47 protein-coding genes (2 of these 47 cut by a window edge) are annotated in these 57,671 nt (G+C 62.0%); 19 read left to right on the top strand and 28 right to left on the bottom strand.

Going from position 1 to position 57,671, the window contains the following annotated elements; translation table 11 throughout:
* A protein-coding gene (zipA, locus tag ABNP46_RS05420) for a cell division protein ZipA (RefSeq protein WP_349921406.1) crosses the window boundary here: on the bottom strand, nt 1-220 show its 5' portion. Its footprint begins 902 nt before the window's first position; only the first 220 of its 1,122 coding nucleotides appear in the window; its start codon is at nt 218-220; its stop codon lies beyond the left edge, outside the window.
* Between the two features lie 15 nt (nt 221-235).
* Nucleotides 236-3,610 (bottom strand): AAA family ATPase, encoded by a 3,375-nt coding sequence (locus tag ABNP46_RS05415; RefSeq protein ID WP_349921405.1) that lies wholly within the window; start codon nt 3,608-3,610, stop codon nt 236-238.
* Nucleotides 3,611-3,719: 109 nt separating this feature from the next.
* Between ABNP46_RS05415 and cysZ the strand changes: the two genes are divergently transcribed.
* On the top strand, nt 3,720-4,484 hold the full coding sequence (cysZ, locus tag ABNP46_RS05410) for a sulfate transporter CysZ (RefSeq protein WP_349921404.1): 765 nt from the start codon (nt 3,720-3,722) through the stop codon (nt 4,482-4,484).
* A gap of 134 nt (nt 4,485-4,618) precedes the next feature.
* Complete coding sequence (locus ABNP46_RS05405; RefSeq protein ID WP_042639652.1) at nt 4,619-5,233, top strand: trimeric intracellular cation channel family protein; 615 nt, start codon at nt 4,619-4,621, stop codon at nt 5,231-5,233.
* A 95-nt stretch (nt 5,234-5,328) separates the two neighbouring features.
* Here ABNP46_RS05405 and ABNP46_RS05400 read toward each other — a convergent pair whose 3' ends face one another.
* From ABNP46_RS05400 to ABNP46_RS05385, 4 genes are all read right to left on the bottom strand, one after another.
* Nucleotides 5,329-5,580, bottom strand: a complete 252-nt coding sequence (locus ABNP46_RS05400; RefSeq protein WP_349921403.1) for a DUF3862 domain-containing protein — start codon at nt 5,578-5,580, stop codon at nt 5,329-5,331.
* Nucleotides 5,581-5,706: 126 nt separating this feature from the next.
* Complete coding sequence (locus ABNP46_RS05395; RefSeq protein ID WP_349921402.1) at nt 5,707-6,252, bottom strand: DUF882 domain-containing protein; 546 nt, start codon at nt 6,250-6,252, stop codon at nt 5,707-5,709.
* A gap of 149 nt (nt 6,253-6,401) precedes the next feature.
* Nucleotides 6,402-7,883, bottom strand: a complete 1,482-nt coding sequence (locus ABNP46_RS05390; RefSeq protein ID WP_349921401.1) for a L,D-transpeptidase family protein — start codon at nt 7,881-7,883, stop codon at nt 6,402-6,404.
* A 100-nt stretch (nt 7,884-7,983) separates the two neighbouring features.
* Nucleotides 7,984-8,751, bottom strand: coding sequence for a substrate-binding periplasmic protein (locus tag ABNP46_RS05385; RefSeq protein ID WP_349921400.1), 768 nt, complete (start codon nt 8,749-8,751; stop codon nt 7,984-7,986).
* A 310-nt stretch (nt 8,752-9,061) separates the two neighbouring features.
* Here ABNP46_RS05385 and ABNP46_RS05380 point away from each other — a divergent pair, with 310 nt between their 5' ends.
* The 5 genes from ABNP46_RS05380 (at nt 9,062) to ABNP46_RS05360 (ending at nt 14,543) form a co-directional block, all read left to right on the top strand.
* Nucleotides 9,062-9,607 carry a hypothetical protein gene (locus ABNP46_RS05380; protein ID WP_349921399.1) on the top strand — a complete coding sequence of 182 codons (546 nt, stop codon included), beginning with the start codon at nt 9,062-9,064 and terminating at the stop codon, nt 9,605-9,607.
* Between the two features lie 55 nt (nt 9,608-9,662).
* Nucleotides 9,663-10,688: a glycosyltransferase family 2 protein gene (locus ABNP46_RS05375; protein WP_349921398.1), complete on the top strand. Its 1,026-nt coding sequence runs from the start codon at nt 9,663-9,665 to the stop codon at nt 10,686-10,688.
* Nucleotides 10,685-11,056 (top strand): GtrA family protein, encoded by a 372-nt coding sequence (locus ABNP46_RS05370; protein WP_349921397.1) that lies wholly within the window; start codon nt 10,685-10,687, stop codon nt 11,054-11,056. The genes ABNP46_RS05375 and ABNP46_RS05370 overlap by 4 nt, the downstream gene beginning before the upstream one ends.
* The gene (locus ABNP46_RS05365; RefSeq protein WP_349921396.1) at nt 11,056-12,216 is read left to right on the top strand and encodes a hypothetical protein; all 1,161 of its coding nucleotides are present in this window, start codon (nt 11,056-11,058) and stop codon (nt 12,214-12,216) included. Before ABNP46_RS05370 ends, ABNP46_RS05365 begins: the two co-directional genes overlap by 1 nt.
* A gap of 215 nt (nt 12,217-12,431) precedes the next feature.
* The gene (locus ABNP46_RS05360; protein ID WP_349921395.1) at nt 12,432-14,543 is read left to right on the top strand and encodes an alpha-amylase; all 2,112 of its coding nucleotides are present in this window, start codon (nt 12,432-12,434) and stop codon (nt 14,541-14,543) included.
* A 58-nt stretch (nt 14,544-14,601) separates the two neighbouring features.
* Here ABNP46_RS05360 and ABNP46_RS05355 read toward each other — a convergent pair whose 3' ends face one another.
* Complete coding sequence (locus ABNP46_RS05355) at nt 14,602-15,228, bottom strand: glutathione S-transferase (RefSeq protein ID WP_349921394.1); 627 nt, start codon at nt 15,226-15,228, stop codon at nt 14,602-14,604.
* Nucleotides 15,229-15,382: 154 nt separating this feature from the next.
* On the opposite strand from ABNP46_RS05355, the gene ABNP46_RS05350 reads away from it, so the two are divergent.
* The 4 genes from ABNP46_RS05350 to ABNP46_RS05335 all read left to right on the top strand — a co-directional run bounded on the left by ABNP46_RS05350 (nt 15,383) and on the right by ABNP46_RS05335 (nt 18,875).
* Nucleotides 15,383-16,027 (top strand): response regulator transcription factor, encoded by a 645-nt coding sequence (locus tag ABNP46_RS05350; protein WP_349921393.1) that lies wholly within the window; start codon nt 15,383-15,385, stop codon nt 16,025-16,027.
* Between the two features lie 86 nt (nt 16,028-16,113).
* Nucleotides 16,114-16,695, top strand: coding sequence for a TetR/AcrR family transcriptional regulator (locus tag ABNP46_RS05345; protein WP_349921392.1), 582 nt, complete (start codon nt 16,114-16,116; stop codon nt 16,693-16,695).
* Between the two features lie 57 nt (nt 16,696-16,752).
* Nucleotides 16,753-17,604, top strand: coding sequence for an alpha/beta fold hydrolase (locus ABNP46_RS05340; protein ID WP_349921391.1), 852 nt, complete (start codon nt 16,753-16,755; stop codon nt 17,602-17,604).
* 125 nt (nt 17,605-17,729) lie between these two features.
* Nucleotides 17,730-18,875 (top strand): patatin-like phospholipase family protein, encoded by a 1,146-nt coding sequence (locus ABNP46_RS05335; RefSeq protein WP_349921390.1) that lies wholly within the window; start codon nt 17,730-17,732, stop codon nt 18,873-18,875.
* 9 nt (nt 18,876-18,884) lie between these two features.
* Here ABNP46_RS05335 and ABNP46_RS05330 read toward each other — a convergent pair whose 3' ends face one another.
* Nucleotides 18,885-20,837, bottom strand: coding sequence for a cation:proton antiporter domain-containing protein (locus ABNP46_RS05330; protein ID WP_349921389.1), 1,953 nt, complete (start codon nt 20,835-20,837; stop codon nt 18,885-18,887).
* Nucleotides 20,838-21,108: 271 nt separating this feature from the next.
* Here ABNP46_RS05330 and ABNP46_RS05325 point away from each other — a divergent pair, with 271 nt between their 5' ends.
* Nucleotides 21,109-22,020 carry a GGDEF domain-containing protein gene (locus ABNP46_RS05325; protein WP_349921388.1) on the top strand — a complete coding sequence of 304 codons (912 nt, stop codon included), beginning with the start codon at nt 21,109-21,111 and terminating at the stop codon, nt 22,018-22,020.
* Between the two features lie 131 nt (nt 22,021-22,151).
* Here ABNP46_RS05325 and tilS read toward each other — a convergent pair whose 3' ends face one another.
* A complete protein-coding gene (gene tilS, locus ABNP46_RS05320; RefSeq protein ID WP_349921387.1) occupies nt 22,152-23,501 on the bottom strand; it encodes a tRNA lysidine(34) synthetase TilS in 1,350 nt (449 codons plus the stop codon).
* Between the two features lie 127 nt (nt 23,502-23,628).
* Between tilS and ABNP46_RS05315 the strand changes: the two genes are divergently transcribed.
* From ABNP46_RS05315 to ABNP46_RS05300, 4 genes are all read left to right on the top strand, one after another.
* A complete protein-coding gene (locus ABNP46_RS05315; RefSeq protein WP_349921386.1) occupies nt 23,629-25,659 on the top strand; it encodes a M13 family metallopeptidase in 2,031 nt (676 codons plus the stop codon).
* 75 nt (nt 25,660-25,734) lie between these two features.
* Nucleotides 25,735-26,172 (top strand): PliI family lysozyme inhibitor of I-type lysozyme, encoded by a 438-nt coding sequence (locus tag ABNP46_RS05310; RefSeq protein ID WP_349921385.1) that lies wholly within the window; start codon nt 25,735-25,737, stop codon nt 26,170-26,172.
* 379 nt (nt 26,173-26,551) lie between these two features.
* Complete coding sequence (locus ABNP46_RS05305) at nt 26,552-28,282, top strand: ABC-F family ATP-binding cassette domain-containing protein (protein WP_349921384.1); 1,731 nt, start codon at nt 26,552-26,554, stop codon at nt 28,280-28,282.
* 58 nt (nt 28,283-28,340) lie between these two features.
* Nucleotides 28,341-28,883: a GNAT family N-acetyltransferase gene (locus ABNP46_RS05300; protein ID WP_349921383.1), complete on the top strand. Its 543-nt coding sequence runs from the start codon at nt 28,341-28,343 to the stop codon at nt 28,881-28,883.
* Nucleotides 28,884-28,928: 45 nt separating this feature from the next.
* On the opposite strand, the gene yjeH is transcribed toward ABNP46_RS05300, so the two are convergent.
* Both yjeH and ABNP46_RS05290 read right to left on the bottom strand, forming a co-directional pair.
* Nucleotides 28,929-30,206 carry an L-methionine/branched-chain amino acid transporter gene (gene yjeH, locus ABNP46_RS05295; RefSeq protein WP_349921382.1) on the bottom strand — a complete coding sequence of 426 codons (1,278 nt, stop codon included), beginning with the start codon at nt 30,204-30,206 and terminating at the stop codon, nt 28,929-28,931.
* Nucleotides 30,207-30,293: 87 nt separating this feature from the next.
* The gene (locus tag ABNP46_RS05290) at nt 30,294-30,719 is read right to left on the bottom strand and encodes a substrate binding domain-containing protein (protein WP_349922388.1); all 426 of its coding nucleotides are present in this window, start codon (nt 30,717-30,719) and stop codon (nt 30,294-30,296) included.
* Between the two features lie 385 nt (nt 30,720-31,104).
* On the opposite strand from ABNP46_RS05290, the gene ABNP46_RS05285 reads away from it, so the two are divergent.
* Entirely contained in the window at nt 31,105-31,770 is a 666-nt protein-coding gene (locus ABNP46_RS05285) for a hypothetical protein (RefSeq protein WP_349921381.1), read from the top strand.
* A gap of 100 nt (nt 31,771-31,870) precedes the next feature.
* Here ABNP46_RS05285 and ABNP46_RS05280 read toward each other — a convergent pair whose 3' ends face one another.
* On the bottom strand, nt 31,871-33,166 hold the full coding sequence (locus ABNP46_RS05280) for an HAAAP family serine/threonine permease (RefSeq protein ID WP_349921380.1): 1,296 nt from the start codon (nt 33,164-33,166) through the stop codon (nt 31,871-31,873).
* A gap of 496 nt (nt 33,167-33,662) precedes the next feature.
* On the opposite strand from ABNP46_RS05280, the gene ABNP46_RS05275 reads away from it, so the two are divergent.
* On the top strand, nt 33,663-34,568 hold the full coding sequence (locus ABNP46_RS05275) for a LysR family transcriptional regulator (protein WP_349921379.1): 906 nt from the start codon (nt 33,663-33,665) through the stop codon (nt 34,566-34,568).
* Nucleotides 34,569-34,673: 105 nt separating this feature from the next.
* Nucleotides 34,674-36,083 (top strand): MATE family efflux transporter, encoded by a 1,410-nt coding sequence (locus ABNP46_RS05270; RefSeq protein WP_349921378.1) that lies wholly within the window; start codon nt 34,674-34,676, stop codon nt 36,081-36,083.
* 9 nt (nt 36,084-36,092) lie between these two features.
* On the opposite strand, the gene pdxY is transcribed toward ABNP46_RS05270, so the two are convergent.
* From pdxY to ABNP46_RS05190, 16 genes are all read right to left on the bottom strand, one after another.
* The gene (gene pdxY / locus ABNP46_RS05265) at nt 36,093-36,953 is read right to left on the bottom strand and encodes a pyridoxal kinase PdxY (RefSeq protein ID WP_349921377.1); all 861 of its coding nucleotides are present in this window, start codon (nt 36,951-36,953) and stop codon (nt 36,093-36,095) included.
* 69 nt (nt 36,954-37,022) lie between these two features.
* Complete coding sequence (locus tag ABNP46_RS05260) at nt 37,023-39,155, bottom strand: lysine decarboxylase CadA (RefSeq protein WP_349921376.1); 2,133 nt, start codon at nt 39,153-39,155, stop codon at nt 37,023-37,025.
* A gap of 76 nt (nt 39,156-39,231) precedes the next feature.
* Nucleotides 39,232-40,566: a cadaverine/lysine antiporter gene (gene cadB, locus ABNP46_RS05255; RefSeq protein ID WP_349921375.1), complete on the bottom strand. Its 1,335-nt coding sequence runs from the start codon at nt 40,564-40,566 to the stop codon at nt 39,232-39,234.
* 788 nt (nt 40,567-41,354) lie between these two features.
* Nucleotides 41,355-42,878, bottom strand: a complete 1,524-nt coding sequence (cadC, locus tag ABNP46_RS05250; protein ID WP_349921374.1) for a lysine decarboxylation/transport transcriptional activator CadC — start codon at nt 42,876-42,878, stop codon at nt 41,355-41,357.
* Nucleotides 42,879-43,247: 369 nt separating this feature from the next.
* A complete protein-coding gene (gene accA / locus ABNP46_RS05245; RefSeq protein ID WP_349921373.1) occupies nt 43,248-44,198 on the bottom strand; it encodes an acetyl-CoA carboxylase carboxyl transferase subunit alpha in 951 nt (316 codons plus the stop codon).
* 16 nt (nt 44,199-44,214) lie between these two features.
* The gene (gene dnaE, locus ABNP46_RS05240; protein WP_349921372.1) at nt 44,215-47,694 is read right to left on the bottom strand and encodes a DNA polymerase III subunit alpha; all 3,480 of its coding nucleotides are present in this window, start codon (nt 47,692-47,694) and stop codon (nt 44,215-44,217) included.
* Nucleotides 47,695-48,285 (bottom strand): ribonuclease HII, encoded by a 591-nt coding sequence (gene rnhB / locus ABNP46_RS05235; RefSeq protein WP_349921371.1) that lies wholly within the window; start codon nt 48,283-48,285, stop codon nt 47,695-47,697.
* Nucleotides 48,286-48,362: 77 nt separating this feature from the next.
* Complete coding sequence (gene lpxB, locus ABNP46_RS05230) at nt 48,363-49,502, bottom strand: lipid-A-disaccharide synthase (RefSeq protein WP_349921370.1); 1,140 nt, start codon at nt 49,500-49,502, stop codon at nt 48,363-48,365.
* Nucleotides 49,495-50,286, bottom strand: coding sequence for an acyl-ACP--UDP-N-acetylglucosamine O-acyltransferase (gene lpxA, locus ABNP46_RS05225; protein ID WP_349921369.1), 792 nt, complete (start codon nt 50,284-50,286; stop codon nt 49,495-49,497). The genes lpxB and lpxA overlap by 8 nt, the downstream gene beginning before the upstream one ends.
* A 5-nt stretch (nt 50,287-50,291) precedes the next feature.
* On the bottom strand, nt 50,292-50,753 hold the full coding sequence (gene fabZ / locus ABNP46_RS05220; protein ID WP_434476178.1) for a 3-hydroxyacyl-ACP dehydratase FabZ: 462 nt from the start codon (nt 50,751-50,753) through the stop codon (nt 50,292-50,294).
* A 24-nt stretch (nt 50,754-50,777) separates the two neighbouring features.
* Nucleotides 50,778-51,797, bottom strand: coding sequence for a UDP-3-O-(3-hydroxymyristoyl)glucosamine N-acyltransferase (gene lpxD / locus ABNP46_RS05215; protein ID WP_349921368.1), 1,020 nt, complete (start codon nt 51,795-51,797; stop codon nt 50,778-50,780).
* A gap of 3 nt (nt 51,798-51,800) precedes the next feature.
* Nucleotides 51,801-52,313, bottom strand: a complete 513-nt coding sequence (locus ABNP46_RS05210; RefSeq protein WP_349921367.1) for an OmpH family outer membrane protein — start codon at nt 52,311-52,313, stop codon at nt 51,801-51,803.
* Between the two features lie 152 nt (nt 52,314-52,465).
* Nucleotides 52,466-54,889 carry an outer membrane protein assembly factor BamA gene (gene bamA / locus ABNP46_RS05205; protein ID WP_349921366.1) on the bottom strand — a complete coding sequence of 808 codons (2,424 nt, stop codon included), beginning with the start codon at nt 54,887-54,889 and terminating at the stop codon, nt 52,466-52,468.
* Nucleotides 54,890-54,923: 34 nt separating this feature from the next.
* The gene (rseP, locus tag ABNP46_RS05200; RefSeq protein ID WP_349921365.1) at nt 54,924-56,276 is read right to left on the bottom strand and encodes a sigma E protease regulator RseP; all 1,353 of its coding nucleotides are present in this window, start codon (nt 56,274-56,276) and stop codon (nt 54,924-54,926) included.
* A gap of 58 nt (nt 56,277-56,334) precedes the next feature.
* Nucleotides 56,335-57,531: a 1-deoxy-D-xylulose-5-phosphate reductoisomerase gene (gene ispC / locus ABNP46_RS05195; protein ID WP_349921364.1), complete on the bottom strand. Its 1,197-nt coding sequence runs from the start codon at nt 57,529-57,531 to the stop codon at nt 56,335-56,337.
* On the bottom strand, nt 57,531-57,671 hold the final stretch of the coding sequence (locus ABNP46_RS05190; protein ID WP_349921363.1) for a phosphatidate cytidylyltransferase. Its footprint extends 717 nt past the window's final position; 141 of the gene's 858 nt are visible here — the last part of the coding sequence; the start codon falls outside the window, past its right edge — the gene reads right to left on this strand; its stop codon occupies nt 57,531-57,533. The genes ispC and ABNP46_RS05190 overlap by 1 nt, the downstream gene beginning before the upstream one ends.

The following is a 57,671-nucleotide window of genomic DNA, read 5'->3' as shown; positions in this document are numbered from 1 at the left end:
GTTCGGCACGACGGCCACCACTGACCACCCGCACCTGACCGATGCCATCGCTGTCAAACGCATCGTTGTCACGTTCCCGCGACTTGGATTCCATCCGGCCAAGGGGTTTTTCCTTGATCGGTGCCTGACGGTTCTTTCTGTTGCTCCACAACCCGTGAATGAGCAATGCCGCAATGGCAATTCCGCCCAGGGCAACCAAGATGTAACGCAATTCCTGCATTAGCTGCTTCTCTTTCTAGTTTTGCTCAGCCAAAGCGACGGCTTCACCGATATCGACCGACACTATGCGAGAAACCCCGGGCTCTTGCATAGTGACGCCTATCAGTTGCTCAGCCATCTCCATGGAGACCTTATTATGACTGATGTAAACGAACTGTACTGTGCTCGACATCTCTTTGACAAGAGAACAGAAGCGACCCACGTTCACTTCGTCGAGCGGTGCATCTACCTCATCCAGCAGACAGAAGGGCGCTGGATTGAGTCTGAAGATGGCAAAGACCAGCGCAAGGGCCGTCAACGCCTTCTCCCCCCCGGAAAGCAGGGCAATGGTAGCATTCTTCTTGCCCGGAGGTCTTGCCATGATGCTCACTCCGGCCTCCAAAAGATCATCCGAGGTCAACTCGAGCCAGGCACTGCCTCCCCCGAACACTTTTGGAAAGAGGGATTTTAAATCTTCGTTGACCTTATCGAAAGTGTCGCGGAAGCGTATTTGTGTTTCTTTATCAATTCTTTTAATGGCTTGGCTCAGGGTTTCGAGCGCTTGCTCCAGATCCTGGCACTGATTTTCCAGGTAGGTTGAGCGGGTTTTCGCCTCTTCGTATTCCTCGAGAGCCGCCAGGTTGATGGCCCCAAGCGCTTCCACTTGCGCCTCCAGCGTCTGGATCTCCTGACGCAACTTGCCGCGATCGGCGGCGATCAGCACGGCCTGATCGAGATCCACCAGCCGCACCCCGAGCTCCTCGAACTGCTCGTGCAGTCCCTGACGGCGAGTCAGGTTGCGCTCTCGCTCAAGCCGAAGCTGGGCCAGCTTCTCCTGCAGGGTCACCAGCTGCTTGTGATCCGCACTGCGCGCCTGATCCAGCTCCTTCAATTGCCGTTCCAGTTCGCTGAGCCGCTGATGGCAAGCCAGCTGCTGCGCTTCAAGTTGCTGCTGCTCGGCAAGCAGCGGGGAGAGATCCTGCAGCGCCTGTGCATCCGGCCCCTTGAGCTCCGCCAGTTCCAGCCCGAGGCGAGATAGCTCCTGTTCGCGCAAGGCGATGAGCTGCGACAGGTTTTGCTGCTCCAATTGCAGACGCTGACAGTCGGCCTGCTGCTGCTCTCGCCGCAGCCGCGCCTCCTCCTGCCCTCGCTCCGCCGTACCAACGCCCTCCAGGGCCAGTTGCAGTGCCTCGGCAAGCGCCTCCCCCTGCTCCTGCCGCTCGGCCAGTTGCGCTTCTTCCAGTTCGAGACGCTGGGACAGGGTGACGGCGCGCTGTGCCTCCTCTGCCTGCTCCTTATCGAGCCGAGCCAGCTCTTCGCCGAGCAGCCCCAAACGCTGCAAGCGCGCCTGACGCTGACCTTCCTGCAGACTCCAGGCTTCTCGCAGTTGCTGCCACTCTTGCTCTTGTTCCCGCAGGCGGCGCTGACTTAGCTCGAGGGCACTGTGCAAGCTCGCGCGCGTCCCATCCCTCGTCCTCAACTCCTCGTCCAGATGAGCCAGCGCCTGGCGGCTCGCATTCAATTCTGTGTGTAACCGCTCACGTTCTCCGAGCAACGCCAGAGTACCGAGGGCCCCACCCTCCCCAAGATCGGCCCAGTTAGAACCAAACCAGTCGCCTTCGGGGGTAAGCACGGACTCACCGGCGCCAAGCCCGGCGAGGCGGGTCTGCGCCTCCTCCCGGTTTGCCACCAGCCAGATCGCGTTGAGGAAGGCGGGAATATGCGCCCCTTCGATCCGGGCCGCCAGGGTTCCCGGCACCGGGACCTGAGCCGGACCAATCCAGAGTCCGTTTTGCTCAAAGTTGCACAGATCCGCCGGCCGGGCGGTGAGCCAGCGGCCGAGTACCTTGTCCAGGGCCTGGGCCCAGTCGGGGGAGACCTGCAGTCGATCCGCCAGGGTATCTCCCTGCATCTGCTCTCCCAGGATCTGGCTGAGGGTGGTGAGGCGCGCCTCCAGCTCCCGCAATTGGCCCTGTTGCTCGCTCTGCCTGGCCTTGCACTCCTCATGACGGGCCACTGCCTCCTGCCACTGTGCCTCCTGTTCGGCGCAGCGCACACGACTCAGCTCAAGTTCGGCAGTCAGCGTATCCAGCCTGGGCTGCAGCGTCTCGCCCTCCCCACCGAGGGGGCCGCCCTGCTCATCTTCCAGCTTGAGACGAGCCAGCCGGGTCTTGGCTTGCAACTCCTGCAGACCACTCAATTCGACGCGGGTCTGGTTGAGCCGTCCCTGCGACTCGCCGATACGCTGCTGCCACTGCTGCTGTTGCTGGCGCGCTTGTTCCACCCCTTCGCCGGCAGCCCGTCGCAGCCCTTGCTGGTCCGTGAGCAACTGCTCACACTGCTCGAGGCGTGCCGAGGCCAGCTCCCCCTTGAGGACACCTTCGGCAAGCTGTGCCTGCTGACTCGCGAGCTGGACCTTGATCTCCTCTATACGCGTAGCCAAAGCCTGCCGTCTCAGTTGCCAGTCACGGCCCAGTTCGGTCTGATGCAGTTGTTGCTGCTCGAGGCGGGCGATGGCCTGACCACCGAGGAAGATCTGTTGCTGGCGGCTAGCCTGCTCGGCCTGGGCCTCCTGACGCGCCACCGACAGAGTGACGTGGCGCCCTTCATCGGCGGTACGCTTGGCATCGAGGGCCGCCAGTGCCTGCTCGGCCTGGGCCAACTCGCTCTTGGCGTCGCCAAGACGGGTCTCCAGCGCCCACAATTCGGAGCCAATGAGCTCGGCACGGGCGGCGCGACTGCGCTGCTTGAGCTGCTTGTAGCGTTCGGCAGTCTCGGCCTGGGCCTTGAGATGCTCGAGACGGGAACCGAGCTCGCCACGGATATCGCCGAGCCGCTCCAGGTTCTCCTGGGTATGACGGATGCGCTGTTCGGTTTCCCGGCGCCGCTCCTTGTAGCGGGAGACCCCGGCCGCCTCCTCCATGAACAGCTTGAGATCGGCAGGGCGGGACTCCACCAGCCGGCTGACGGTGCCCTGTTCGATGATGGCGTAGCTGCGAGGCCCAAGACCCGTGCCGAGGAAGAGATCGGTCACGTCCTTGCGGCGGCACTTCTGGCCGTTGATCTGGTAATGGTTCGAGCCGTCGCGCAGCACTTCGCGGCGCACCGAGATCTCGGTAAAGCGGCCAAATTCACCGGGAACCCGGTTGTGTGGGTTGTCGAATACCAGCTCCACCGAGGCGCGGCCATGGGCACTGCGGTTGATGGAACCGTTGAAGATGACGTCCGTCATGTTCTCGCCCCGCAGATGGCGGGCCGAGCTCTCTCCCAATACCCAGCGCACCGCGTCGATGACGTTGGACTTGCCGCAGCCGTTGGGCCCGACCACGGCGGTCATGTCGGCGCTAAGCTCGATGCGGGTCGGCTCTACAAACGACTTGAAACCGGCGAGTTTAATCAATTTCAGACGCATGAGGGCCTATCTGGGTAACGAAATGTCGAAGAGGCGGGCAGGCGACTTTACCAAATCAAAAGCTTGTTTGTAATATGCAGGCAGTTTCCCGTTAACAGATGGAGCTCAGATGAGCCAATCCCCCAAGATGGTCAAAGACTCGGTCAGCGGTGCTGACTACTTCCTGCGCGGCTTTTCCCTCATCCGCCAGCCCGGGATCCGCACCTTCGTGATGATCCCGTTGCTGGTCAACGTGGTGCTGTTCGCCGGCGCCTTCTACGCGCTGCTACTGCAGCTGGACGGCCTGTTTGCCTGGCTGCATCAGCAGATCCCGTCCTGGCTCAGCTGGCTCGACTACCTGCTCTGGCCCATCGCCCTCATCACAATACTGGTGGTGTTCTCCTTTATCTTCAGCTCGGTGACGAACTGGATAGCAGCCCCCTTCAATGGCCTGCTGGCGGAGAAGGTGGAACAGATCCTCACCGGCGAAACCATGAGCGACACCGGCATGCTGGACGTGGTCAAAGATGTGCCGCGCACCTTCGGCCGCGAGTGGACCAAGCTCAAGTACTATCTGCCCAAGGCCATCGGCTGCCTGATCCTGTTCCTCATCCCCGTGGTGGGCCAGACCCTGGCTCCCGTGCTCTGGTTCCTGTTTAGTGCCTGGATGATGGCTATCCAGTACGTGGACTACCCGTTCGACAACCACAAGATCGACTTCACCACCATGCGCGACGCCCTCAAGCAGCGTCGTGGCAAGTGCCTGAGCTTCGGTGCCCTGGTGACCCTCTTCTCCGCCATTCCGGTGGTGAACCTGTTCGTGATGCCGGTCGCCATCTGCGGCGCCACCGCCATGTGGGTGGATCAATACCGGGCCGAACAACTGCGCCGTTAACCGGTTCAGGCATAACCTAAAGTGGGGGCGAAAGCCCCCTTCTCATTACTTAATCTAATGCAATGTCGACTATGCTTGCCGCGCCATTGCTGGATTGTTAGGATGCGGTCCTTTCTCGTCCCCTGGTATTACTCATGTTACATGCACTCTTCTTGCTCGGCCTGGTGGCCGAAGGGATGACCGGCGCGCTGGCGGCGGGTCGGCGACGGATGGATCTGTTTGGCGTAGTGATCATCGCCTCTGCCACCGCCATCGGTGGCGGCACCATCCGGGACGTGCTGCTGGGGCACTACCCATTGCTCTGGGTGGAACATCCCGAATATGTGCTGCTGGTGGCGGGCGCCGCCATGGTCGGGGTCATCTCGGCCCCCCTGATGCGCTATCTCGGCAAGCTGTTCATGGCGCTGGATGCGCTGGGACTGGTGGTCTTCTCCATCTTCGGGGCGGCCCGGGCGCTGGAGATGGGGCACGGTGCCGGCATCGCCTGCATCATGGCGGTAGTGACCGGGGTCTTCGGTGGCGTACTGCGGGATCTCCTGTGCCAACGCATCCCGCTGGTGTTTCGGCGCGAGCTCTATGCCGCCGTCTCCCTGGTCACGGCCGGGCTCTACTGTCTCGCGCTGGATCAGGGGCTCCCCAATGATTGGGCCGCCTTCGGTGCCCTGGGGATCGGCTTCGTGATGCGGCTGCTGGCGGTACGTTTCAAGTGGGGACTGCCTACCTTCAATTACCAGTACGCCACCCACTGAGCACGCCAGCTTCTGGCCAGAATGGGCGGATAACGACCAATAAAAAAAGCGCCGGAAGGCGCTTTTTTTATTGGGGGGGACGGCACGAATGCGCCTCAGTTGATCCCTTCCGAGCTGAAGAAGGTGGCCTTGTCGGCGATGAAACGCACCTGGATGTTCTTGCCATCCTTGCCCCAGAGGCAGCTGGTGGTGCCGAGCGCATCGTCGCAGCGATCCGCCTTGCCGAGCACGGTACTGGCTTCGGCATAACTCATGCCCACTTTCAACTTGTCGTAGTTCTCCCGGTTCAGCTTGCTGCAACCGGTCAACAACAGGGCGATCATTCCCCCGATCAGGATCTGCTTCATCTCTCTCTCCTCTGGCTAGTGACCAGAGCCTAGCAGTTGACGCCCCCTGATTGCCAGCATGGGTGGATTTCGAATGAAGCCCAACACGAAACCATCACGGCTCAGCGCGACCGCATTCGCTTACTATCACCAACTGCGGACGGGGCCGGTATCAAGGTGCACGAAGTTGTCGGATGGGTAGTAGCCGACGCCACCCACCTTGAGGTTGAGGGCCGCCTTGCGCAGGTGGGCCAGTTGCACCCCGGGAATGCGCACGTCCACCGCCTGCCCCAGGGTATGGTAGCTGTGCTTGGCGACCCCCCGGCTCTTGCGACGCTTCTGATTGTTCGTCTGAGGGGAGCGATAACCGGAGATCAGCTGGATTTCCCCTTTTCGCCCCAGCTTGTGCTGCAGCAGAAACAGTTGATCAAACAGCTTCTTATCGATATTAAACACTTCATTTCTGCGGTAATCGCGGAAGATATGATTAAGTTCTGCCAACCCATCGGTCAGATAGTGGCCGTTCTCCCAATAGCTGGCCTGCACCCGCTCGCCGGTATTGAGGTTGAAGAAGCTCAACTCTCGCCCCGAGGTACTGCGGCTCGCCATGGCGGGGAACGACAACAGGCTGGTGCCCATCAGGCAACCGGCCCCCAGCAGCAGACGGCGTCGGCTTATCTCTTGTTCCAGCATCCGTGGTCCGTCCATCGCATATTTAAGTGGATTTGATGAGTAATCTTGATGTCGACGCCTGAAATTACCCAGCGCTCCTCCCCATGTCAAACCACAATCGGCCATGAAAAAGCCCGGCACTGGCCGGGCTTTTCACTCTGTGGCTGAGATCACAACAGCCGGCTCTGGAAGCTGACTCGATCAAATCCGTAGATGTCGTTGCGCAGTTGCTGGCGCCCCTCGTCGTCGATCCAGCTGCTCCAGTAGACGGTAAACACCGGGATCGGGGTGGTCAAGGGCAGCCATTTGGTCTGGGTATACTTCAAGATATTGGCGACCTTGTCCGGCTGATAGCGGGAATCGGTCAGCAGCAGCTCCGCCAGATCGTCCGCATGCTCCACCCGGATGCAACCCGAGCTGAAAGCGCGCGCCCCCTGCTCGAACAGGGACTTGCGCGGCGTCGAGTGCAGGTAGATGGCATCGTTGTTCGGCAGATAGAACTTGTAGCGACCGAGGGCGTTGTGATCGCCCGGCTTTTGCCGCAAGCGATAGGGGAAGCCGGAGGCCAGCGCATGGTGCCAGCCATCCTCGCTGAACTGCACCGGATTGCCGTCACCGTCGATCACCTCGAACTGCTCCCGATCCAGATAAGCCGGATCCCGTCCGAGTTTTGGCAGTATGTCCTTGCTCAGAATGGAGCGTGGCACGTGCCAGGCGGGATTGAGGACGATGGAGCGGATCTCGCTCGCGAGAATGGGGGTGGCCCGCTGCTCCTTGCCGACGATGACCCGGCTGGTGAATACCTCGTTGCCGGACTCCACCACGCTCAGGCGGTAATCCGGGATATTGACCAGCACGTAGCGGTTGGCAAGGTGATCCACCAGATCCCGGCGCCAGAGGTTGCGCAGCAGCAGGCTGGCGCGCACCTGGGGCCCGGTATTGAGCCAGGAGCGGGTCTGGCGACCGATGATGCCGTCAGCGGTCAGGCCGTGGCGGCGCTGGAACTGCTTGATGGCAGCTTCGGTTGCGTCGTCGTAGATGACTTCATCATCGCTCGGGGCACCATCCCCCAACGCATTGAGGATGGCGCGGATCTGGCCAAGCTCGGTCGAGCTCTCCCCCGCACGCAGGGTCGGTATGTCGAGGCTGGGCCACTGCCTGGCCATGGGCATGGCCAGCAACTTGCGCACCTCTTCGCGCACCGCGTCGTACTCGGCCACCTGGGGTCTGAGCTGTTTGACCCGGTCCAGCAGATTGTCACCTTCAGGCACGTCGGTCAGGGGCTTGTTCAAATTGAGCTTCTGGGTCTGCATCTGCTCACGGGCGACCAGATCCATGGCACGCCAGGCCTGCTGGAAGCGAGCCAGCTTGGCAAAGATCTCATCGTAGAGGGCACCGCGCTTGTCGCTCGGGGTCTTCTGCAACTGCTGCCAGAGCCGGTAGAAATCCGGATGCAACTGGGCAAGCACCGCTTCCTGCAGCTGGCTCTCCAGCTCCTGACGTGCCTGCTCGGCCTCGCTATCCTGATACCAGTCGTGCTGAATACCGGGGCTGGCCACCACGACCTGTTCCGTGTTGGCATGGGCCATCCCCGCCGGCCAGCAGCCGAGCCAGATAAGATTTGCCAATGCCAGCCAATGCTTCTTCCCCATGCTTACCTCAAATCGGTTCAATTTGGCCTGTCAGGCGCCGCGGTCAGGCACCCATGATGCGTGAATGGCAATGACTTTGCCAGCGGGCGACAACCTGATGCTAACGGGCCAGGGCGTAGCGGCGCCATATCTGCCCATGCTCCGCACTCCGGCTGACGTCGCCAAGCGCCTGATCAAATCTCGCCACAAAATCAGCCGACAGAGTCTGCTTGCTCAGCATGAAATAGGTCGGCATCTCATAAACCGACATCCCGTGAGGACTGATGCCCTTCTCCAGCCCCTCTCTCTTCAGACCCCAGGGGGTCGCCAGGCTATCCCCGAGAAACCCATCAATCCGCCGAAGCTGCAGCTTGCGATAGTTTTGCGCATCATTAACGGCGCTCACCTGATGCCGGTAATCCTGCAGCAGGGCGGTCACCCCGCTCCCGTAGTAGAACTCCTTGGTGACCCCGAGCTGATGCCCCTTGGCCAGCCAGCGCCTCAGATCCGGCGTGTCATCCATGTCGGCACTGCGAACCCAGAGCCGGGTACGCCCAGGGTTGTAAGCCTTGGAGAACCAGGCATAGCGGGCCCTGTCCTCATAGAAGTAAGCCTCCATGGCGATGTCCAGCCTGCCCTGTTCCAGGTCCTGCAACACCCGCTTCCAGGGACGCTCCACATAGGTCAGGCGACAGCCCAGCCTAGTGGCGATGGCATTGAGATAGTCCACCGCAAAGCCGCGCAACTGCCGCTTGCCACCCTGCTGGTGATAATAGTGGTAAGGGGGCCAGTCATCGAAACCGACCCGCAGGGGGGAGGAACAGAGGGATTGCGCCCACGGGGATGAAACCGGCAGACAACAGAGCAGACAAAGGAGGGGCAGTCTCATGAGTCATCCTTGACGACGAAGCGCGCTATCTTAGCGCTGCGGCGGTCAAATGACGACAGTTCCTGCCACAGCAATGAGCAAAATCAGTCAGTTGACTGATAATCTCTCAGCCATGTAAGCCTCCGGCATGACATGAGCAGAAGGTGAAGAGAGAGGTGCCATCCGTTTCCCTAATGGCATTTGGCGAGCAGGGTTATCGGGGTTAATATGTGAGCAAATATATTTTTGTGATCCACTATGCTTTTTTTGCAATTGGATTAGCATATGCGCGAAATCTGCCTACCCATCCGTCAGGCGTCGAGTGAGTAATATGACCTACAAAAAGTTCGGTTTTCTGGCAGCCATCATGGCACTGAGTGGCTTTTATCTTTATACCCTCTATCTGGCCGCTCACCCCAATGTGAGCCTGGCTTACAAGCTCTATTACCTAGAAGGCAAGACCCGCTTCTGGGAACACAATTCCAGCATGACCTACCAGCCGGGCAACGAACTCAACCTGACCAAGCCGAGCCGCTTCCTCTCAAGCGAAGGCTGGGCCAAGAAACCGAGCGCCGAAGGGACCGAACTCAGTGGTCAGGGCGGCCTCTATTTCGTCCTCCCCAAGCAGCAGGCGCAACCAGAACAACTCACCATCCAGGCGCGGATCAACAGCCCGGAAGCGGGGGCCTTGCTCAAGGTGGCCCTGGGCCACGATTTCACCACCACTGTCAAACTGGCCAAGGCGGGCATCAACGAGATCCGGCTCAGCCTGCCGGGGGATTCCCTGACCGCCGATCCCAAGCGCCCCAATTTCCTGGCTCTGTCTGCCCCGACGCCACTCAACGTGCAGTCCGTGCGCCTGACCGTGGCACAGTGAAGACAAAAATCTAAAAATCAGCCGTTAAACGTGATTTTCTAATAAGGAAGTTCCCATGTCGCATGCCGATTTTCGACTCTCTCTGGTCGTGCCCGTTTATAACGAGGAAGAGAGCATAGACGCCTTCATTAGCGCGATAGATGACGAACTGGCCCCGCTCAAAGACCAGCTTGAAATCGTGTTCGTCAACGATGGCAGCCGCGATCGTACCCGCGAGGTGGTCGAACAGGCCATCGCTCGCGACCCCCGCGTTACCTTGGTCAACCTGGCCCGCAACTTCGGTAAAGAAGCCGCCATGACCGCTGGCCTGCATGAGGCCAAGGGCGATGCCATCGTCCCCATGGACGTGGATCTGCAAGATCCCCCCGCCCTCATTCTGGAATTCGTCAAACTGTGGCAGACCGGTGGCTATGACACCGTCTACGGCATCCGGGTGGATCGCAGCGCCGACACTCCGATGAAACGCCTCACCGCCGGTGGTTTCTACCGCTTCTTCAATGCGCTCTCCACCAGCACCAAGCTGCCGGAGAACGCCGGTGACTTCCGGCTGATCGATCGCAAGGTGGTCGAGGCCCTCAAGCTACTGCCGGAGCGCAACCGCTTCATGAAGGGACTGTTTGCCTGGGCCGGTTTCCGCGCCGTGGGCGTGCCCTATGAGCGCCCTGCCCGCCACGCCGGTGAGACCAAGTTCAACTACTGGAAACTGTGGAACTTCGCCCTCGATGGGCTGATGAGCTTCTCCAGCTGGCCCCTGCGGGTATGGAGCTATGTGGGGGTCGGTGTCTCCTTCATCGCCTTCCTCTACATCCTCAAGATCCTGGCCCAAGTGCTGTTCTTTGGCATCGACGTCCCCGGTTACGCCTCCCTGATGTCGGTGATGCTGTTCCTCGGCGGCATCCAGCTGCTCTCCCTTGGCATCATCGGCGAATACATTGGCCGCATGTTCGTCGAGGTGAAGCAGCGCCCTGTCTACCTCATCGAGGGGGTCTACGGCCAGTACGCCAAAGACAAACAAGCTGATGCAGGCAAACCACAGGATGGCGCCGAACAGCAGGACAAGCAGGAGCCGGCGCCTCAATGATCTCCCGCGAGGAATTCTGGCGTCTGGTTCGCTTCGGTTTCGTCGGCGGGGGGGCTACCCTCGTCGATCTGGGCACCTCGTTCGCGCTGTTTCACAACTGGCCGGATATTTCCGAACACCTGGTGACCACCCTCGCCTTCGGGGTGGCCTTCTGGTTCTCCTTCTTCGGCCATCGCTACATCACCTTCCAGAAGCAGGGGGCGGCCGGCAAGTTCCTGCTGGTGGCGCTCTTCTCCCTGGCGGTGCGCAACCTGCTCCTGAGCGGCCTGCTGTTTGCCGGCCTCTCCGGCCTGCTGCCCGTGGTCATTGCCACCCTGGCCGTGACCATACTCACCTACCTTCTCTCTCGCGTCTGGGTATTTGCCTGATGAATGACATGACAACACCCGTTCCCGCAGCCGCGGGACCCTATCGCCCGTCCCTGGCCATCAGCGGCCGCGACTGGCTGATCATCATCGCCGCCTTCGTACTGAGCCGGGCCGCCCTCTACGGCATGGGCTACTTCGGCGTCCAGCTCTACGGCGCCCCCGGTATCGGCCCGCTGCAGGCCTATTGCCAGTTTGACTGCGTCTGGTTCCAGCGCATCATCGAAAACGGCTACGACCTCTACCCTCGCTGGCTCAGCAAGGGCAATGCGGCGAACTGGGCCTTCATGCCCCTCTACCCCATGCTGTCCGGTGGTCTCTCCAACCTGCTCAACGTCGAGAGCCTGATCGGCCTGATGCTGGTGACCAACATCGCCTTCTTCTTCTCCCTGCCGGCCATGCTGCTGGTGCTGCGCCAGCTCAAGCTGGGGGATGATACCGCCCGTTTCGGGGTCTGGCTGCTGGCCTTCTCCCCCTTCTCCGCCTACTTCGTCTCCGGGTACGGCGAGTCCATGTTCATGCTCTTCATGCTGCTCATGTTCCTGTTCGCCTACCGTGAGCAGTGGCTGCTGGTCGGCGTCATCGGCATCTTCATCTCCAGCACCCGCAACCTCGGGGTAATGATGGTGTTCCCGGTGCTGATCCTGGCACTGCAGGCCTATGGCTGGCGCGAGTTCTTCCGCTTCACCGAGCGGGCCTTCAAGGTGGTGTTCAGCATCTGGCTCATCCCGCTTGGCCTCTTCTCCTACATGGTCTTCCTGTATCACCTCACCGGGGATGCCTTCGCCTTCAAGCACATCCAGGTGGCCTGGGGCCGCTACATGGATAGCCCGCTGGACTGGTGGCTGAGCGGATTCGAGCTCGGTGGTCGCAAGGCCTACCTCTCCATCATGGTGATCTTCGGCTGGTGTCTGAACCTCTACCTGTTCAGCCAGAAGCGCTGGGCCGAGGCGACCCTGATGTTCATCTGCTGCACCATACCGCTGATGACCGGGCTCAACGCCATGCCCCGCTACATGTTCGGTCTCTACCCGACCCTGCTGGCCATCATCTTGCTGACCCATCGCTGGCCCGCCCTGCGCCCGGCGGTGCTCTGCGTCAGTGGCATGGTCGCCTCCTTCATCGCGGTGGCCTTCGTCAACTTCAAGTTCTTCACCGTCTGACGATCCCCCGCCCCCAAAAAATGCCGGTCCATGGACCGGCATTTTTTATGGCTGCCATCTTTGGGCAGTCATCACAGTTTCCCGAGCTTGAAAACGTAACCATTTGAACTCACCTCACAAATCGGGATTTTCCCGATCCAGCCCCTCCCCTCGGCCCCCTAGAATGAGCGCTCAACGGAATTTCATTCGCTCACTCTCAGCTCAAGGAATGGCTTATGCGTCTCGCCCCTCGCCCCTCGCCCCTCTGGCTCGCCCTGCTGGCTGCCCCCCTGTTTGCCAGTCAGGCTCTGGCGGCTTCACCAGTGCAGCTCTATGTGGATGGCAAGCCGGTCGCCGGGGAACTGGCGCTGGACCAGGGTACCGTCAGCCTGACCCACAAACTCGACAAGGGCAGCCACCAGATCCGCATCGGCGATGCCGCCAACAGTTGCGGCACCAGCTTCGGCCCGAGCGAAAACAAAGCGCTCCCCTTTGGCACCGCCCAACCCATGGACAAGTGCGCCAAGGAGAACAGCTTCACCCTGCGGGTCATGCTGGCGGGAGACTACGAGTTCACTTTCAACCCGGATACCCCCAGCCTCAAGGTGCTCAGAGCCACCAAGAAGAGCGAATTCAAGCGTCAGCCACCGGAGGAGCCCTGCATCGCCTGGGACGGTGGCCCGGTCACTGTCTCATTGACAGGGGTCTGGCCCGATGGCACCCGGTTGCGGGATGCGTATTCAAAACAGGAGGCCGTGGTCAAGGGTGGCAAGCTCACCCTGACCCCGAGCACCGAGAGCGGCGGTCTCTTGCTGCTCGAGCCCGTGGCGGCGGCCAAGGCTGAACCCTTCAACTGGGATCAGGCCAGCGTCTATTTCCTGCTGACCGACCGCTTCCACAACGGGGATCCCAGCAATGATCACAGCTTCGGCCGCCAGAAGGATGGCCAGGATGAGGTCGCCACCTGGCACGGCGGCGACTTCAAGGGATTGACCGAGAAGCTCGACTACATCAAGAGCCTCGGCATGAACGCCATCTGGATCACCCCCATGGTGGAGCAGGTACACGGTTTCATCGGCGGCGGCGAGCAGGGAAACTTCCCCTTCTACGCCTACCACGGCTACTGGGCGCTGGACTTCACCAAAATCGACCCCAACTATGGCGACGAGGAGAGCCTCAGGATGCTGGTGGACGAGGCCCACAAGCGTGGCATGCGCATCATCCTCGACGTGGTGATGAACCACGCCGGTTATGCCACCCTGGCGGACTTGCAGGATCTCGGCCTCACCGACCTTGCCCAGAACACCGGCAAGCTCCCCGCCCGCTGGAACGACTGGCGCCCGAGCGGCGGCCTCAACTGGCATGGCTACAACCAGTTCATCGACTATCAATCGAGTGACTGGAACCAGTGGTGGGGCCCGGACTGGGTGCGGGCCGGTCTGCCCGGCTATCCCCAACCCGGTACCGACGATGTGACGGGCGCGGTGGCGGGCCTGCCGGACTTCCTGACCGAGTCGACCAGGCCGGTGGGGCTGCCGCCGCTGCTGGCGGCCAAAAAAGACACCGGCGCCAAGGCGCTGCCCGATGCCAGCGTGAGCGACTATCTCATCGCCTGGCACACCGACTGGGTGCGCCGCTTTGGCATAGACGGCTTCCGGGCCGATACCGTCAAGCACCTGGAGCCGGCGGTCTGGGCCAAACTCAAGCAGGCAGGCACGGCGGCCCTTCAAGAGTGGAAGGCGGCCAACCCCACCAAGGCCCTCGACAATCTGCCTTTCTACATGGTGGGGGAGGTGTGGGATCACGGGGTCTCCAAGGACTTCTGGTACCAGAACGGCTTCGATTCCCTGATCAACTTTGACTATCAGCGCGAGTTCGCCCTGCCCCAGGCCCAGTGCCTGGCTGGCGCCGAGCCCACCTACGCCAGCTATGCCAGCCGCATCAATCAGGATCCGGCGTTCAACGTGCTGAGCTACATCAGCTCCCACGATACCAAGCTGTTCTTCGGCGACTATCAGGACGTGCCGCTGCAGCGGCGGGTCGCCAGCAGCTTCATGCTGCTGCCGGGCGGCATCCAGCTCTACTACGGGGATGAGTCCGGTCGCGGGCTGGCCAAGGATGGGGGCGTGTTCGATCAGGCCCTGCGCTCCGACATGAACTGGCAGGAACTGGCGAGCGGCGACAAGGCGGAGCTGGTCAAGCACTGGCAGCGCCTCGGTCAGTTCCGAGCAGCCCACCCGGCGGTGGCGGCAGGCAGCCACAAGAAGCTTTCGGATGCCCCCTACAGCTTCGTGCGCGAGAAAGGGGCCGACAAGGTGGTGGTGGTCTTCGCCGGCCGAGCCAAATAGTCGACGCTCGCGACCATGAAAAAAGGGGAGCCATTGGCTCCCCTTTTTTATGCTGCCATCACAACGATTGGCGGGATTTTGCAGGCCATTGCAGCCGCGCCTTGACCAAGGTCTCCTGCCACAGGGGCCAGGCCAGCAGGGCCTGCTGATAGAGACCGGCCTGGCCGGGCAGCCCGATGCCGTAGCTCGCCAACCGATAGGCCATCACCGCATAGAAGGCATCGATGATCCCCGCCTCGCCGAAGTAGAAGTCTCCCCTCGCCTGTGACCAGATGGTCTGCAGCCGGGCCAACTCGACGAGCACCTCCACCGGTGGTTCACTCTGGGTTGGCGCTCCCAGGAAAAACGGCAGGCGGCTGCGGATCTGGCCAAAGCCCGCATGCAGCTCGGCGCAGAGGCTGCGGGCCAGAGCCCGCTCGGCCACATTCACCGGATAGAGGTGGCGCTCTGGACAGCGTTCATGCAGGTATTCGGCGATGGCGAGGGAGTCGTGAATGCGCAGCTCACCGTCATCGAGCCAGGGCACCAGCCCGGTCGGCGAGACCCGCTTCAGCCGCACCACCTCCCTGGCGTCTTCCAGATCGAACACCTGCTCCTGCCAGGCCAGTCCGCTCAGACCGAGTACCATGGACGCGCGCATCGCCCAGGTGGAACCCGTACCTACCGTCAAAACCAGGGATCCCATGTTTGCCTCCTGCTTGGGTTATGGATGAGCGCGTGCGCCCCGCGGGCACGACATCTCATGGTCGTCTCACATTTGCGCGTATGCGGGTTTGACCCCATATGGGCAGGGTGCTAGTTTGATTTTTCAAAACAAACAGTTAGCCATGATGTGAGCAATGGACAGCCAATTTACCATCTGCATCGCAGATGACCACCCCCTGTTTCGGGGCGCACTCTATCAAGCGGTGCACCTGGCCATCGACGATGCCCAACTGCTGGAAGCCGACTCCATCGACAGCCTGACCCATCTGCTGGGGGATCACCCCGAGGTGGATCTGCTGCTGCTCGATCTCAAGATGCCGGGGGCCAATGGTTTCGAGGGACTCGCCTATCTGCGCGGCCAATACCCGGATCTGCCCGTGGTGGTGGTCTCCGCCTCCGAGGATCCCGCCATCATCAACCAGGTGCTGCGCCTCGGCGCCCTCGGTTTCATCCCCAAGTCCGTGCCCATGAAGGAGCTGGTCAGCGCCCTCAATACGGTGATCGGTGGCGATAACTGGGTGCCGGAGGGGATCTCCCTGCAGCCCGAGCCCGTCGACGGCTCCGATCTCGCCAGCAGGCTCGCCAGCCTCACGCCACAGCAGTACAAGGTGCTGATCATGCTGCGAGACGGCAGTCTCAACAAGCAGATCGCCTGGGAGCTCAACGTCTCCGAGGCCACCATCAAGGCCCATATCACCGCCATCTTCAGGAAGCTCGGGGTCAAGAATCGCACCCAGGCGGTCATCGCATTGCAGCAGCTGGGGATCAAGGACGACTGAGACTGGCCGGGTCCATGACCTGGATTCCTTCGCTCGACAAATAGTACGGTCGTACTTTATGCTGCCAGCGACAGCGAGGAGAGATCATGAGCAAGGGCCGACTGACCCGGGAAAACATTTTGCTGACCGCCTTCGAGCAAGCCAGCCTGCAAGGGCTGGAGAGCCTGACCATAGGGTCGCTGGCCAGTGCCTGCGAGATGTCAAAGAGCGGCCTGTTCGCTCACTTCCAGTCCAGGGACAACCTGCAGATCGCCGTGCTCACCTACTCCGCCGAAGTGTTCAGGGAGCGGGTGATCCAGCCGGTGCGCCGTCAGCACCATCAGACCCAGCAGAGCAAGCTGGTGGCCCTGTTGCAAGCTTGGCTTGCCTGGAACCAAAGCTTCGCAGGCCGCTGCATGTTCCTCGACGCCTGGACCTCGGCCCAGGAGGGAGCCGTTCAACAGGCGGCCCGCCAGTTGGTACGCTTCTGGCTCGACTACCTGGCCCGCCAGGTGGTACAGGGCCAGGCCAGCGGTGAGTGGCGCGCGGATCTCGATCCCTGGCGTGCCGTCTACCGGCTCTATGGCCTCTATCTCGGGGATCAGGTGTTCAATGCCCTGGATTTGTGTCAGGATCCCGCCAGCCACTTCTGGCCCGAGGTGGAAAATCTGCTGATGAGCTGGCGCTAGTTTTTAAAAACCCACAAAAAAGCACGACCGTTCGCACATAAAAACCACAGGATGACCATGAGCAGCAAAATCTACTTCAACACCCGCCGCTTCAGCCCGAGCAAGCTGTTGCTGGGGCTGGGCGCCCGCTTGCACCACGTGCTGGCTCCCGCTCACGCCCGCCGTACCGCCAGCAAACTGCTGCTCACCCCGCAGCGGGCCGGTCGCGATGCCACGGCCCCCGATGGCCTGGTGCAGCAGGCCGTGCACACCAGCGAGGGCACCCTGATGAGCTACCGCCTCGGTCAGGGCCCGGTCTGGCTGCTGATGCACGGCTGGTCCGGCAGCGCCAGCCAGTTCTACCCCCTGATGAGCCACATCGCCGCCCAGGGGTTCACCGCCCTGGCCTACGATCACCCCGCCCACGGCCAGAGCGAGGGCCACACCGGCCATCTGCCCCGCTTCGTGCGCGCCTTCGACGAGCTGCTCGAACGCTTCGGCCCCATCGAGGGGGTCATCACCCACAGCATGGGGGGCGCAGTGACCCTGGCAAGCCGCCACCCGGCCCTCGACCCCCTGCCGCTGCTGCTCATCTCCCCGGTACTCGATTACGTGCCCCAGCTCTACGGTATGGTGGCCCGCTCCGGCTACTCCATCCGGCTGTTCGATGCGGTGGTCAAGGAGATAGAACGGGAGTACCAGCACCCACTCAGCACCGTGGATCCCATGGGCAGGCTGGCCAATCGTGACGGGGTTTCTCTCATCGTCCACGACGAGGAGGACAGGTTCGCCCCCCATGGAGATTCGCTGCGGGCGGCCGAGGACGGACACTGCCGGCTGGTGAGCACCCGGGGGCTAGGCCATGGCCGCATCCTCGCCAGCCCCCCGGTGTTTGCAGCCTTTGACGAGCTGAGCCAGGCCCGCGCCTAGGGCTGGCCCCGTCCCGGCAATGGGCCGTCAGTCCCGTCGTAAAAAATGATATGTCGGCCCATTTTTATATTTGATACAGCGTCTTATAGTTAAATCGTGCAGTGGCAACAATAAGGCGCAATCCCATGGCCAGACCCAACACAGCTCTTCTGTTGACCGGTGGTGGTGCTCGCGCCGCCTATCAGGTGGGTGTCCTCAAGGCGGTGGCCGAGCTCTACCCCCGCAACATCGGCATCCCCTTCCCCATCCTGTGCGGCACCTCGGCGGGCGCCCTCAACGTCACGGCACTGGCCTGCTACGCCTCCTGTTTCCATCTGGGGGTACGCAAGCTGGAGTGGATCTGGCGCCGCTTCGAGACCCACCACATCTTCGACTTCCACCCCTGCCAGCTGCTGTGGCGCACCCTCTACCAGGGATCCGCCGGTCTCATCAGCGCGGACAACAACCGCGCCTTCCACCTGTTTGACAACGCCCCATTGCGCCGTCTGCTGGAGCAGGTCATCGACTATCACCGCATCGATGACAACATCCTCTACGGCAGCCTGGAGGCCATTGCCATCACCGCCTCCGACTACGATGACGGCCTCTCCACAACCTTCTTTCAGGGCCGCGCCGAGCATCAACCCTGGGAGCGGGCCAGACGGCGCGGCCTGCGTACTCTGCTCACCTCGGATCACCTGCTCGCCTCCGCCGCCCTGCCCTTCGTCTTCCCGGCCACCCGCATCGGCGAGCGTTTCTACGGGGATGGTTCCATCCACCAGCTGAGCCCTTTGAGCCCCGCCATCCACCTGGGGGCGGAGCGGATCCTGCTGGTGACCCTGGACAGTCCGGGCCACATCAATCAGGCGCCCCGTCAGGGCCATCTGACCAGCTCCAACATCGCGGGGCACCTGCTCAACACCGTCTTCTCCGATACCCTCAACTCGGATCTGGAGCGGCTCGGGCGCATCAACCAGACCCTCTCCCTCATTCCCGAGCGGGAGCGCAATCGCCTCAGGCTGCGCCAGGTGGAGACCTGTGTCATCCGGCCTAGCCAGGATCTGGATCTTGTCGCCCTCGACTATCTGCACAAGTTGCCGACCCAATTGCGCCGCCTGCTGCGGGTGCTCGGAGTAAACGGCCACGAGAGCAGCAGCCTGGCCAGCTTCCTGATGTTCTATCCGGGTTATTGTCAGCAGTTGATCCAGCTTGGCTATCAGGATGCCCTGAACGAGCGCCAGCGGATCGAGGCCTTCCTGGATATCGAAGAGCCGGTGCGAGAGGAGGCCTGAGGGCCGTCCCTAGTGCCCCTCCAGCAGGCGCTGTTCGGCCTGCTCCATGGCCACCGCGTTGCCAAACAGCACCAGCCTGTCCCCTGCCGCCAGCCTGAGCTCGGCTCTGGGCTCCAGGCTCTGATCCCCGCGATGGATGGCCTTGACCCTCACCTCCACCAGAGAGAGCTCTCCCAGACTGCGTCCCACCGCCCAGGCCTGATCGTGCAGCAATACCGGATGCAGACGCTCCAGCAGCTGATCCGTCTCCAGGTTGCTGGCGCTCTGATCCCCCCAGTAGAAGCCGTGTAGGAAGCGATACTGGCTGCTGCGCTCATGCTCCATGCGCCGGATCACCCGGCCGATGGGGATGTCGCAGTTGACCAGCAGGTGGGAGACCAGCATCAGGGCCCCCTCCTGGGACTCCGGGATCACCTCGAAGGCCCCCGCCTGCTTGTAGTGTTCGAGGAAGCTGTCATCCCGGGTGCGCACCAGCACCTTGACCCCGCTCGCCAGCTCCCGGATCAGGGTCAGCATGGCGTCGACCCGCTTGCGATCATCGAAGGTGATGATCACCAGCCGCGCCCGCATGAGCCCGGCGGCCAGCAAGATGTCCCGCCGACTGGCATCCCCGAATGCCACCTGCTCCCCCGCAAGCTTGGCCTCGCTCACCCGCTCGGGGTCGAGATCCAGCGCGAGGAAGGGCAGCTCCTCGAGTTTCAGGAAGCGGGCACAGGTCTGGCCGGTGCGACCGAACCCGGCGATGATGACGTGCTGATGTTTGCCAAGGCCCGAGATGGCGACGTCGGCGCGCGAGAGCAGGACAGTGTCGGTAAAACTGTGGGCCAGCCCTTGCGCCTTTTGCACCAGCCAGGGGGTCAGGGCAATGGAGCAAACCCCGATCCCGATGAGCAAGGAGACCTGCCCGTGGCCGAGCAGGCCGTGGTGGCTCGCCAGCGCCAGCAACACGAAGCCAAACTCCCCGACCTGGCTCAGCATGATGCCCGCCGCCATGGCGTCCCGTTTGCGCTCCCCCATCAGCCGACCCGCCAGCAAGACCAGCAGGGACTTGAACAGGATGAGGCCGAGCACACTCAACGCAACCTGCCACCAGGCCGTGGCCACCAGCAACCAGTCCATGGTCATGCCGATGGTGATGAAGAAGAGACCCATCAATACGTCCCGAAACGGCTTGATGTCCACCTCCAGCTGATGGCGATAGTGGGACTCGCCCAGCATCATACCCGCCAGGAAGGCGCCAAGCGCCATGGAGAGCCCCATCCACTGGGTGAGGGAGGCCGCCAGCAGTGCCACCAGCAGGGCGCAGAGCACGAACAGCTCGTCGGAGCGGGCCCGCGCCACCTCGTGAAACACCAATGGCAGCAGCCACTTTCCCACCGCCAGCAGGGTGAAGAGAGCGAGCAGCCCCTTCAACGAGGCCCAGGCGATCTCCGCCAGCAGGGCGCTGCCCTGCACCTCGGGCTGGGCGAGGATGGGGATCATCACCAGCAGCGGCACCACGGCGAGATCCTGGAACAGCAGCACGCTCACCCCGAGCTGGGCGCGCCGGGTGTGCAGCTGTTTGAGCTCCCCGAGCTGCTTGATCACCACGGCGGTGGAGGAGAGCGCCAATGTGCCCGCCACCACCAGCGCCTGGGGCAGGCTCAGCCCCCACCACCAGGCCAGCGCGAAGAAGAGCGTCGTGGTGAGCAGCACCTGCAGGCCGCCGACCCCCAGCACCAGCTTGCGCATGGCGACCAGCTTGGGCAGCGAGAACTCGAGACCGAGGGAGAACATCAAAAAGACGATGCCCAGCTCCCCTATGGTCTGCATCATGGCCTGACCCGTGATGATGGCGGCGCCATGGGGGCCGAGCAGCATGCCGGCGAACAGATAGGCGAGGATCACCGGCTGGCCGAGACGCCGAAACAGCGCCACCAGCAGGACGGCGAAAAACAGCAGGATCAGCAGGTCTGCATACACTCAGGCCTCCACTCTCTCTATCAACCCACACCAAGGCAGCACAACACGCTGCCTCTTGACGCCGGACACCCGGCCTGGAGACGGACAATCCTCTTGTCCCCAGCCGGGATCCTGGCGGCCAGCGCCTTTCTCCAAGGATCCCGCCGCCAGCCGGGCGACATCCATCCTCCGTTTTTACTCCCCTTGTGTTTCGTTAAGCCTAGCCAGCCGACTTTTTCCCATCGGATATATTTTCGGCACAGGGATTGCTAGAAAAGGGCATGCAAATAGGATGTTCAAGGGTTGCAGCGTGGAAAACACATCGTCATTGAATGGCTTCGGACAGGGTGTCGAGCAGTGGGTACAGCGGTTGGAGCGGCTTCAACCGCCCTCTGTCATGGACAACCATCAGCTGATCGACCTGCTGCTGGCGCAACGGGATCTTGACGCCCTGCTGACAGTTTTTGCCGAGCGGGCGGCAACCCTTGTCCCCATCCACAGTCTGCATGTCGATTGCGGCCAGTCTCGCGCCCTCATCTCCCATCCTCCGCGGGCTGGCCAGACGCTGCACAGCTATCGCTTCGAGCTGCGCGGCCAGCACGAGCAACGCCTCTGCCTGCTGCAATACGAGCTGGAACACCCCATCAGCGGGGAGCAGCAACGTCAGCTGCGTCAGTGTCACCAACTGCTCTCCCTCCCCTTGCCCCTCTATCTGCGTCTCGACGCACTGGAGCAGCAGGTACGCCTCGATCACCTGACCGGGCTTGGCAACCGCTCCTATTTCGACGAGGTGATAGGTCGGGCGGTGGAGCAGCACTGCCGCGAGCCCCACGGCCTGGTGCTGGTGCTGCTGGATCTCGATCGCTTCAAGTTGATCAACGACACCTGGGGTCATCCGGTGGGGGATCTGGTGCTGAGCCGCTTCGCCCAACTGCTGCAAGGCTGCATTCGCAGCACGGATCAGGCGTTTCGCCTCGGGGGGGACGAATTCGCCCTCTTGCTGCAGCCTGCCGATCCCGAAGCCTGGCGCCCGGTCTGGCTGCGTTTGCAGCACGTGCTGCACAGTCACAAGGAGCTCAGCGCCTTCACGGTAGGATGCAGTCTGGGGGCAGCCAGCTGGCACTCGGGGCTGGATGTGCAGAGCCTGTATGAGGCGGCGGATGCTCACCTCTATGCCCGCAAGAAGGCGGGTATCACCGACTGATCAGCTTGACGCGAGTGCCTTCCTCCGCGTCCGCAAGAAGGCAGGAATAAGCCACAACAGCCTCGTCAGTATCGAGGGAGGATGCCGACGGTCAGCCCGCCCGCTGTCTATCTGAAAACCTCCCCAAGCCCCTATGCATTGTCGGGCAGGATCCTGGCTTGCCAATGCCAGACAAGGCCCCCATCGGTCGCCAGAAAACCGTCGCAGACGAAGAGATCCCCCAGCGCAGCCACCTGCTCACCGTAGTAGAGGATGGGAATACGCCCCCGTTGCCAGGAGGGCACCCCATACTCCTGCAACAGCTTCTTCAAACGCCGACTGCCCCCGCGTCCCACGGGCTTGAGCATGCTGCCCGCCGCCACCTGGAAGCGCACCGACAACGGCTCGTCCGCTCGCGGTGCTCGCAGTCTCTCTCCCTCAGCGTCACTGGCAGCCTGAGGTCGCAGGCTGCAGAGTCCCAGCCCATCCGGCAATGACAGCGTCTCCCCCACCGTCAAGGGGAGCGTCTCGTGGCGAGGGGCCAGTTCGGGCCTGACCAGATGGAGGACGCCCTGGTAACGGCGACACTCCAGCCCTTTCAACGAGAGGCGCGGGTTGGCATCCTCCCGCGCCAGCGCCACCTCCAGCCAGAGCAGGGCGAGCAGATCCCGCGCCGGCATCTCTCCCCCCTGGCGGCGGATCCAGTAACGCAGCAGGTTATTGCGCCTGGCCTGGGACAACCCCAGCAGCGGCGCGATGCGCAGTCCCTCTCCCTCTGCCGCCAGTTGCCAGTCCGCCTGCGCCAGTTCGTCGACGAGCGCCTCCTGCTCGGCGCAGATGGCCATGCTGCGCACCGCCGTCTGGGCCATGGCGGGCCAACGCGCCTTGAGTTGGGGGATCAGTTGCTGGCGCAGGAAGTTGCGATCGTACTCCGTGTCCTGATTGCTCTCATCCTCCACCCAGCCATACGGCAGGGTGGCGGCACACTCCGCCAACTCGGCCCGGCTCACGTCCAGCAGGGGACGCAGCAACAGGCCACCCGCAAAGGGCTGGCTCGGCACCATGCCCGCCAAGCCTCGCAGGCCGGCACCGCGTTTGAGGGCCAGCAGCAGGGTCTCCAGCTGATCGTCCTGATGATGGGCGCTGAGCAACCACCCCCCCTCCTCCAGTCGGGCGGCGAGACGGGCGTAGCGCGCCGTACGGGCCTGGGCCTCCAGGCTCTCGCCGTTGCCCCTGACCAGTTGCACCCGCTCGACCATGAGGGGGACCGCCAGTTGCTGACACACCCCCTCACAATGGGTGACCCAGTCGTCCGCATGGGGGCTCAGGCCGTGATGGACGTGCAGGGCCCGCACCGGCAGCCCCCGCTCCCTAGCATAGCGCACAGCCAGCACCAGCAGCACGGTGGAGTCGAGCCCGCCGCTGAAGGCCACCAGCAAGCCGCTGGAACCTTCGGGCGCGGGCAGAGTCTGACAAAAGCGAGAATAGATACGAGAAATCATTGGCTTCCCCAAAATGGTCGGGCCGATCTTAGCAGAGTCGGACTTATCAAGCGCTAACCCGGCTGCTAGAGTGAGATTCCTCCCGATCTGGGCAGGGAAGCTGAATAACCCGAATTGGAATCAAACAATGAACAATAAGAAAAGCATATTGGCCGGCCTCATCGGACTGGCCCTGCTGGCAGGCTGCAGTCAGGCACCGGACGTCAGCAACAAGCACTCCGGCCTCGCGCTGGCCAACATGGATACCTCGGTCAAACCCGGTGACGACTTCTTCCGCTACGTGAACGGTCACTGGCTCGGCACCGCCAAGATCCCCGACGACAGGCCCGCCGACGGCGCCTTCTACATGCTCCGGGACAAGTCCCTCGCCGATGTGCGGGTGCTGGTGGAAGGGCTGGATGCCAAGGCGACTGCGGGCTCTGAGGCCCAGCAGATCCGCGATCTCTACCACAGCTATCTGGACCAGCAGACCCGGAATGCCAAAGGCACGACGCCCCTGCTACCCCTGCTTGCCGACATCGACCGGATCGGCGACCAGCAGGCGCTGGCTCGCGCCTTCGCCCAGAGCGGCCGCAGCGGCGGCGGTGCTCCCTTCGGCTTCTGGATAGACGCCGATGCCAAGGCGCCGGACAGCTACGCCGTCTATCTCTATCAGTCCGGCCTCAGCCTGCCGGACCGGGACTACTACCTCAAGACGGATGCCGCGAGCCAGGCGCTGCTCAAAAAATACGAGCAACACATCGCCGGCATGCTCGGCCGCTTCGGCGAGCCGGACGCCGCCGCCAAGGCCAAGCGGGTGCTGGCTCTCGAGACCCGGATAGCCAGGATCCAGTGGGACAACGTAGCCCTGCGGGACAGGGAGAAGAACTACAACAAGGAACCGGTGAGCGAACTGGGGCGCCTCGCCCCCAGCATCCCCTGGGATGCCTACCTCGGTGAAGCCGGCCTCGCGGGTCAGCAGAGCCTGGTCATCGGCCAGCCAAGCTATCTCAGTGCCCTCGACGGCCTGATGCGCCAGACCCCGCTGGCGGACTGGCAGACTTACCTCAAGTGGCACCTCATCACCGATTACGCCCCCTACCTCGACAGCCAGACCGATGCCCAGAACTTCGCCTTCTTCGGCACGACCTTAAGCGGGACACCCAAGCAGCGCGCGCCCTGGGAGCGGGCCCTCGGGGTGCTGGATGATCACCTGGGCGAGGCGGTGGGCAAGCTCTATGTGGAGCACTACTTCCCGCCCGCGGCCAAGGAACGCATGGAGCAGCTGGTGGAGAACCTGCGCACCGCCTACGGCCAGAGCATCGAGGAACTGGACTGGATGTCGCCAGCCACCAAGGCTCAAGCCAAGGAGAAGCTCGCCAAGTTCAGACCCAAGATCGGCTACCCGGACAAGTGGAAGGATTACAGCGCCATCGCCATCCGTGCCGACGATCTGGTGGGCAACCTGCAACGGGCCCGCGCCTTCGAATACGCCGACAACCTGGCGCGCCTCGGCAAGCCGATGGACAGAAACGAGTGGCACATGTCACCCCAGACGGTGAACGCCTACTACAACCCGAGCAACAACGAGATCGTGTTCCCGGCCGCCATACTGCAACCTCCCTTCTTCGACATGCAGGCGGATGATGCGGTGAACTACGGTGCCATCGGCGGCGTCATCGGCCACGAGATGGGCCACGGCTTCGACGATCAGGGGGCGAAATCCGACGGTGACGGCGTGATGCGCGACTGGTGGACCCCCCATGATCTCAAGGAGTTCCGCTTCCGCACCAGCCGACTGGTGGCCCAGTACAACCGCTTCGAACCCATCAAGGGGCAGTACGTCAACGGCCAGTTCACCCTGGGGGAGAACATCGGCGATCTCGGCGGCCTCACCATCGCCCACAAGGCCTATCTGCTCTCCCTGAATGGCAAGGAGGCTCCGGTACTGGACGGCTTCACCGGGGAACAGCGATTCTTCCTCGGCTGGGCCCAGGTGTGGAAGGGCATGTATAGACCCGAGCTGATGCAGATGCTGCTCGCCTCGGATCCCCACTCCCCGCCCGAATACCGGGTCAACGGGGTAGTGCCGAACATTCCCGCCTTCTACGAGGCATTCAACATCCAACCCGGTGACAAGCTCTATCTGGACCCGGCCAAACGGGTCAAGATCTGGTAATCAGGGCCACGACACGGCAGGGGCTTGTCCCCTGCCACTGACACAGCAACACAAGCAGCAACAAGGGTCACATCCATGAAAGCCTTACTCATTACTCTCGGACTGCTCACCCTGCCCCTGACCAGCCAGGCGGCAGAGGGATTCTTCCAGCAACTGACGCTGCCTGCGGGTCAGGTGCTCATCGTCAACGAGGGGCGCGGCGAACCCGCCTCCACCGGCAGCTATGACGTGCGCCTCTACTCAGGCGCCAACCCCGAATTCCCCCTTGATCAGTTCATCGACGGCAAGGTGCTGCCGCGCGATGGCAGCATCAAGGAGCTGAAACTATTGGATCTCAACGGCGACAAGCAGCCCGAGCTCATCGTCATCGTGGAGAGTGCCGGGACAGGCGGCTATATCAGCGCCGATGCCTTCACCATCAACCCGCAACAGGGGCTCGACAGCTTCAACCATGTCAACGAGCTGGCTCCCACCGATGATGTCATCCAGGCCCTCAAGACACCCCGCGACTGATCCCGCACCTCAGTTTTCAGACGCCCCGCACCACGGGGCGTTTTTGTTGTGGCGCCATTTTATGCGCGCAGCATCCCCGTGATGCTGTCACTGCGTCTCTCTCCTCCCGATAGACGGTTATTTTTTCTGCGCTTATAATCGCTCCACCCAGCCATAACGAAACACAAGGAGGTAAAAAATGGTTATCCAAGCGTGTCCGATGTTCTCGGCTCGCCTGTTCGGCACATTCGAGTGCTCTTGCCTGCATTCCATCGCGCTGCGATAGCGGGTTCGAGCAAAGCCGACTCCTTCCTACACGAGACCTTTCTCGACTCTGCCGTTGTCGCCAGCGCTCCTGATGACAGGGATCTTCGATCCCGTGATTTAAGAGAGCAAGAGCATGACAACCCTGATGAGTACCCACTCCCTGCAGATGAGCGCAGGGCACCTGCCGTTATTTGACAGCCTAGAACTCAGCATCCGCAGCGGTGACAGGCTGGGCCTGATCGGCGCCAACGGTTGCGGCAAGAGCACCCTGCTGGCTCTGCTGGCCGGCACGCGTTCCCCCCAGGCCGGCCGGATCGTGCAGGCCAGCGCCTGCCGCTGTGAGTTCGTGGCGCAGCAACTACCCGCCGGGCTTGCGACCCTCAGCACCCGCGCCGTGCTGTTTGATGCGCTGGCCAACGATCCCGCCGCCGAATGGCAGGTGGGCAAGATGCTGACCGACCTGCAACTGGATGAACAGGCGGCGCTGCCGGTCAGTGCGCTGAGCGGCGGCCAGCACAGCCGGCTGCAGATAGGCCGGGCCCTGCTGCGCCAGCCCAATCTGCTGCTGCTCGATGAACCCAGCAATCATCTGGATCTCCCCTCTCTGCTCTGGCTGGAGCAGTTTCTGCTGGGCTGGCGCGGCGCCTTCGTGCTGGTCTCCCACGACGGTCGCCTGCTGGACAGGGTCACCAGCGAGACCCTGATCCTGCGGGACGGTGCGATCCATCGCTTCGCCCTCCCCTGCAGCCGGGCCAGGGCGGCCCTGGCCGCCGAGGATGAGCAGGCCCGTTTGCGCCGGGCCGATGAGCAAAAAGAGATCGACCGCCTGAGCGCCAGCAGCAAGCGCCTCGCCATCTGGGGGCGCGAGCATGACAACGAGAAGCTGGTGCGCCAGGCCAAGTCCATGGAAAAACGCATCGCCCGCCTGCAGGAAGAGCAGAGCCGGGTGGCCGCGCTGGCCCCCTGGCAACTCGAGCTGCGCGGGCTGAGCCTGCCCGCCGATACCCTGCTGCGGCTGGAGGCGCTCGATGTCGCCCCGGCCCCCGGCTTGCCACCGCTATTGCGGGCTGAGGAGCTCAGACTGCGCGCCGGTGACAGGGTCGCCCTGCTCGGCGCCAACGGCACCGGCAAATCTTCCCTGCTGCGCCAATGCTGGGCCGATCTCGCCTCTCAGCGCCCGCAGACAGGCTGGTACTGCCATCCCGATGCCAGCATCGCCTATTACGATCAGTCCCTGCAGCAGCTGGACGGGGACGCCACCCTGAGTGACGCCCTCTACCCCCTGGCCCCCCTGCCGGAGGTGACGCTGCGCCACGCGCTGATCCGGGCGGGCTTCCCCTATGTCAGGCACGGCCAGAAGGTGGCCACCCTGAGCGGGGGTGAGCGGGCACGGCTGTTGTTTCTCGCCCTGTCGCTCGGCAGCCACCACATGCTCTGGCTTGACGAGCCCACCAATCACCTGGATCTGGCAGGCAAGGAGGAGCTGGCAGAGGCCATTGCCGCCTTCCCGGGGGGCGTGCTGCTGGTCTCCCACGATCGGGAGCTCATCGAACGCAGCTGCAACCGCTTCTGGCTCATCAAGGAGGGACGGATTGTGGAGGCCCACAGCGCCGAGCGGGCCTATGCCGAGCTGCTCGGCGATGAGCCGCCCGTCCCGGGGGCAGACCCTGTGACCGCGAGTCCGGCCCGGCAGCAAGCCAACGCCGATGACGAGGAGACGCAACTGGCGCGCTGGTACGAGCTGGAAGCCCTGCTCTCCGCCGATCTGGCCCGCAAGCCCAGGCACCAGACTCCGCGCCTGCAGCAGAGCTGGCGTGACGAGCTGGCAAGGCTGGCCGGCCTGCTGGGGCTCTCCGGGACATGAACCCGGTTCTTATCCACCCCTTCAGCGGCCAGCCAAGGCTGGCCGCAAGGAACATCCCATGACTGTACCAGCAGGGCCTGAGGTCAGGCTCGATCCCGTCGCCGATGCCGATCTGCCCCACATCTATCGCGGCCTGTCGGATCCCGGGGTCATCAAGTATTACGGCGTCAGCTATGACAGCCTGGCGGCCTGTCAGGCCCAGATGGCCTGGTACGCCGACCTGATCCGCACCGGAAGCGGCGCCTGGCACCTCATTCGCTGCCGACGCACGGGGGAACCGCTGGGAGCCATCGGCTACAACGGCGTCGACCCGGAGCACAAACGGGCCGAGCTCGGTTACTGGCTCTACCCCGAGCATTGGGGCAAGGGAGTGATGAGCGCGGCGCTCGGGCTATGGCTCCCCCTCGTCTATGGCACCACGGACCTCCATCGGCTGCTGGCGGTGGTGGAGGAGCCGAACAGCCGCTCCGCCCGCCTGCTCGAGCGGGCCGGCTTTCGCTACGAGGGCACGGCGCGCGAATGCGAGCGCAAGGGGGATGGCTTCATCTCCCTGCACCACTACGCCCTCTTGCGCAGCGATCTCACCCCGTCCGCCGACTAGCAAAAAGCCCCGCACGTGCGGGGCTTTTCTCATTCAGAGGCAGACTTATTTGATGGCGCAGGGATCACCACCGGAGACGCGACGACGATGGCGGCGCCACAGGGAGAAGCCGCCATAGAGAGCACTCAGCAGCACCGCATAGAGCACCTCGGAGGCCAGTGCCACCAGCACCAGGGCGCAGAGCAGCACGCTCAGCCCCGCCAGCCCCTTGCCCGTGCCGCCAAGCAGGCGCCAGCCCGCCGCCATGCAGAGCAGGTAGACCAGCACGAAGTTGCCGTTGGCGTAGCGGATCAGGGCATCCAGCGGCAGTTGGAGCCAGAGGATCAGGGTAATGGAGACGAGGCAGATGGCGAGCACCCAGCACAGGGCGTTCAGAGGCGCCCCCCGGGCGGACAGTTTGGAGAGGGAGGCGGGCAGCTTGCCCTCTCGTGCCATGCTCCAGATGAGACGTGCAAAACCCTGCAGGTAGATGTTGATGCTGGCGAAGCAGGAGAGGTAGCCGAGTATGGCCACCAGCCACTTGGCGGTGGGCCCGAACAAGAGCGAGAGCAGGGCCGGGATGGCGGTGGCATTTTTCGCCTCGTCTCCGTACAGGCCGTATTTGAGCACCACCAGGGAGTGGATCCAGTAGATGAGCCCAGCCAGCAGCACGCCGCCGAGCAGGGCGATGGGATAGTCCCGCTCCGGCCGCTTGAACTCCTCCCCCATGTGGGCGAAGGCCTCGAGCCCCACGAAGCACCAGAACATCACCGCCAGCGCCGTGCCCATGGCGGGCCATTCGCTCGCCGCTGGCAGCGGCTGGGCCGCGTCACGCCAGCTGATCTCCCCCTTGACGCCGATGAGCAGGGTCAGCCCCAGTATGGCCAAAGCGATCAGCAGTTGCAGATTGCCGGAGGAGCGCGCCCCCCGCAGGCCGAGCAGGAAGACCCCGAGCAGGGTCAGCAGCTGGATGGCCCAGAGGGTCCACTCCCCCAATTCGAACAAGGAGTGCCAGAAGCCGGCGGCTATGGTGAGGGCGGCGGGCAGACCCACCGGCAGCACCGCCAGGAACAGGAAGGCGGAGAAGCGCTCGGCGCCGTTGCCAAAGGCCAGCCCGATGAGGTGGGGGGCGCCCCCCGCATGGGGGTAACGGCGCCCGAGGCGGGCGAAGGTGAAGGCGATGGGCAGCACCAGCACGATGAGCAGCCCCCAGGCCCAGAGCGACGCCCCCCCCGCCAGCGAGGCGGCAGTCGCCGGCACCACGAAGATCCCGGTGCCCAGCAGTGAGGTAGCGAGCAGCCCCATTCCCTGCCAGAGCCCGAGATCCTTTTTCAACCCAGACATATCCTTTTGTCCCGACTAGAAAAACATCCCGCCATGTTAGGCCTCCCTCGCCCCTTTGTTAAGCACGATGCAAGAATATACAGCGCTTTATTTAGGCACTGAGTCCGGTTGTAGCGCCTCGACCAGAAAATCCCCCAGCAGGGTGATCTTGAGCACCTGGCGGCGCGCCGCCGGGTAGATGAAATGGAGGGTCTTGTCCGGAATGCGATAAGTGTCGAGCAGGGGCAGCAGACGCCCTGAGGCGATATGGCCTTGCACCTGATCGGCAGGCTGCAAGCTGATGCCAGCCCCTGCCAGCACTGCCGTCAGCAGCGCTGGCCAGTGGTTGATGCGAAGGCGCGAGGCCACCCGCCCCTCCTCGCTCTGGCCATTCTCGCCAACAAATTGCCAGCGCTCGTGCTCGCCCCAGTTGCCATGCAGACACTGGTGGTGGGCGAGATCGGCCGGATGACGAGGCACGCCGTGGCGATTTAGGTAGTCGGGCGCCGCGCAGAGGCGGTAGTGCTGGGTCAGAAGCGGGTAGCAGGGTGCGGATAGTGGAGAACATCGACAACAAATAAGCTTAATGCTGTTATGCCACTGCCAGCAACGATCACTCGGCTGGCATTCGTACTTTAACCTTTTTTCTGGCGCTATGAATTCTCTTTTAGACTCAAGACATCACCCATAAGTTCGTTATTTATTGATCCCGCATAAACTTCTTATTTGCTTGACTTTCTATTTTAAACAACAGAATCTAACATACTCAAACGGCTACCTCCATTTAATGGAAATAAAGATTGTGTATAAACGAAATAGTTCTCCAATCGGATACTGAGCATAATAAATAAATTCGGCATATCGACTAACTAATTTCTATAAATTTTAAAACAATACTATATTTAATAAGGGCAAAAACATGAACTCAACTAAGCATTTAGAATATCTTGTTAATTTATACCTTAAACAAGACTACACATTATATAAACCTCAAAATGAGTTTGGTGAAGAAATTACTCAAAAAATAACGTTCATAAGCAGGGCTGATTTCCAACACCATTACTTAAACTTCTATCGCACACTACCCTCCCTAGAGCAGGTAATAATATATAGCTGCCGTGCAAAATTCAAAATTTTTTATGATGGACACGAATATGAATTAAAGCATAGCCATCAGGCTGAGTTTATCGAGCTTGGTGGCGTTAAACATGGTGTTGATAACGGCACGCTGCAACTAATGATAGACAATATTATGCCTAAGCAAAGGGAGTTAACTTGTGCTAACTCTTTTGATGACGTTTATAATGTAATAAAAGAAAACAAGGTTATTAAATTTGGTGAGCTAGCTATTTATGATACTGCTATTCGTATATCCGCATATTTAGGGTTCTCCCCTAGCATGATTTATTTACATGCAGGAACACGTATCGGCGCAATAAATCTAGAAGAAAAAGGACTTTTAAAAAAAGGAGCATCAAGTCAAGAAAAACTTCCGGTATCAGAGTTTCCAAAACCAATTCAAAAATTAGAACCTACACAGATTGAAAATTTTTTATGCTCATTTAAAAAAGCTTTGAAAAAATAAAATGAAAACCGTTATTAAACAAGGCTGGATAGTATTATAAGAATAAAAAAAGCCGCCTCTTGCGAGGCGGCTTCTTCATTCAAGCGGGTAACCCGTGTTATCAGGCAATCAGCTTGTAGATGATGCCGGACATGGCGATGAGGCCGATCAGGGTGACGAAACCGTTGCTGAGGTTGCCGGCGTATTTACGCATGGCGGGCACCTTGGCGATGGCGTACATCGGCATCAGGAACAGCAGCATGGCGATGATGGGGCCGCCCAGGTCTTCGATCATGCCGAGGATGCTCGGGTTGATGGTGGCGATGGCCCAGGTGGTCAGGATCATGAAGACCGCGGTGACCTTGTTCAGTTGCTTGACGTCGACATTCTTGCCCTTCTCGCGAAGGGACTTGGCCATCAGGCCGTTCATGCCCTCTTGTGCCCCCAGGTAGTGACCCAGGAAGGACTTGCTGATGGCGACCATGGCGATGAGCGGTGCCACGGTAGCGATCACCGGGTTGTCGAAGTGGTTGGCCAGGTAGGAGAGGATGGAGATGTTCTGCTCCTTGGCCGCCGCCAGATCCGCCGGGGAGAGGCTCAGCACGCAGCTGAACACGAAGAACATTACGGTCATGACCATCATGACGTGGGCGCCCAGCAGGATGTTGCTGCACTTCTTCTCGGCCCCTTCACCGTAGCGACCTTTGTTGTCCACCGCGAAGGAGGAGATGATCGGCGAGTGGTTGAAGGAGAACACCATCACCGGAATGGCCAGCCACAGGGTCTTGATGAAGTCACCGTTGAAGGCGTCGGACAGGGCCGGCGCTTCGGTGATGATGGCACCGTTCCAGTGGGGAACCAAGTAGAGTGCCAGGCCCATCAGGGTGACCACGAAGGGGAACACCAGCACGCTCATCGCCTTGACGATCACCTGGCCGCCGAGGCGCACGATCGCCATCAGGCCCAGGATCAGCACCAGGGAGAGAATGGCACGGGGGGGCGCCGTCATGCCCAGCTGGTGCACCATCAGGCTCTCCACCGTGTTGGTGATGGCCACGGAGTACATCAGCAGGATCGGGTAGATGGCGAAGAAGTAGAGCAGGGTGATGAACTTGCCCGCGGTCTTGCCAAAGTGCTCTTCCACCACCTCGGTGATGTCGCCATCACGGGTGGAGCCGGACAGCACGAAGCGGGTCAGGCCACGGTGGGCGAAGAAGGTGAGCGGCAGGGCCAGGATCAGCATGGCCACCAGCGGCCACAGGCCACCGACACCGGCGTTGATCGGCAGGAAGAGCACACCGGCACCGATGGCGGTACCGTACAGGCCCAGCATCCAGACCACATCGGCCTTGTTGATGCCACGGGAAGAGGCAGGACGGGTTATGTTGCCTTCTACTGCAATGTTCATGTCAGACATAGGGATATTCCTGTCATCAAGGAAAGGGGATCTCGTTGTTTATTGGCCACCTGGCCGGTTCCGCATCCCTGGAACTGCTGCTGTTCGTCCCTGCATGACTGCTTCACACCGCGGCACCCTGTCATCACCTCCCGTGACAACCGGATTGCAACATCTTGCGGCATGACATGCTGGCGTTGAGTACTGCACCCGCTTCGCATAACAAACTGGAAACAAGCACCTCATCCGATGAGCTGACTCTAAATAAACACCCCTATTAATCACAGCGTTTTTTTGAATTAATCAACCAAAGTTTGATTGTCGTCGCCTTCTGGACGCGCCAGCTCACATTTCGAATGCCAAACTGTCAGTATTTTTTAACAATTCAAATTTGTTTCAATGGATTCCAATACTTAGTGACCGCAACAACTGCATTACATTCGCCGTTTTGGCGACCGATTGTGCCCGCCGCCCCCTTGGCGTACCCTTGTTGCTCGCCCTTTTTTCACCGAGCCATATGACTATTACCCGCTCCGATCTCGCCGAACTGGCGGTGTTTGCCGCCGTCGCCCGCCATCGCAGTTTCAGCAAGGCCGCCCTCGAACTCGGGGTCTCCGCCTCGGCGATCAGCCACAGTCTGAAGGGATTGGAGCACCGTCTGGGGACCCGGCTGCTCAATCGCAGCACCCGGGCCGTGGTACCGACCGATGCGGGGGAACGGCTGCTGGGGCAGTTGCTGCCCACGCTGGGCAGGCTGGAGGAGGCACTTTGCGAACTCACCCGCCACAGTGACGAGCCCATCGGCCATCTGAAGATCTGCGGGCCCAAGGCCGCCATTCAGGAGCTGCTCGCCCCCGTGCTCATCGACTATCTGGTGCGCTACCCGCGCATGCGGGTGGAAGTCGTGGAGATGGAGCTGATGCCCCGTCTCATCGAGGATGGCTATGACGCCGCCCTCTTCTATGGGGACTTGCTGCCAAAAGAGATGGTGGCCGTGCCGCTGGGAGCCCAGCATCGCTACCTGGTGGTGGGCTCCCCAGCCTATCTGGCGGCCCGCGGCATTCCCCGCCATCCGAGCGAGCTGAGCCAGCACGACTGCATCGGCTATCGCCTCACTCCTCACCACCACTATCGCTGGGCCTTCGCCGCCGATGACAAGTTGCTGGAGATAGAGGTGAGCGGGCCCCTGACCACCAGCACCCCGGCGCTCTATCTGGGGGCGGCCGAGGCGGGGCTGGGGCTGGCCTACTGTCTGGAGGAGGAGGTGAGCGAGGCGCTGGCCGACGGGAGGCTGCAGAGCGTGCTGGACGACTGGAGCCCGAGTTTTGCCGGATTCAACCTCTTCTATCCCAGCCGGCATCAGCTGGGCAGCGGGCTGCGAGCCCTGATCGACATGTTGAAGGCGTACCACAGGCTTCGCTGATTGATGAATAAAACTCATCAATTCATCAAATAAAAGCCGGATTATCATAAAAATATTATCAATCTAGACTGTCTGCTCGCTTCCCGATCTTTCCCGAGAACAGATATGTCCGCCTACATCCGTCTGCGTCAACGGGCCATGACCCGCCGCTTCTGGGGCTACGCCCTCCCCTCCATCCTCGCCATGCTGGTGTCCGGCGCCTATTACCTGGTGGACGGCATCTTCGTCGGCCACTACGTGGGGGCCGCGGGCCTTGCCGGCATCAACCTGGTCTACCCCGTCATCATGGTGCTCATCGGCCTCGCCGCCATGATCGCCATGGGGGCGGCGACCCTCATCTCCTTCCAGCAGGGGGCCAGGAATCTCGCGCTGGCGCGCCAGGGGCTGGTCAACGCCCTCTGGCTGCTGATCCTGCTCGGGGTGGTGGCTCCCCTGCTGCTGCACGGCTGGCACACCGACATTCTGCTCATCCTCGGCATCGAGCAGGGCACCGACACCTGGCAACAGGCCAGCGACTATCTCAGCTGGATCGGCGGCGGCACCCTGCTGCTCGCCGGCAACCTCGCCGTGCCCTATCTGCTTCGCAACGACGGCCGCCCCCGCCTCGCCATGGTGCTGGTGAGCGGCGGCGCCGTGCTCAACATTCTGCTCAACTACATCATGGTCGGTCGACTCGGCCTGGGTCTGACGGGCACCGCCCAGGCGACCCTGATGGCAGAAGGGGTCGTCTGCCTGCTGGGGATAGGCTACTTCTTCACCCCTCATGCGCGGTTGCGCCTCAGCTGGCGCCAACTGTTGCCCAAGGTCCCGGCCATGCCGAGCCTGCTGTTCACCGGCCTGCCGAGCCTCATCGCCCAGTTCAACCTGGGGCTCTTGCTGATGCTGCACAACAGCCAGCTGATGGTGCACGGCTCGGTCAAGGATCTGGCGGGCTTCACCGTGGCCGGCTACACCGAGGCAGTGTTCATCGTGGTGCTGCAGGGGCTCGCCTTCGGCATTCAACCCCTGGTCAGCCAGGCAACGGGGGCCGGTCGTCACCGGGATCTCAAGTTTCTGATGGAGATGGGGCTCAAGATCACGCTCATCTACGGCATGCTGGTCTGGCTGTTGATCCAGCTGCTGCCCCGCCAGGTGGCCATGCTCTATACCGGTGAGCAGGATCCCGAGCTGCTGGCCGCCGCCATGGGCAGCCTGACCCTCAACCTCGGCGCCATTCCGCTGGAGGGGATCATCATGTTCGGTATCGTGCTGCTGCAGGCCATGGCCCGCACCCGCCAGGCCCTGTTCATCTCCATCGCCAAGACCCTGGTGCTGCTGCCGCTCATCTTCCTGCTGCCGCTCTGGTGGGGGCGCGACGGCGTGCTGCTGGCCCAGCCCGCGACCGTACTGCTGCTGGCCCCGCCAGTGTGCTGGCTGCTGTGGCGGGAGTGGCAGACCCTGGCGAAGGCCTGTGCCCCCCGCGCACGCCACCGCCCCTCGCCGCAGGCGGCCCTGCTGGCCCGCCGCGCAAGTTGACCCCCGGGGTCATAACCGGGTGGCGCGGGTGAGAACCTGGGGCGCGGCCAGCGCGACCTGAGCCGCTACCAGCTGCAATTCGCTGGCCCGCGCCCGCCAGGTGCAGGCCAGCACCCCGTCCACACTGGCGTTGGTGCGCTCGAATGCGGTCACGGGATCGCAGCCCGACAGCAGATTGGCCAGCATGGTGGCGCTCAGCAGATCGCCGACTCCGATGGGCTGACGCTCGAAAGGATAGAGGGGGCGGGAGAGATGAAAAGCGCCCTGATCGCACACCAGCACCATCTCGAACCGATCGGGATGGACGGCCGCCCGTCCCAGGTGTTTGACCATCACCAGCCTGGGCCCCTGTGCTCTTAGCGCCTCACAGGCGGCCAACGCCTCCTCAAGGGTGTTGATGACCCGGCCGGTGAGCCGCTCCAGCTCCAGCAGGTTGGGAGCCAGCATGTCGGCCACGGCCAGGGCCTGCGTCCTGAAGAAGGTCGCGACACCGGGCGCCACCACACACCCCTTGTCCGGATCTCCCATGACGGGGTCACAGAAATAGAGGGCATCGGGGTTGAGGGCCTTGAGCTGCGCCACCGCCGCCAATACCTCCTCCCCCTGCTCGGGGGAACCGAGATAGCCGCTCAGGATCCCGTCGCACTGCCCCAGCACACCGATATCGGCGAGGCCCGTCATCAGCTCGCCGATGTGGCCGTCCGGCATCCGCATCCCCTGCCACCCTTCACGATACTGGGTGTGATTGGAAAATTGCACCGTGTTGACGGGCCATACCTCTATGCCCATTCGCCGCATGGGAAAGACGGCGGCGCTGTTGCCGGCGCAGCCGAACACCACGTGGGACTGGAGCGATAACACTCGTTTCATGACTGCGTACTCCTAACCATGGATTGCATGGGAAAAAACGGGCCTGTCGGCCCGTTTCGTCACTCTGGATCAGCGCAGTACCTTGACGGTGTAGCTGCCATCGGTCTGGCGATAGAGACCGTGGATGTCGGTCTCGAAGCCCGGGTAGTGGGCGCCGATCTCGCACAACATCTCGAGGAACTCGAGCACCGGCAGGGAATCCTGGGTCACCATCTCGCCCGGCAGCACCAGGGGCACTCCCGGCGGGTAGGGCAGGATCATGTTGGCGCTGATCCGGTCCACCATGTCGCGCAGCGGCACCTCCACCACGTTGCCGGCCAGCTCCTGCTGCCAGGCGAGGTGCGGGGTCATCTTCATCTCCGGCAGCACGTCGAACGCCTTGAACATCAGCTCCGGCAGACGGTATTTTCGGGTCAGCTCGTGAATGCGCTGGGCCAGCTCCTGGATTCGCATGCCTTCATAGAAGCCGGGATCCTCGCGGTAGAGTTCCGGCAGCATGCTCTTGATGGTGAGGTTCAAGTCATAGCTGCGTTTGAACTCGGTCAGGGCGCGCAGCAGCTGCATCGCCTTGGACTGATCGATGCCGATGGAGAAGAGGAACAGCAGGTTGTAGGGGCCTGTCTTCTCCACCACGATGCCGCGCTCGTCCAGGAACTTGGCCACCAGGGAGGCCGGCAGACCGTTCTCCAGCAACTGGCCATCGCGCCCCATGCCCGGGGTCAGCAGGGTGACCTTGATGGGATCCAGGTACATGTGGTCGTCATCGATCTCCTTGAAGCCATGCCAGTCATCCTTGGGATCCAGCTTCCAGCACTCGGCGCCGTCGATGTGATCCGGCTGCCAGACGTCGAAGAACCAGCCCTCGCTCTGCTCCCGCAGTCGCTTTATCTCCTTGCGGAAGGAGATGGCGCGATCGATGGAATCCTTGATCAACCGCTTGCCGGTGTTGCCCCGCATCATGGCGGCGGAGATCTCGGTGGAGGCCACGATGCCGTACTGGGGCGAAGTGGAGGTGTGCATCATGAAGGCTTCGTTGAAGGTCTCCTCCTCCACTTCCCCCTTGATGTGGATCATCGAGGCCTGGGAGAAGGCCGCCAGCAGCTTGTGGGTGGACTGGGTCTCGTAGACCACCTTGCCCGGGATGGCGTCGCCGCTCATGCCGCACTTGCCCTCATAGATGGGGCTGAAGTTGGTGTAGGGCACCCAGGCGCTGTCGAAGTGGATGTAGGGGGTGTCCAGGGTCTCTTTGATGAAACCCGTGTTGTAGAGCAGGCCGTCGTAGGTGGAGTTGGTCACCACGGCGTAGCGCGGTGCCTGGGCCCCCGGGGTCGCAGCCACCTTCGCGGCGATGGTCTCGCGGCTGAACTCGCTCTGCGGGATCCCCCCCAGGATGCCGTAGGCGTTGCGGGTCGGGCGGAAGTAGATCGGGGTCACGTCGTTCATCATCATCAGATGGGTGAGGGACTTGTGGCAGTTGCGATCCACCAGCACTGTGCTGCCTGCCGGCGCCGAGAACATGCCGACTATCTTGTTGGCGGTGGAGGTGCCGTTGGTGACGATGTAGGAGCGATCCGCGTTGAAGGTACGGGCGATGTACTCCTCGGCCTCCTTGTGGGGACCGGTGTGATCCAGCAGGGAGCCGAGCTCCGGCATGGAGATGGAGACGTCCGCCTTGAAGGCGTTGGGGCCGTAGAAGTCATAGAAGATGCTGCCGGCCGGGCTCATCTGGAAGGCGGTGCCGCCCATGTGACCCGGGGTGCAGAAGGTGTATTTGCCCTCTTCCACGTACTTGAACAGCGCCTTGGTGAAGGGAGGCAGGATGGCGTCCTGATACGCCTCTGTGGCCTGCCCCATCTTGAGGGCGATGTCGTCGGCCATGCCGAGGCGGTACTCGAAGAAGTGCACGTTCAGGCGCAGATCGGTCAGGTGGATGTCCAGGGTGGACTGGTCGTTGGCGAAGGCGAAGATCGGCAGCTTCTCGTTGCGATCGTGGATCTCCTTGCACAGGCCCAGGGAATACTTGTCCCAGTCGAAGATGGCGCCGCAGACGCGGGGGTTCTTCTCGATGAGCTTGAGCAGATCGGCCACGTCGACCGGGTAGACGACCTCGAAGCCCTTGCGCTCGAGGGAGGCTTGCAACTGGCGGATCGGCTCTTCTTTGAAGAAGACGCCCAGGTGGTTGAGGATGGCAATGATATTCATCTTGAAACTCCACACATGATGAGGCGCTCTCCATCGGGGATGGCGAGGGGAGAGCGCGGGAATGGAAAAGGGAGAATTAGTGGCTGGTCTGTTCGCTGAGCTGGGCGTCGTGCTGACGCAGACCCTGCTTCTTGGCGTAGAACATCAGGATGATGAGCGAGACCACGAAGGTGGCGGTAAGATTGGAGCCCTTGGCCCCCATCAGCGCCACCAGGCAGAACACGCAGGCGATGCCGGAGAAGGTCATGGCCCCCATGCTGCGGGACGTCATGCCCTCGAAGCGGATGAGATTAATGCTGGAGTAGAAGTAGGGCAGCATGGTCAGCAGCACCGCATCCGTGGTCAGCACGTTGAACAAGTCGGCGGCATGGGCGGACTGGGAGGTGAACGCGGTCAGCACCACCATCAGCGCCGTCATCTTGAGGGAGCCCAGGATCAGCCCCTTCTTGGCCACCCCGTTCTTGTCCAGTTCACCGTAGACCTTCGGGAAGTTGCCGTCGTGGGCGGCGCGCTTGCCCGCCTCCCCCACCAGCATCATCCAGGAACCCAGCGAGGTGAAGCAGGCCAGGGCGGTGAAGGCGGAGACGAAGGGGGCGGACCAGTCACCGAAGATGGCGGAGGAGGCCATGGCGAAGGGCGCGCCGGAGGCAGCTACTTCACCGGCCGGGAACATGCCGCTGATCACCTGGGTGGAGAGGATGTAGATGACGCCGGCGATGGCGGTGCCCAGCATGGTAGCCAGCGGCACGGTGCGCTTGGGATCCTTCACCATACCGGAGGAGACGGCGGCGGATTCGACCCCGACGAAGGACCAGAGGCAGATCAGCACGGCGCTGATGACCGCATGGACGTCGCTGCCACTGGTGGTGTTCCAGTTCTGGCGATAGACGTTCACGTCGAAGTGATCCCAGCCGAGCAGGGCCGTGCCCACCACCGGCAGCAGGATCAGCACCAGGCCAAGGGTACAGAGCCGGCTCACCCAGCTGCCGCCGAGCAGGTTGACCAGAGTGAAGACCCAGACTGCGGCTATGGTGGCCACGGCCGCCGGGATGGGGTCATTGAGGATGGGGAAGAAGACGGAGAGGTAGGAGACCCCCGTGATGGCGATGGCCAGGTTGCCTATCCAGTTCGCGTGGTAATAAAGCACGCCGGTCTGGAAGCCGAACACCGGGGAGATCTCGCCGGCATAGGCGATGGGGCCACCCTCTTGCGGGTTCTTGGTGGCGAGGCGGGCGAACACGAAGGCCAGCCCCATGGCCCCCACCAGGCAGATGGCCCAGCTGAACACGGAAATGGAACCTATGGTGGCGAGGGCGGAAGGCAGCAGGGCAATGCCGCTCCCCATCATGTTGCCGGCCACCACACCTGTACAGGCGATGAGGCCGATCTTCTTGCTCGTATCTAGGGACATAAGAAGCACTCCGGGTCGATAAAAAGTCGTGTGTCTGACATCCCCCCGAGGCGGGCTGCCAGCGAATGCCCCCAGACTAGGCTTCTCTTTCGTGCAAAACATAAGGGCCCGCTCAGGGATAAAACCATGAGTGACGTTTTTTCCCGGGCTCATCGAAAATCGTAAAAATCGTCTAGAAACAGTGAGTTGATGGATGCCTCATCCATCACCTTGATAAAACCCTGATATTCCGCCCCGCCCCTTGATGGCCCTGATGCGGAGGCGGACGCTGCCTTGATATTTTTCCTGACCGCCTTGATGAGCCAAACGATTCCCTTCATCCCAGTCCGGACCCGGTCACGGCTGGGGCAACGGCGGCGACCCAGCCCCCGGGCCCTCCCCTGCCCCGTATCGGTTGGCATGAAACGACACAATCCGTGAACAGAGGGCCATTGAAAGGAACATCCGCGATGGTATATGCGCAAAGTGCAGCGCAAACCACTTTTCATCACGATAAAACCAGAGTGTTTGATTGTCAGAGGTGATGAGAGAGGGCGGGTCGGCACCGCCTGCCCCGGTCTCGAAGAAAAAGGGGCGCGCAAGGAGAGGGATTACCTTGGGTGTTGCAGAGGAGGTGAAGGTCCCATGACGGAGGAGCTGGAGAAAGCAGGAGATGGGAGGACGTGGAGGTAGAAGGTACTTGATGGGCTGGATGTCTCACACAAGGTCTGGGCACGGGAGTGCGTAGAGACTCCCCGTTCAAGACCGCCCGCAGGCGGCCTTGAACGGCAAGGGGCGCATTCACGCCATCAGAACAGCTTGACCTTGCTCTGTCCCAGGGTGTTGAACAGCACGGGGGCCAGGGTCTCCATATTGCTGTAGAAACCCAGACGCTGGCACAGCAGATAGGTCTGTTCGGTCGCCTCCATCAGGAAGGCCTGGCTGTAGGCATCCCCCGCCAGGTCGGGACTGCCGTCCAGCTCCGCCAGCTTGCCACGCAAGATGTGATAGAGCACGGTGCGGCCACGGCTGGCGGCATGGGCCAGCAAGCGGTTCGCCTGCTGCTGCTGGCCTGCCAGTATGGCCTGCAGGGCCAGCGCCTCCCACACCCGGGCGGGCAACACGGCCCCGCCCTGCGCCACCTCGGCCAGATGGACGCCAATCTGCTGCTCTCGCTCGCTCTGGGGCTGACCGGACAGCGTCGCCAGCGCCTCCCCCGCCAGATAGCGCTCCGCCAGCAGCAGCGGCTGATCCGGCTGCAATGCCAGGGAGGCATCGAGCAACTCGACACCGCGTCCGAGAGCCGCCTGATCCTGCTTGTTGGTGTAGTAGTGAGCCTCCATCAGCGCCATCAGCGCCCCGTCATCCGTGGGCCAGCCCGCTCCCGGGGAGGCATCCGGCCGCGCCAGCACCCGCAACAGATCCTGACTGCTCGCCTGCAGCACCCCGTGCACATTGTGGCGACTGAGCAGGTACTGGTGGCTGAACAACACCCGGCTGGTGTTGAGGTTGCGGTATTCCAGATCCAGATAGGTGCCCCCCGGCTGGCGGGAGACCCGCACACTCAGCTCCTTGCCGGGACGGATCCCCCCCAGCAGGTTGGTGGCGCCGTATTGCACCCGCAGCGGGGTGGCGGCCGCCACCTCCCCCATCAGGGCACGGGTGATGCCGTCGGCGAGACGCACGTTCTCGTTGGTGCCGTCCATGCCGGTGTGAAAACGGAACACCAGCAATTCGGGATCCAGCATGGAATGCACCCGGGGGGCAGCGTGCTGGTAGCTGAGCAGGCTGACGACGGTGATAAGCAGAACCACCACGAAGAGATCGAATCCCAGCATCCGGCGGCGGCTGCGGCTGTCTCTGGCGTGGGTCGAGATGGCGCGGGTCAGGGGACCGGCGGGGAAAGGGGTCTTGCCCTGCTCATCGGCGGGGGGGCCGGAGTCTGCCCCGGTGGGGATGATCTCGGGACAGGCTGCGCTCTCGGGCTCCGCCACCACCACGGAGAGCACCTGCAACGGGCGCACCGGCGCCACCAGCTTGTAACCCCGCTTGGGCACGGTGACGATGTACTCGGCGGCATCGTGGCGACCATCCTTCAGGATCTTGCGCAACTCGAAGATGGACTGGGTCACCACCTGATCGGTCACCACGGCACCGGCCCACACCTCGTTGATCAAGGTGTCACGGCAGAAGACGGTGCCGGCATGGCTCGCCAGAAACCGCAACAGATTGACCAGCCTGGGCTCGAGGTAGACCTCCCGCTCGGGGCGGCACAGCATGTTGTCATCGACCCTCAGGGTCCAGTCATGGATTTCAAAAACCGATTCGCTCATGTTTCACTCACTGCAGATGGGGGCTATGCACGATGAGAGTGACGCGACAGGGGTGACTGACCGGGTACAGGGCATTGAATGGGGCCATCTGGCGATGCCTGAGAGTCAGCAGATGAGACCTGCCTGCGTCCTAAGAGCATCCTTGCGGGATCCCGGCCTGAGCACGGGAGAGAAACACTTTAAGCAAAACGGGAGCCAGATCCCACTTCTTTCACCGATTATCTGGCGCTGGCTTGATCCCACGGGGGATTTACGCTGTATCTTGCCAAAAAAGCCATCACATTGACCACAAAACGGCCGTACCACAGCATGAAGGCATAAAAAAAGCCCCCGACGGTGCGGGGGCTTGAGATCGCTGGCTGTGGGAGCTTAGCAGTAGCCGTAACCCAGCAGACGCTGGTAGCGCTGCTCCAGCAGTTGCTCGCTGTCGAGCGGACGCAGGGCGTCCAGATCCTGCTTGATACGGGTCTTGAGGCTCTTGGCCATCTGCTCCACATCCCGGTGGGCGCCACCGAGGGGCTCCTGGACGATATGGTCAATGAGCTTGAGCTCCTTCAGACGCTGGGCGGTGATGCCCATGGCATCGGCGGCCACCGGTGCCTTGTCAGCGCTCTTCCACAGGATGGAGGCGCACCCTTCCGGCGAGATGACGGAGTAGGTGGAGTACTGCAGCATGTTGACCCGATCGCCGACGCCGATAGCCAGGGCGCCGCCTGAGCCACCTTCACCGATGACGGTGCAGACCACGGGCACGGTCAGACCGGCCATGACCTTCAGGTTGCGGGCAATGGCCTCGGACTGGCCACGCTCCTCGGCCCCCACGCCAGGGTAGGCGCCCGGGGTGTCGATGAAGGTGATGATCGGCATCTTGAAGCGCTCGGCCATCTCCATCAGGCGCAGGGCTTTGCGGTACCCTTCCGGGCGCGGCATGCCGAAGTTGCGCTTGATCTTCTCCTTGGTCTCGCGACCCTTCTGGTGACCGATGATCATCACCGGCTCGCCGTCGAGACGGGCGATACCGCCGACGATGGCCTTGTCATCGGCATAGGCGCGATCGCCCGCCAGTTCGTCAAAATCGGTGAAGATCTGCTCGATGTAGTCGAGGGTGTAAGGGCGCTGGGGATGACGTGCCATCTGGGATACCTGCCAGGCCCCCAGATCGCCGAAGATCTTCTTGGTCAGCTCTTCGTTTTTCTTCTCCAGCCGGCGAATGTCCTCGCTCAAGTCCACGGCATTGTTATGCTCGCTCACATGGCGAAGTTCATCGATCTGTGCCTGCAATTCGGCGATCGGCTGTTCAAAATCCAGAAAAAGACTCATAGGGACAATAGATCCTCTAATCAAAAACCAATTCAACCCGCTCTCGTCCAAGCAGGACTCGCAAGTCATCTATCAGTTGATCGGTGGGCGTCACCCGCCACTCGGTACCGAGCGTCAATCGCGCCCGGGAGCCGGGCCGACGATAGTTTACCTGAACCGGACAGACTCCGGCACGGGCGGGCTCCAAAATCTCGCACAAACGCGGGAAAAAGCGCTCGTCAATGCGTTGTTCATCGAGGGAAATCCGGATCGCCCTGGCGAAACGCTCCCTCGCATCGTTGATATCCAGCAATTCGCGGGCCGACATTTTAAGGCCACCGGAGAAGTCATCAAAGCTGACCTGTCCAGAAACCACCAAAATACGGTCTTTTTGCATCAATTCTTCATATTTTTCCAGCGCTTCACTGAAAAGGGTCACGTCCAGACGGCCGGATTTGTCGTCCAGGGTGAAGATCCCCATCTTGTTGCCACGCTTGGTCACCATGCTGCGCGCCGCGATCACCAGCCCGGCGGCCGTGGTCACGGTATCCCGGGAGGTGGGGTGCAGATCGCACAGGCGCCCCGAGGTGTAGCGACGCAGCTCGCCGCTGTACTGGTTGATGGGGTGACCGGTGAGGTAGAGGCCCAGGGTCTCCCGCTCCCCTTCCAGCCAGATCTTGTCCGGCCAGTGGGGCACGTTGGCGAACGCCTTCTTGACGTCGTCGATCTCCTCGGTGAGCACCCCGAACATGTCCACCTGGCCCACCGCCTGGGCCTTGGCGTGCTGCTCGGCGGCGCGCATCGCCTCCTCCAGGGTCGCCATCAGGGCGGCCCGGTGGGGGCCGAGCCTGTCCATGGCGCCGGAGAGGATGAGCTTCTCCATCACCCGCTTGTTGAGCTTCTTGATGTCCACCCGGTTGCAGAAGTCGAACAGATCCCGGAAGGGACCGTCCTGATCCCGGGCACTGAGGATGGCCTCGATAGGGCCTTCCCCCACCCCCTTCACCGCGCCGATGCCGTAGACGATGTGGCCATCTTCATTGACGCTGAAGCGATAGCGACCGGTGTTCACGTCCGGCGGTATCACGGTCAGCCCCATGCGCTGGCACTCGTCCACCAGGGTCACTATCTTGTCGGTGTTGTCCATGTCCGCGGTCATCACCGCCGCCATGAACTCCGCCGGGAAGTGGGTCTTGAGCCAGAGGGTCTGATAGGAGACCAGCGCGTAGGCGGCGGAGTGGGATTTGTTGAAGCCGTAGCCCGCAAACTTCTCCACCAGATCGAAGATCTTCATCGCCAGCTCGCCGTCGACGCCGTTCTTGATGGCCCCTTCCTCGAAACCGGCCCGCTGCTTGGCCATCTCCTCTGGCTTCTTCTTGCCCATGGCCCGGCGCAGCATGTCCGCACCACCCAGGGTATAGCCCGCCAGCGTCTGGGCTATCTGCATCACCTGCTCCTGGTAGAGGATGATGCCGTAGGTGGGCTCGAGTATGGGTTTGAGGCTCTCGTGCTGCCACTTCTCGTCCGGGTAGGAAATGGCCTCCTTCCCGTGCTTTCGCTCGATGAAGTTGTCCACCATGCCGGACTGCAGGGGGCCCGGTCGGAACAGGGCCACCAGGGCGATCATGTCTTCGAAGCAGTCGGGCTGCAGCCGCTTGATGAGGTCCTTCATGCCGCGGGATTCGAGCTGGAACACCGCCGTGGTCTCGAAGCGCTGCAACAGGGCGAAGGACTTCTTGTCATCGATGGGGATGGCGGCGATGTCGACCGGCGGCTTGCCCTCTTTGGCGAGCCGCGGGTTTATCATGCCGAGCGCCCAGTCGATGATGGTCAGCGTGCGCAGCCCCAGGAAGTCGAACTTCACCAGGCCCGCGTACTCCACGTCGTTCTTGTCGAACTGGGTGACCGGGTGGTGCCCCTCGTCGTCACAATAGAGCGGCGCGAAGTCGGTGATCTTGGTGGGGGCGATGACCACGCCACCGGCGTGTTTGCCGGCGTTGCGCACCACCCCTTCCAGCCGACGCGCCATGTCGATGAGGTCCTTGACCTCCTCGTCCTGCTCGTAGAGCTCGGGCAGCTTGGGCTCGGCCTCGAACGCCTTGGCCAGAGTCATGCCGGGATCCGGCGGAATGAGCTTGGAGATGCGATCCACGAAGCCGTAGGCGTGGCCCAGCACCCGGCCCACGTCCCGCACCACCGCCTTGGCCGCCATGCTGCCGAAGGTGATGATCTGGGAGACCGCCTCCCGGCCATACATCTCGGAGACGTGGTCGATCACCTCGTCCCGTCTGTCCATGCAGAAGTCGACGTCGAAGTCGGGCATGGAGACCCGCTCCGGGTTCAGGAAACGTTCGAACAGCAGGTCAAATTCGAGCGGATCCAGATCGGTGATCTTGAGGGCGTAGGCCACGAGCGACCCTGCCCCCGAGCCCCGGCCAGGGCCGACGGGGATGCCGTTGTCCTTGGACCACTGGATAAACTCCATCACGATGAGGAAGTAACCGGGGAAGCCCATCTGGTTGATGACTTTGAGCTCGATCTCGAGGCGCTCGTCATACTCGCCACGCTTCTCTGCCCGTACCGCGGGGTCCGGGAACAGGAATTCGAGCCGCTCCTCCAGCCCCTCGCGGGATTTCATGACCAGGAAGTCTTCGGTGGTCATGTCGCCGGTGGGGAAGTTCGGCAGGAAGTATTCGCCGAGGCGCACCGTCACGTTGCAGCGCTTGGCGATCTCCACCGTGTTCTCCAGCGCCTCCGGGATGTCGGCAAACAGATCCAGCATCTCTTCCTGACTGCGCAGGTACTGCTGCGGGCTGTAGCGACGCGGACGGCGCTTGTCCATCAGGGTGTAGCCGTCGTGGATGGCCACCCGGATCTCGTGGGCGTCGAAGTCATCTTGCTTGAGGAATACCACCTCGTTGGTGGCCACCACCGGCAATGCGAACTCGGTCGCCAGGGCGACCGCCATGTGCAGATACACCTCCTCATCGGGCCGACCGGTGCGCAGCAGCTCCAGATAGTAGGCATCCGGGAAGTGATGCTGATAGAAGGCGAGACACTGCTCCACCATCTGGCGGTTGCCCTTGAGCAGGAACTTGCCCACGTCCCCTTCCCGCCCGCCGGAGAGCACGATGACCCCCTTGGCGTGATCGCTGAGCCAGGCCTTGTCGATGACCGGGCGACCCTGCACATGACCGCGCTGGTAGCCACGGGAGATGAGCAGGGTGATGTTCTGGTAGCCGTCGTTGTCCATGGCCAGCAGGGTGAGGCGGAACTGCTCCTCGCCAAGCTCGTCGCTCTGCACCCAGAAGTCCGCGCCGACGAGGGGCTTGATCCCCTTGCCATGGGCGGAGCCATAGAAGCGCACCAGGCCGCACATGTTCATCTGATCGGTCAGGGCCAGGGCGGGCATGCCGTTGGCCGCCGCCGCCGAGACGATGGGGCCAATCTTCTGCAGGCCGTCCACCATGGAGAAATCGGAGTGGACCCGCAGGTGGATGAAACGAGGATCGGCCATTTATTCGATCCCCAGGGCGCGGCGCACCGGTTTGAAGCTCTGCCGGTATTCGGGCAGGGGGCCACGCTCGGCCAGGATGGCGAGGTGTTCGGCGGTGGGGTAGCCCTTGTGGCGGGCGAACCCGTATTCGGGGTGGCGGCTGTCCAGCTCGGTCATCTCCGCATCCCGGGTCACCTTGGCAAGGATGGAGGCGGCACTGATGGCGGCCACCAGGCTGTCTCCCTTGACCACGGCGCGGGCTTCCATGGGCAGGGCCGGGCAGCGGTTGCCGTCGATGAACACCAGCTCGGGCGTCACATTCAGCCCAGCCACGGCCCGCTGCATCGCCAGCATGGTGGCGTGCAGGATGTTGAGCTCGTCGATCTCCGCCGGGCTGGCGCGGCCGATGGCGAAGGCCAGGGCCTTCTCCTTGATTTCGCTGAACAAGGCGAGGCGCTTCTTCTCGGAGAGTTTCTTGGAGTCGGCGAGGCCTGCGATAGGGTTCGCCGGATCCAGGATCACCGCGGCGGTGACCACGTCCCCCACCAGGGGGCCACGGCCCACTTCATCAACCCCGGCCACTCGCTTGTCTTGTGGAATCTCGATTTGCATATCAAAGCCTTGAATCAAAACCGGCCCCGCAGGGCCAGTGTCAGCACAACATCACGCCGATGGCGACCCGCCACGCTCTATCTGTCCAGCAGCTCGGCCACGGCCTCTGCCGCCTGCACATCCGCGTTGCAGCGGATCTGCTGATGCAACCGGGTGAAGGTGGCGATGAGCTCGCGGTTGTCGTTGTCCAGCAGTTTGTTGACCTCCTGCACCAGATTGCAGGGGGTGCACTCGTGCTGGATGAGCTCGGGCACCAGCATCTTGTCCGCCAGGAGGTTCGGCAGGGAGACATAATCCGTTTTCACCAGCCACTGGGCCAGCCAGTAGCTGAACGGCTTGAGTTTGTAGCCCACCACCATGGGTTTTTTCACCAGCATGGCTTCCAGCGCCGCGGTGCCCGAGGCCAGCATCACCACGTCGGCGGCGATCATGGCCTCACGGCCCTGCTCATCGAGGAACACCATGTTGAGGTCCGGGGCCACCTCCGCCTTGATGGCGAGGAACTGCTCGCGCCGTTTGGCATTGACCAGCGGCACGATGAAGCCGAGATCCGGGCAGTGAACGGTCAGCTGCTTGCACGCCTCGAGAAAGACCGGGGCCATGAAGGCCACTTCGGCGGTGCGACTGCCGGGCAGTACCGCCAGCCAGCGGCGGGAGGGGTCTATGCCCAGCTCTTTGCGCACGGCACCCTGATCCGGCTCGAGGGGGATGGCATCGGCCATGGTGTGCCCGACGAAGCGGCAGGGGGCATCGAAGCGGTCGTAGAAGGCCTTCTCGAACGGCAGGAAGGCGAGCACCATGTCGGTGGCGGCCTTGATCTTGTGAATGCGGCTCTGACGCCAGGCCCAGACGGAGGGGCTGACATAGTGAACCGTCTTGATACCGGCGCGGCGCAGCTTCAGCTCCACCCCGATATTGAAATCCGGTGCATCCACGCCGATGAAGATATCGGGCGGATTGGCGATGAAGTGGCGCAGCAGCTCGCGGCGCACCTGCAGGATGCGGGGAAGACGCCCCAGCACCTCGCTGATGCCCATGACGGAGAGCTCCTCCATCTCGAACAGGGCCTTGACGCCGAGGGCCTGCATGCGCGGCCCGGCGATGCCTTCAAACTGGGCATCGGGGTAGCGTGCCTTGAGCTCGCGCACCAGGCCGGCTGCCAGGATGTCGCCGGAGGTCTCTCCGGCGACGATGCCGATGCGAAAGGGCTTAGGCACGAATGATCCCGCGCTCGTTGTCTTTGAGGAAATCCACATAGAGCTGAACGGCAGGTTCGCTGGCCGCCATCTCGGTCAGTACGGGAAGTACCTCTTCGATGGTCTTGCCGGAGCGGAAAATTTCTTTATAGGCGCGTTTTACCGCAGAAATCGCTTCCGGGCTGTAACCGCGACGACGCAATCCTTCGGAGTTGACCCCGAACGGCTTGGCGTAGTTGCCGGCGGCCATCACATAGGGCGGCACGTCCTTGTTCAGGGCGGCGCAGCCACCGACGAAGGCGTGGGAGCCGACACGGCCGAACTGATGGATGGCGGAGAGGCCACCGAAGATGACGAAGTCGCCAATCACCACGTGACCCGCCAGGGTCGCGTTGTTGGCGAAGATGCAGTTGTCACCGATGATGCAGTCGTGAGCCACGTGCACGTTGACCATGAACAGGTTGCCGCTGCCCACCTTGGTCAGGGCGTGATCCTGGGTGGTGCCACGGTGCACGGTGCAGTTCTCGCGAAAGACGTTGTTGTCGCCGATCTCGAGGAAGGTGCGCTCGCCGGCGTACTTCTTGTCCTGGCAATCCTCACCGATGGAGCTGTGCTGGAAGATCTTGTTGCCGCGACCGATCTTGGTGGGCCCCTTGATCAACACATGGGAGCCTACCCAGGTGTTGTCGCCGATTTCCACCTCGGCGCCAATGACGGAGAAGGGGCCGATTTCAACCCCTTTGCCAATCACTGCGGTCTCATGGACGATGGCGGTCTCGTGAATGATGGCAGTCTGATCGATCACGTTCGTTAAACCTCGCGTTTGGCGCACATCAGCTCGGCGGTGCAGACAATGTCACCATCAACGGTAGCAACACCGGTGAACTTGGCAATGCCGCGGCGCTCTTTCAGGAACTCCACATCCAGCACCAGCTGGTCGCCAGGACCGACCGGGCGCTTGAAGCGCGCGTTGTCGATGGAGGCAAAGTAATAGAGTTCGTTGGGGGACGGCTTGCCCACCATGGTAAAGGCCAGGATGCCGGTGGCTTGCGCCATGGCTTCCAGGATCAGCACGCCGGGGAACACCGGCTTGGCCGGGAAGTGGCCTTGAAAGATCGGCTCGTTGAAGGAGACGTTCTTGATGGCACGCAGGGTCTTGCGCTCATCGCTGATCTCGTAGTTCTCGACCTTGTCCACCATCAGGAAGGGATAACGGTGGGGCAGCAAGTCCATGATTTCCTGGATACCCAGGCTCTTCTTTTCAGTAGTCAAAACAGTACCCTATACCAATCGTGATTATTCTTGATCCAGCTTTTTCTCAAGTCGGCTCAACCGCTTGTGCATCTCTTCGATACGCATCACCCGGGCGGCGGTCTTGCGCCACTCTTTATTGGTCTGCAGGGGGATGCCGGAGGAGTAGACACCGGGCTCGGTAATGGGTCGCATCACCATGGCCATACCGGTGACGGTGGCCTGGTCGCAGATCTCCATGTGCCCGTTGAAGACGGAAGCGCCGCCAATGATACAGTATTTGCCGACCTTGAGACTACCGGCCATCACGGTGGAGCCCGCCACGGCGGTGCCGTAGCCAATCTCGACGTTGTGAGCTATCTGGCACTGGTTGTCGATGATGACGTTGTCCGCGATGCGGGTATCTTCCAGCGCACCCCGGTCAATGGTGGTACAGGCCCCGATTTCGACCCGATTGCCGATGGTCACGCCGCCGAGCTGGGGGATCTTGATCCACTCGCCACGCTCGTTGGCATAACCGAAACCGTCGGCCCCGATCACGGTGCCGGCTTGCACCAGACAGTCCGTGCCCAGGGTCACGTTGTGATAGAGGGTGACGTTGGCCCACAACCGGGAGCGCGCTCCCAGTCGGGTATTCTGGCCAACGAAACAACCCGGGCCGATGCGCACGTCATCCCCCAGCACGACGCCGGATTCGATGACGGCATTGGCGCCGATGGCCACTCTCTCGCCCAGTTGCACATTTGCCGCGATGACGGCGCTCGGATGGATATCCGTGGCCGGCTGCGGGGTGGTGTCCAGCAGTTGGGCTACCCGGGCAAAGCCCACGTAGGGGTCTTTGAGCACCAGGGCATTGGTGGGACAGAAGGGCAAGTCCGCCTCGGTGATGAGCACGGCCGTGGCCTTGCTCTGCTCCAGATAGTGGCGGTACTTCTTGTTGGACAGGAAGGTGATATCACCCTCCCCGGCCTTTTCCAGTGTCGCGACCTTGCGGATTTCCTGGGTTCCATCCCCATGAACCTGGGCCCCCAGTTGCTGGGCCAGCTGTGCGAGAGTGAATGCCATCAATTAGTTGCTCTTGCTTACCTGAGAAATAACCTGGGCAGAGATGTCCATCTTGCTGGCGGCATACGGGGCGGCATTGCGCTCCAGCACCAGATCATAACCATTGCTCTTGGCGATGGAATCGATGGCAGCCTGTACCTTGGTCAGGATCTTGCCACGCTCTTCGGCCTGACGACGACCATTGTCCTGCTCGAAGGCCTGACGCTTCTGGTTGAATTCCATCTGCAGCTTGGCCAGTTTCTCCTGGTTCTGCTTCTTCTGGTCGTTGCTCATGAAGGCTTCATCCTTCTTGAACTTCTCGACCAGCTTCTGGCCGTCGGACTCCAGCTTCTGCAGCTCGCGCATGCGCGGCTCGAATTCGCTCTTGAGCTTCTTGGCCACGGCGTCACGCTGGGGCAACTTCTGGAAGACTTCGCTCATGTCGACCACGGCGATCTTGGTATCAGCCCAGGCGGAGCCCATACCGGCAGCCATCAGTGCAAGACTCAAACCAGCTACTTTCAACGCTTTCTTCACACTTACTCCTTGGTCCCTCGGTTGAGGGCTACCTGATTTACTCGATTGTGCAAGCAGTCTCAAGACCGCCTGTTGCCTGGTGAGGCTCGCCCGTTGCGCGCCCCATCATTGAATACCCCCCACCTGGGTGGGGGGAACATCCGCGCAACTCGTTAGAAGGTGCGGCCGATGTTGAAGGAGAAGACTTCGGTATCGTCCCCTTCGTATTTCTTGAGCGGTTGTGCCAGCACGAACACCAGGGGGCCCATGGGGGAGAGCCACTGCAGGGAGAGGCCGGCGGACATCCGGATATTGCTGGGGTCAGAATAGTCCATCAGATAGTTACAGCCACTGAAGCAACGGTTCTGGTAATCGCTGTAGTCGAACGTGGTGTCCCACACGGTACCGGCATCGATGAAGAAGCTGGTCCGCAGCTGGGGCTGATAGCTCTCGGACGCGAACGGCGTCGGCACTATCATCTCCAGGGAAGCCACCGCCAGGGCGTTGCCCCCCACCGAGCTGTCGGTGCCCTGGATCACGTCGTTACCGCCCAGGTTGTAGTAGTAGAGCGCCTTCGGACCCACGGTGTTGCTCTTGAAACCGCGCAGGGTATCGAAGCCACCGGCATAGTAGTTCTCGAAGAACGGCAGCACATGATCGTAGTCGCCGTTGCTGCCATAGCCGTTACCGTAGGAGGCACGGGCCTTGGCCAGCATGACCCACTGGTGATCCGCATCAAACGGGAAATAATGTGCGTCTTCGGCATTGAGCTTGAAGTACTGCAAGTCCATGCCCGGCACGGTCACCTTGGCGTTGACCCGCTGACGATCCCCCGCAGTCGGGAACTGGCCCTTGTTGAGGGTGGAACGGGTCCAGCCGGCGGTGACGTCGACGGTGTTGAACACCATGCGGTTCTCGCCATCCAGGTTGGACTGGTACACCTTCCAGAACTCATCCACCTGGACATAGGGGTTGGGCTGGGACAGCTTGTTGTTCTCGTAGCCGAGGCTGAAGTCGAGACGGTTGTTCTCGTTGACCGGGAAACCACTGGAGAGGCGGAAGCCGATGGTGGTGTTCTCGTAGTCCACGATGTTGGCGTCGGCCGCGCTGAACTTGTTGTAGTAGAGGCGACCGCCCAGGCTGACCCCGTCGACGGTGAAGTAGGGATCGTTATAGCTGAGATCGATGTTCTTCGAGTAGTCGTTGGTGCTGGCGTTGATACCGATCTTCTTGCCGGTACCCATGAAGTTGTCCTGCTGCAGACCCGCCTGCAGGCTCAGGCCCGATTCGGTGCCGTAGCCGATACCAGCGTTGATGGAACCGGCCGGCTGCTCCTTGACCTTGAAGTCGAGATCGACCTGGTCATCGCTGCCCGCCACCCGCTTGGTGTCCACTTCGGCACTCTCGAAGAAGCCCAGACGGTTGAGACGGGTCTTGGACTGCTCGACGTTGTCGGAGGAGAGCCAGGTGCCTTCCATCTGACGCATCTCGCGACGCAGCACTTCGTCCTTGGTGGTGACGTTGCCGGTGAAGTTGATGTTGCGCACGTAGACACGGGGGCCCGGCTCCACGTTGACGATGAGCTCGACCTCTTTGGTGGCGTCATTGACCTGGGGGAAGGTGGTCACCTTGGGATAGGCGTAGCCGTAACGGCCGAGGAACTTGGAGAGCACCTCTTCGGTGTGGGTCACCTGGCTCGCGGAGTAGACGCTGCCGGCCTCGATGGGGATCAGCCCCTTCATCTCGCCACCGCGATCGATGAGATCGCCCTTGATCTGCACCCCGGAGACCTTGTACTGGTCCCCTTCCTTGATGTTCAGGGTGACGTAGACCCCTTTCTTGTCCGGGGTCATGGAGACCTGGGTGGACTCCTGCTGGAAGCGGATATAGCCGCGGTCCATGTAGTAGGAGCGCAGCACTTCGATGTCGCCCGCCAGCTTCTGTTTCTGGTAGCGCTGGTCTCCGGTAAAGTTCCACCAGGGCACGTCATCCTTGAGGGAGAGCTGGGCCAGCAGCTTCTCTTCCGGGAACACCTGGTTGCCAACGATGTTGATCTGCTGGATCTTGGCCGCTTCCCCTTCCACGAAGGTGAACTTCAGATCGACCCGGTTGCGGGGCAGCGGGGTGACGATGGCCTTGACCCTGGCGGAGTACTTGCCCACGCCGTAGTAGAAGTCTTCGAGGCCCTTCTCGAGGGAGCTCAGCACGGTGCGATCCAGGGGATCCCCGACCCGGATGCCGGAGGACTCCAGGCTCTGGGTCAGCTGCTCTTCCTTGATGTCCTTGTTGCCGGAGAATTCGATGCTGGAGATGGTCGGGCGTTCCTTCACCACGACTTGCAGCACCTGGCCGTCACGGTAGACCTTGACGTCCTCGAAGTTGCCCGAGGCATAGAGCCGCTTGATGGCGTTGGCCAGGGCCACGGAATCGACGGAGTCACCGACCCGGACCGGCAGATTCAACAGGGCGGCGCCCAGGGTCACCCGCTGCAGACCCTCCACCTGAATGTCTTGCACCACAAAAGAGGCAGGGGCCGCCTGAGCCAGGAAGCTGGCTCCCAGCAGGCAACTCAACACCAATGCTTTTTTAACAGCCATTTTGTTCTTATGTGTCCTTGTTGATGCTCTAGCCTCAGAGGCGAGCGAAATCATTAAACAGCGCAATGCCCATCAGTAACATCAGAATGGCGGCGCCTATCCTGAACCCAACTTCCTGAATTTTTTCTGGTACCGGCTTGCCGGTGACTGCCTCGATGAGGAAGTAGACCAAATGGCCCCCATCCAGCACCGGCAGGGGGAACAGATTGATGATCCCCAGGTTGACGCTGATGAGCGCCAGGAAACCGAGGAAATAGACCAGTCCGTAATCGGCGCTGCTGCCGGCGCCCTTGGCAATGGAGATGGGGCCGCTCAGGTTATCCAGCGAGACGATGCCACCGATCAGCTTGCCAATCATGTCAAAGGTCAGCGTGATCAAGCTCCAGGTCTTCTGGAGGCCATGCCACAGGGCTTGCAAAGGCCCATACTGTAACAGAACTCGATACTCATCCGGTAATGGAACCAGTTGCGGCGACAGGCCGACGAAACCGACCAGTTCCCCCCTCACTTTCTTCGCATCCGGGGTCAGGGCCAGGGTCAGCTCGCTGCCTTTCCGCTCCACCGTCACCTGCAATGCCTGCTCCGGAGAGTGCTGCACCCGCTGGACGAACTGGGTCCACTCGGTGATCGCCTCATCCCCTACCCGCTTGATGCGATCCCCGACCTGCAGACCCGCCTTCTCGCTGGCGCTGTTGGGGACGATGGCATCGACCACGGGCAGCACCTTGCCGCCAAGGGGCACGATGCCGAGGCTGCCGATGGGGGACTCTTTGTCCGGATCGAAGGTCCAGCTCTCCAGCATCAGCGTCTTGTCGGTGGCATAGCTGGTATCTGCCGCTTTCAGCTTGAGCTGCACGGAGCTATCACCCAGGTGACTGATGAGGGCGTAGGTCACCGCCTCCCAATCCCCCGTGGTCTCATCCCCCACGCCGACAATTTCCATGCCGGGCAGGACACCCGCCTCGGCCACGATGGAGCCGGGGCGAACCTCGCCAACCATCGGCTTGACGCTTGGGACGCCAATCATGAACATCAGCCAGAAGGCGAACAGGGCAAACACGAAGTTGGCCATGGGGCCGGCCGCGACGATGGCCATCCGCGCCCAGACGCTCTTGTGGTTGAAAGCCTGTTGCTCTTCACCGGGCTTGAGTTCATCGACCCGACCATCCAGCATCTTCACATAGCCACCGAGGGGGATCAGGGCCAGCACGTATTCGGTGCCATCCTTGCCGATACGGCGCCAGATAGCCTTGCCAAACCCGATGGAGAAGCGCTCCACCTTGACGCCGCAGCGGCGGGCCACCCAGAAGTGGCCGAATTCATGGACCGCAACCAGCAGTCCGAGGGCGACGATGAAGGCCCCGATATTCCAGAGAACCCCGCCCATCAGTGCGCCACCCCGGCGTCATGGGCGCGGCGGGATGGGAACGACAGTTGCATTCCAATCATCGAGCAAGCTCCTTAATCAGTTGCTGGGCACGGGCACGGGCCACAGTGTCCAGCGCAATCAGATCGTCCAGGGAGGTGGCGGGGCTGTTGCCCAGGGCTCCCATGATGGACTCGTTGACTCTGGCAATATCCATAAATCCGATCCGCTCTGCAAGAAAAGCCGCGACGCTCTCCTCATTGGCGGCGTTGAGGGAAGTCGTCGCCGCCTGTCCCTGCGCACAGGCGGTCATGGCCAGTGCCAGGCAGGGATAGCGTTCATAGTCCGGACGAATAAAGCTGAATTCTCCGACACTGAAGAAATCCAAAGGTTCAACACCGGACTCAATCCTGGCCGGATATGCCAGGGCGTGGGCGATGGGGGTGCACATGTCGGGATTGCCGAGCTGGGCCAGCACGGAACCATCTTTGTACTGCACCATGGAGTGGATGACCGACTGGGGGTGGATCACCACCTGGATCTGCTCGGGGGCGGCATTGAACAGCCAGCGCGCCTCTATGTATTCGAGTCCCTTGTTGATCATGGTGGCGGAATCCACCGAGATCTTGGCCCCCATGGACCAGTTCGGGTGAGCGACCGCCTGGGCCGGAGTGACCCGATCCAGCTCGGCGATATCGGTATAACGGAAGGGGCCGCCGGAGCCGGTCAGCAGTATCTTGCTGATGCCGGCCCCCGCCAGATCGCAGAAACCGGGCTGGCGCTGGATATCCTCTGGCAGGCACTGGAAGATGGCATTGTGTTCGCTGTCGATGGGCAGCAGGGTGGCACCGCAATCGCGCACCGCCTCCATGAAGAAGGCCCCGGACATCACCAGCGCCTCCTTGTTGGCCAGCAGGATGCGCTTGCCCGCCCGCACGGCGGCCATGGTAGGCGCCAGTCCGGCGGCGCCGACGATGGCCGCCATGACGCTATGGGCGTCGGGGTGGGCGGCCACGTCGCACAGGGCGGCCTGGCCGGACAGCACCCGGGTGGCGCTGCCATGGGTCTTGAGGCGCTCCGCCAGCTCGCGTGCCGCGCCCGCATCGACCATGACGGCGAAGCGGGGGGAGAATTCGAGACAGTCTCGCAGCATGATATCCACGCTGCGGGCCGCCGTCAGCGCCAGCACCTGCCAGCGCCCCGGGTTCTGTCGCAGTACCTTGAGGGTGCTCTGACCGATGGAGCCCGAGGCTCCCAGGATCACCAGGTTGGACATTAGAACTCCTGACTGAGAAGCAGATAGCTGAGCAAGAAGACCGGCAGCGCCGCCGTCAGGCTATCGATACGATCGAGGATGCCGCCATGGCCCGGCAGCAGGGTGCCGGAGTCCTTGATGCCTGCTTCGCGCTTGAACAT

The sequence above is a fragment of the Aeromonas veronii genome (assembly GCF_040215105.1).
Lineage (GTDB): Bacteria > Pseudomonadota > Gammaproteobacteria > Enterobacterales > Aeromonadaceae > Aeromonas > Aeromonas veronii_G.
Note: the sequence above shows the minus strand (reverse complement) of the source record. Positions and strands in the feature narration are given on the sequence as shown.

Excerpts from the sequence above, each read along its gene's own strand:
- ABNP46_RS05415 (WP_349921405.1), bottom strand. The coding sequence starts at position 3,610 with ATGCGTCTGAAATTGATTAAACTCGCCGGTTTCAAGTCGTTTGTAGAG.
- cysZ (WP_349921404.1), top strand. The coding sequence starts at position 3,720 with ATGAGCCAATCCCCCAAGATGGTCAAAGACTCGGTCAGCGGTGCTGAC.
- ABNP46_RS05405 (WP_042639652.1), top strand. The coding sequence starts at position 4,619 with ATGTTACATGCACTCTTCTTGCTCGGCCTGGTGGCCGAAGGGATGACC.
- ABNP46_RS05400 (WP_349921403.1), bottom strand. The coding sequence starts at position 5,580 with ATGAAGCAGATCCTGATCGGGGGAATGATCGCCCTGTTGTTGACCGGT.
- ABNP46_RS05395 (WP_349921402.1), bottom strand. The coding sequence starts at position 6,252 with ATGCTGGAACAAGAGATAAGCCGACGCCGTCTGCTGCTGGGGGCCGGT.
- ABNP46_RS05390 (WP_349921401.1), bottom strand. The coding sequence starts at position 7,883 with ATGGGGAAGAAGCATTGGCTGGCATTGGCAAATCTTATCTGGCTCGGC.
- ABNP46_RS05385 (WP_349921400.1), bottom strand. The coding sequence starts at position 8,751 with ATGAGACTGCCCCTCCTTTGTCTGCTCTGTTGTCTGCCGGTTTCATCC.
- ABNP46_RS05380 (WP_349921399.1), top strand. The coding sequence starts at position 9,062 with ATGACCTACAAAAAGTTCGGTTTTCTGGCAGCCATCATGGCACTGAGT.
- ABNP46_RS05375 (WP_349921398.1), top strand. The coding sequence starts at position 9,663 with ATGTCGCATGCCGATTTTCGACTCTCTCTGGTCGTGCCCGTTTATAAC.
- ABNP46_RS05370 (WP_349921397.1), top strand. The coding sequence starts at position 10,685 with ATGATCTCCCGCGAGGAATTCTGGCGTCTGGTTCGCTTCGGTTTCGTC.
- ABNP46_RS05365 (WP_349921396.1), top strand. The coding sequence starts at position 11,056 with ATGAATGACATGACAACACCCGTTCCCGCAGCCGCGGGACCCTATCGC.
- ABNP46_RS05360 (WP_349921395.1), top strand. The coding sequence starts at position 12,432 with ATGCGTCTCGCCCCTCGCCCCTCGCCCCTCTGGCTCGCCCTGCTGGCT.
- ABNP46_RS05355 (WP_349921394.1), bottom strand. The coding sequence starts at position 15,228 with ATGGGATCCCTGGTTTTGACGGTAGGTACGGGTTCCACCTGGGCGATG.
- ABNP46_RS05350 (WP_349921393.1), top strand. The coding sequence starts at position 15,383 with ATGGACAGCCAATTTACCATCTGCATCGCAGATGACCACCCCCTGTTT.
- ABNP46_RS05345 (WP_349921392.1), top strand. The coding sequence starts at position 16,114 with ATGAGCAAGGGCCGACTGACCCGGGAAAACATTTTGCTGACCGCCTTC.
- ABNP46_RS05340 (WP_349921391.1), top strand. The coding sequence starts at position 16,753 with ATGAGCAGCAAAATCTACTTCAACACCCGCCGCTTCAGCCCGAGCAAG.
- ABNP46_RS05335 (WP_349921390.1), top strand. The coding sequence starts at position 17,730 with ATGGCCAGACCCAACACAGCTCTTCTGTTGACCGGTGGTGGTGCTCGC.
- ABNP46_RS05325 (WP_349921388.1), top strand. The coding sequence starts at position 21,109 with ATGTTCAAGGGTTGCAGCGTGGAAAACACATCGTCATTGAATGGCTTC.
- tilS (WP_349921387.1), bottom strand. The coding sequence starts at position 23,501 with ATGATTTCTCGTATCTATTCTCGCTTTTGTCAGACTCTGCCCGCGCCC.
- ABNP46_RS05315 (WP_349921386.1), top strand. The coding sequence starts at position 23,629 with ATGAACAATAAGAAAAGCATATTGGCCGGCCTCATCGGACTGGCCCTG.
- ABNP46_RS05310 (WP_349921385.1), top strand. The coding sequence starts at position 25,735 with ATGAAAGCCTTACTCATTACTCTCGGACTGCTCACCCTGCCCCTGACC.
- ABNP46_RS05305 (WP_349921384.1), top strand. The coding sequence starts at position 26,552 with ATGACAACCCTGATGAGTACCCACTCCCTGCAGATGAGCGCAGGGCAC.
- ABNP46_RS05300 (WP_349921383.1), top strand. The coding sequence starts at position 28,341 with ATGACTGTACCAGCAGGGCCTGAGGTCAGGCTCGATCCCGTCGCCGAT.
- yjeH (WP_349921382.1), bottom strand. The coding sequence starts at position 30,206 with ATGTCTGGGTTGAAAAAGGATCTCGGGCTCTGGCAGGGAATGGGGCTG.
- ABNP46_RS05285 (WP_349921381.1), top strand. The coding sequence starts at position 31,105 with ATGAACTCAACTAAGCATTTAGAATATCTTGTTAATTTATACCTTAAA.
- ABNP46_RS05280 (WP_349921380.1), bottom strand. The coding sequence starts at position 33,166 with ATGTCTGACATGAACATTGCAGTAGAAGGCAACATAACCCGTCCTGCC.
- ABNP46_RS05275 (WP_349921379.1), top strand. The coding sequence starts at position 33,663 with ATGACTATTACCCGCTCCGATCTCGCCGAACTGGCGGTGTTTGCCGCC.
- ABNP46_RS05270 (WP_349921378.1), top strand. The coding sequence starts at position 34,674 with ATGTCCGCCTACATCCGTCTGCGTCAACGGGCCATGACCCGCCGCTTC.
- pdxY (WP_349921377.1), bottom strand. The coding sequence starts at position 36,953 with ATGAAACGAGTGTTATCGCTCCAGTCCCACGTGGTGTTCGGCTGCGCC.
- ABNP46_RS05260 (WP_349921376.1), bottom strand. The coding sequence starts at position 39,155 with ATGAATATCATTGCCATCCTCAACCACCTGGGCGTCTTCTTCAAAGAA.
- cadB (WP_349921375.1), bottom strand. The coding sequence starts at position 40,566 with ATGTCCCTAGATACGAGCAAGAAGATCGGCCTCATCGCCTGTACAGGT.
- cadC (WP_349921374.1), bottom strand. The coding sequence starts at position 42,878 with ATGAGCGAATCGGTTTTTGAAATCCATGACTGGACCCTGAGGGTCGAT.
- accA (WP_349921373.1), bottom strand. The coding sequence starts at position 44,198 with ATGAGTCTTTTTCTGGATTTTGAACAGCCGATCGCCGAATTGCAGGCA.
- dnaE (WP_349921372.1), bottom strand. The coding sequence starts at position 47,694 with ATGGCCGATCCTCGTTTCATCCACCTGCGGGTCCACTCCGATTTCTCC.
- rnhB (WP_349921371.1), bottom strand. The coding sequence starts at position 48,285 with ATGCAAATCGAGATTCCACAAGACAAGCGAGTGGCCGGGGTTGATGAA.
- lpxD (WP_349921368.1), bottom strand. The coding sequence starts at position 51,797 with ATGGCATTCACTCTCGCACAGCTGGCCCAGCAACTGGGGGCCCAGGTT.
- bamA (WP_349921366.1), bottom strand. The coding sequence starts at position 54,889 with ATGGCTGTTAAAAAAGCATTGGTGTTGAGTTGCCTGCTGGGAGCCAGC.
- rseP (WP_349921365.1), bottom strand. The coding sequence starts at position 56,276 with ATGGGCGGGGTTCTCTGGAATATCGGGGCCTTCATCGTCGCCCTCGGA.
- ispC (WP_349921364.1), bottom strand. The coding sequence starts at position 57,531 with ATGTCCAACCTGGTGATCCTGGGAGCCTCGGGCTCCATCGGTCAGAGC.